This is a genomic window from Aureispira sp. CCB-E (genome assembly GCF_031326345.1).
In the GTDB taxonomy this organism is placed as follows: Bacteria; Bacteroidota; Bacteroidia; order Chitinophagales; family Saprospiraceae; genus Aureispira.
This window is the reverse complement of record NZ_CP133671.1, coordinates 1,614,800-1,672,470: the sequence shown is the minus strand read 5'-3', so window position 1 is coordinate 1,672,470 and position 57,671 is coordinate 1,614,800. Positions and strand designations below refer to the sequence as shown.

Below are 57,671 nucleotides of genomic sequence, written 5' to 3'. Positions count from 1 at the left end.
AAAATCGTTCGCATGGATTCAGGAAAATAAAACATAACATCATTTTTAGAATTTTGATACATGTCTTTGCGCTGTTCTAGTTTTTTCTATTCCTATTGTTGCAAAATAATCTCCAACCAAAGAAGGCAACTCTTTGCCTTCGTACCAATATTTCACCTGATTATTTGCTGTTATACATTCGATTATACCATTTGGTAGGATCTGTATCTTTTCATATTCAAAACCTAAAATCTCATTTCCTTTAGCGTCCATACATCCCCACTTATCGCCCTTCAGCAAAGCCATGTACCCTTTATCGTTTATACTAAACCCAACCCCATTGTATATCGGTTCGGATAGTTTTTTCCCATGCTTATCAAGCAAAAAGAACTTAGCATTCTCTTGAAGTCCCAAACAGCTCGTTGATGCCAGTATGGGGTTAGAAACGTGATACTCTTTAGGGATAAAATGATAATAATAAGGAGCAGAACTTAAAGCAGGTCGTAAAATTCCCTCTTGGTTGTCAATCTTAGCGGTATAGTTATAAACCAATGCATAGACTTTTTCTTCTTGGAATGCTTGAACTGCTTCCAATAAGGGAGGGAACGCCCAATCATACGAAACTAAATCTAGTAAACCAACCTTTGAACGATATCCTCCCCATCTATTATCACTATTGGCATTAACGGACAGTAAACCATTTGGCACCACGAATAGACTATCAGGAATCTTAGCGGCTTTCATTTCATTTTCCATAAAACCATAATGATCAACAACAAAAGAATCGTTGATAATAAATCCCCATTCCCCATCTTTCAATCCAAAGTAAGTATTATTTATAGTTTGAATAGAATCATAGATTGGCAGAATCCATTTTGTTCCATTAGCAGATAGCCCTCCCCACTTGTTATTGATCTTTATTAAGGTATTATTATCTGCCAGTTGTTTAAAGTCCAAATCTCCTTTATTGGTCAAAATAGTATCTCCCTCACGATTCATTAATTTAGTTACTCCTCCTTCTGTCTCAAAAACAAATAAATTTTCGTTCAAAATCAATAAATCTCTCCCTTTGAATTCAGAAAAAACACTGTCTTTTTTCATCAACTGATAACGACCTCCATGAAGTACCATGTAAGTAGCTGTATCTAATGTCCAAACCTTATCATACTTTGTTGGCAGTACTTGTTCATTTTGAAAGTTGACAACGCCCCATTTGCCATTGGATTGCACCCCCACTCCATTTTCCAAAACATCTAAACTGTCATAAATACAAGGAAGCATTGTCGCCCCCCAAAAAGACAATGTTCCCCATTTGCCCCCTTTTTGACAAGGGATTGTATTTTTCTTTTCTAACAAAATAGCATCATAGTCAAACAATAAATCCCCTCCCAAAGTGCCTACTGCCCACTTCCCCTCTTTTTGGCACTTAACTAAGGTAATTGGCAACTCCAAACCTTGAGTCGGGTGTTTTTCTTCTGTAATCAAAACCTCCATGGCACTATACACTGGTTCAAGAACGACCACTTTAGAAGAAGCGTTTGCCAAACCATACTTATCATCTTTTTTAAAAATGAAAATATCTTGTACCTGCTTGATTGATTCAAAACCTGTATAGATTGGCATTGAGACCTTCTCTTTTTTATTTTTGCACCCCAATAGAATACAACAAAAAAGTAAAAGCCCCAAACGCCCTATTTTTTGATTACTTTTTAAAACAGTCATCTATTGTCTTTTCGATTTTACTAGAATGTATAATTTGTGTATTATTTGATTTAATACAATCCCTAATTTCAGCCGTTGTCATAAAAATACCGCCATACTTTTTGTACAAACCTTTCTTAATTTCGCTAACAACTTTTATAGATTTACCTTCTCTAAAATCTCTCATCTGAGCATCAAATATTTTGTCAACAGAATCTTCTATTCTATTTAATTGCATTTCTTTCTCTGCTCGGACTGCATCATTCAGCGCCTTTTTAAGAATGTTTAAAGAAATCAATGTAAAGGCAGAAAATGGAGCCATTCCGCTATATAATAGCGTTCCAGCCAAACCTAAATTAAGCATATCACCAAAGCTAGAACTACCATTACTGTTCAAATAAGCTTTAGCTTTTCTATTAAAGTACTTTCTCCCATGTGAAATCCATTCATCATTGTATAACTTTTCAATTACTTCTTTCACATCTTTATCCCAATCCAACTTTTTTACGAGATCAGCTACAATAGCCACATTTACATTTACCTTACTAGAAGAGGTCAAGGAAGGAATGTCAAAATAGATGACATCCTTATCATCAACTCCTTGCACTTCCAATAAATAAAAGACGCCTTCTATTGGTCCCTCGGTAGAATGATTCAAGAGATTTGTATCGCTTTTTAATGCCAAATAAGAAGCTGAAGCAATTTCATTTTTAGAATTTCCCTTTTCGACAATACTAATTGTTTTGACCTCAAATTCTGCATTGACTTTAAAATCGTAATGATTTTTGGATGAGGGAGCGGGAGCATTAAGGTTGGCAACCGTAATAGTTAAGAACTTGCCTTCTGTAATTTGTCCAAAATCAGTCTTAGTCAACAACTTATCATCATAAGAAAGCCCTTTCACAACGACCTTATAAGTATCCGATGGATTTGATCGATCCAATTTAAAATTGACAGACTTTCCCTTTAACAAGTTGAGGTTATCCATCCGTTTCACCTCTTTATTAGAAGAAGAAATAATGGTCAAAGAATGTACTTCTTTCATATACACATTCATATCCAAATGAACTTCTTCGTATTTTTTAGATAAGTTTTCGGCTCTAATTCTCAAAACTACTTGCGTTCCTGCTTTTTTCACAAAAGACTTTTTCCCAAGCATTTTAAAATGATTGTTGTGAATTGTAACGCTATATTCCCCTGAGGAGGCATTGTTTAGTAATAATATTCTTGAATATATGCCTTTTTTAAATTCTACTTCATCACAGGGATGCTGATGATAACCTGTCGATTCTGGTCCTGAAATAGAAAATGTTAATCCTTCTTCATAAGCTGGAATTGTAACTTCTACAAATTGCCGATCAAATTTTTGCTTTTTTTGATGTTTGGTCAATGTTTTTATCAAGCTCTGAATGACATCAAAATAATCTTTCTGCTGTTGGGTGTAATTTGCTTTTTTCTGAAATTCTTTGATGTAGGTTTGGCATTCTACTACAAAAGCTTCTAATTCTTTTTTCATGTATTACGTTGTTTTAGTACTTCGTGGTTTATCTTCTAATACTCTATTACAATAGTTCGTTGAAACCACGCAGTCGCAGCGCAGCTAACTAAAAGCGAACCGAGCGCAGCGAACTCACGACTATAGGGAGTAACAAAGCGCTCGCAAAGTAGTCAACGAACTACTACTATTATTAATACAGTAATCATGAACAGGCAGCTTTATCTATTCATTCCACCAACCATTGCATTTATCAGAATTGGTAGTAAGTAATCCTTCAGAAAAAATTATATCAGCTACAGAGCTTGTCCTTTTTTCTCTTCGATCAGCTGATTAACGCTAAAAAATAAGGCTATTCTTTAGCTATGCTTTTTCTGTTTACTTATTTTAAAATATCATTTGCTTAATGAGCTGCACTGCTTGTAAGACCAATCTTAAATAAGGGAATATTTAGATTAAGGCATCTTAGGTTCATGAGCACTTTACTTGTAACTTGTTCTATCCATCTATGGATGTAATCAAGCCATTTTTAGTGAGTTTTAAATTTTGACGAAGTAAATTACTAAAGGGTTAATAGAAATCCTTCTCAACAAAATGGTTTGGAATACCCCCAATTTATTACATTGAGTTAGACGTTCTAGTAAATAAACAAAAAAAACATTAGAAATAAAAGTATTTTTTCCATATTTCTGTTAATTCAATGCATTACTACGTAGTATCATCGGAGTATTATCCAATGAATATTCGCATATTATAAAACATCTAATAAATAGTTTGAAACTTGTTTGGAGCAGCAGACACAAAATGTATACTTTTATCTATATAAAAGTTTTGGTTGCTAAGTAAGTGGGCAGAAAAAAATATAGTCAAAAATGTAATTCTTTTTGCCTATAAATTTTTATGAACGATTACTTATTATTGTCTATTTTAACAAAAAAAGATCTCTCCCACTCTTGGCATCAAAACAAGGACAGCATCACATACTTAATCCAAAAACAAGTCAGCAATAATCGAATCTGAGACAATCTTTCCTTTGGCAGTTAAGGTATAAACCTCACCTCGTTTTGTCATTAATCCTTGGCGCACAAAAATCATTGCTTCTTTCTCAAACCAAGTTCTTGTATTGCCTCCCCATCCCTCCAAATGACGAGCAGACACCCCCCATTTTGTTCTTAGAGCTGTCATAATATACTCATTGAACTGATTTTCTGCTGTCAACACTTCGGTTTCCCAGTAAGTGGTATCATTTTTTAATGCATTAATATATTGTGCATTATTAGCAATATTCCAACGTCGAGTCCTGCCATTAAATGAATGAGCGGCAGGACCAATGCCTAAGTAATGTTTTCCTGTCCAATAATTTGAATTATGTTTTGCATATTTATTGGGCAAGCAGAAGTTAGAAATTTCGTATTGTTCATATCCATTCCTTTCCATTTCACTTAGTAAAATTTCAAATTGTTCTGCCGTATGATCGTCATCTATATTGGCAGCCTTTCCTGTTTTTACAAAATGTGCTAAGGCAGTTTTAGGTTCTACCGTCAATGCATAACAAGAAATATGAGGGATTGATAGCTCAAAAGCCTTGTTTAAATTTGCTTTCCATCGCTCATGACTAGTCGTTGGAGTGCCATAAATTAGATCGATTGTCAAGTTATCAAAACCTGCATCTTGAGCTGCCTGAATACAAGTATAGGCATGGCTTGCATTGTGCGCCCGATTCATAAACGCCAAATCTTCGTCAAAAAAAGATTGTATGCCAATGCTAAAACGATTAATCGGGGTTTTGATTAATGCATTCAGATAAGCAGGTGTCAAGTCATCTGGATTGGCTTCCAAAGTAAGCTCTAAATCATCCTTTAGGGTGTAGTTTTTGGTAATAACATCCCACATTTCAGAAATTTCGGCGGCCGATAACAGAGAAGGGGTCCCCCCTCCCCAGTAAACTGTTTCGACCGTTTGACCTGCCAATTCTTCTTTTCGCACTTTTAATTCTTTATGGATAGCTTCTAACAAGATATCTTTTTGCTTTAAAGAAGTCGAGAAGTGAAAATTGCAATAGTGACATGCTTGCTTGCAAAATGGAATATGAATATAAATACCTGCCAAGAGTGTTGCTGTTCTAGTTAAAAATTAATTGCAAAGATAGCTTTTTTTGTGCAAAGCGTCTTTTTGTTTTTTTCCAAAAACTTCTCCACTAGGTGTAACTTTTTTATAATTCTCGTATTAATCAATACAAACAATCGAATTTACAACTGTCTATCAGAACTTTAAATAAGATTGCAATTATTAAACACACCAAAATACATAGCATTTGCATCTAACCATATAGTAACCTTAATACCCAACCCTAAAATCATTGAAAACGAACCCTACCCTTCTTTTCTTCGATATTAGAATATAATATATCCTATTCATTAGTAGTTCGTTGATTAGTTCGCTACGCTCATGAGGGCGCAAGCTTAGTTTTTTACTTTTTTACCAAAAAGATAAAAAAGCACATTTATATTAGCTTGATAATCAAAATTTTAACATAAAACACAACAAAGATATAACTTGTTAATTATCAAACTAATAAAGTTTTTCAACGAACTATTGATTCATCTAAACCACCATTATTATGAAAAAGCATTTACTTTTTTCTCTGAGCAGTTTTTTATTTTTACTACTTGCCCTCAACACGAATGCTCAACAAGTTTCACAAGCTCCAACTCTAGAAGCTAACCGAACAGACAACAAGCCTACTTACGAACAGTTCAACGACCAATGCATACTTGACAAAATAGAATATCAAAAAGATCGTACCATTTTTCACTTCCGCTACAAAGCAGGTCCTTACTCTTCCATTTGGCTATATTCTCCAGAGGGCGCTCACCCTTGGTTTTTAAAAGACAAAATCAATAACAAAGAATATGACCTTATCGGTGTCTATAACGTTCGCCGAAACAATCGATTAAAATATAAAGAAGTACAAGAAGGCTCTGTACATATCACTGCAGATACAAAAAAAGAAAAAACGTACTTTGAATGTGAAGTGCATTTTGAGCGTTTGCCTGAAAGTGTTTCTGAGGTCGATTTAATTGAAGGTAGAGGTATGGAAACCGCTTGGAATCATTTCAATTGTTTTGACATTCAAATCAATCCTTTAAAAGAACAAAAAGAAGCACCTGTTGTTGCACCTCTATTGGTTACAGAACTTTCTTTACCCGTTGAAGCTATTTCTGATGCTATCGAAAAAATAGAACCAGCAATTGTTGCGCTCCAAAACGAAACAACAGAAAAACCAGCAAAAAAGGCGACCAAAACATTAGTAGAAGTTGTTGAAAGTTCTGATTGGTCTGTTTTTCCTACCCCTGCAACCGATATCTTAAACATTCAACAAACAGAAGCGCAAGAAGCACAGTTGACTCTATTTAATATAAATGGGCAAGTAATTTGGACTGGACGTATGCAAGGTACTTCCAAAACCATTGATGTTAGCGAATTGAGTACAGGTGCTTATTTTTTACAGCACACTGTTGCTGGCACAACCACAGCTCAAAAAGTATTGATCAAATAAGTTCACCTAATTTAGGCAACTGCTGACTATTATAAAAAATATTCTACCCTACTAAACCTCCCATACCCTCATTTTCAACCCACTCTTAACCTATGATAAGCCTATTTAGCTATGCTAAATGGGCTTTTTTTATGCCGCTCTTTTTCTCTCTCCCTATCTTAACAACTGTTAAATTCCCCTATTGCTCTTTTTTTTGGTATAATTGCTGTTTTGGTAACAAACAGGTTCACGAATGAATCGGAGGGTACAACTATCTATAAATAGCTTTGCAAGCTACAAAGGATGCTTATTTATATACCTTTCATTCGCTACACCATCTAATCTTATAAATTACAAAATAAACTTCTTAAATTGTTATTATAAAATTCATCCTCTAATTTTGGCTGGTCTTTAGTGATCAATTGGCTGAATTATCGACTAGGATTAAAAATATCAAATAACTATATGAAACAATTATCAATTATTCTAATGGCTGCTTTTTTTTCATCGTTCTTTCCAAAATCGGAAGCGAATATCCCTCTTGCCAATCCCACCCCTCCTAAAGGATTTGTATCTGTAGATGGAACAGAATTCAAAATAGATGGTAAGCCTTATCGTTTTATTGGAACTAATTTTTGGTACGGGATGCACTTAGGTGTTCCTTCCAAAAGAGAACGCTTGATCAAAGAATTGGATAAATTGCAAGAAATTGGTTGCAATAATCTGCGTATTATGGTTGGTTCGGAAGGTCCTGGAGAAGAAAAATATCGTGTTCAACCTCCTTTAATGATCAAACCTTTTGAATACAACGAAGATATTCTTGAAGGCTTGGATTTTCTGTTAGCAGAAATGGAAAAACGTAATATTTATGGTGTTCTTGTCTTGGGCAATTTCTGGCATTGGTCGGGTGGATTTGCACAGTATTTATCATGGTTAGACAATTCCCCCATTCCATATCCTTCTTTAGACGGAGGCGTTTCTTGGGGTATTTATATGGATTATACTTTCCGTTTTTATTCCAATACACGTGCTAAAAATTGGTTTAAGGCTCACGTCAAAAAAATCGTAGAACGTACCAACACCGTGACGGGCAAACCTTATAAGGATGACCCAACAATAATGGCTTGGCAATTGGCCAATGAACCTAAATGTGGTGTCAAAATTAGTGCTTATAGAAACTGGATTCGTCAAACGACAAAGTTCATTCGCAAAATGGATCCCAATCATTTGATTTCGACAGGAAGCGAAGGCATCATGTCAGAATCTTTATTTGGAAACCGTCGCAAAAACTTCATCAAAAACCATTCTATGGGAATTGATTATTTAACAGCGCATATTTGGATACAAAACTGGGGGTGGTATGATCCTCACAAGGTTCCTACTTTAGAAACTGCTCAAAAGAAAGCCATTGCTTATTTAGATAAGCATATAGAAATTGCCAAAGAAATGAATATGCCTGTGGTTTTGGAAGAATTTGGAATTGCTAGAGATGCAGAGAGTTATGATGCTAGTTCTACGGTTCAACAACGAGATTCTTATTTTAAGTTTATGTTTGAGTATTTAGAAAAAAACATCAATGAAGGTAGTCCTTATCAAGGAATTAATTTCTGGGCTTGGGGAGGAGAAGGTCGCCCTCGTGTACCTAGGTCTGTTTATGAAGCTGGAGACGATTTAATTGGGGACCCACCTCATGAATATCAAGGTTGGTATTCTGTTTACAATACGGATACAACGACCCACGAACTAATCAAGAGTTTTAACGATAAGTTTCAACTATAATTATTAGACAAACGCTTTCTTGGATTAAGAAAGCGTTTGTTGTTTTAGGTGCCTATAGGGTGCCTTTAAGCGTTCTAAAACCTTAAGGGCAATGTACATACCTACAGTCTCTTTTGGAGATTCCCTTACATTTTTAGTATATTGTGCAATAACATTACAATAATACTAAATTAATAATGCTAAAAAAAACAGACATCATACCAATGAAATCAAAGATTAGCTTCATAAAACAACGATTCATTCTATCCCTTCTTGCTATCCTAACTCCTATCCTCGCATTTTGCCAAGAACCCGCCACTAAAGGTATTGATCAACAAATCGATGAGGCATTTACGCCTTTCTCTAACCTTGTACAGAGTATCATTTTCTTCTCTATTCCTCTAGGCAATAACGTAGGAATTCCAATCGTTTTAATCGTTCTAATCCTTGGTGCTTTGTTTTTTACAATCTACTTTGGTTTTCCTAATATCAAACATTTGCCTCTAGCCATTCGAACAGTTCGTGGCGATTATTATAACCCTGATGCTACTACAGAAGTAATTGTCCCTAATGATAATGTTCGACAAGATATTATTGATGATATGCCCGATACCATTCGAGATGAAAGTGCAGATGGTGAAGTAACGCCTTTTCAAGCTTTAACAGCAGCACTTTCGGCAACCGTAGGACTAGGTAATATTGCTAGTGTAGCTGTTGCATTGAGTGTTGGCGGACCTGGAGCTACCTTTTGGATGATCTTGGCAGGTATCTTAGGGATGTCTTCTAAATTTGCAGAATGTACATTAGGGGTCAAATACAGAGAAATTGATCAAGACGGAACGGTACATGGGGGACCAATGTATTACTTGAAGAAAGGTTTAGAAGAAAAAGGGCTAGGTGCTTTGGGTAAAGTATTTGCTGTTTTCTTTGCCATTATGTGTATTGGTGGTTCTTTTGGTGGTGGAAATATGTTCCAAGCCAATCAAGCTGCTATTCAGTTTTTAAATGTTATTTATGGAGATGCTTCGGCTATTCCTATGAGTGCTAAAACAATTTTTGGATTGATTGTCGCCTTTTTGGTGGGTATTGTAATTATTGGAGGAATCAAAAGAATAGGTCAAGTAACCGAAAAGGTCGTTCCTTTTATGGCTGTATTGTATGTTGGCGCAGCTCTTATTGTGCTATTTATGAATATTGGCTTAATTCCTACTGCTTTTGGATTGATCTTAGAAGGTGCTTTTGCTCCCACTGCTATTGCCGGAGGTATTATTGGAGTTTTGATTCAAGGCTTTCAACGTGCAGCATTCTCTAACGAAGCAGGAGTTGGTTCTGCCGCTATTGCTCACTCTGCTGTTCGTACATCTCATCCAGCATCAGAAGGCATGGTTGCTCTATTAGAGCCGTTTATTGATACTGTTATTATTTGTACAATGACTGCTTTAGTATTAATTATTACCAATATTGAAGGACAGTTTATGGTTTATGGTCAAAAAGCGGATGGCGTTAGTGCCACTTCTGCTGCGTTCTCATCTTCATTGCCTGGTGCCGAGTACATACTAACCGTTGCGGTTGTATTATTTGCATTTTCAACGATGCTATCTTGGTCTTATTACGGACTACAAGCATGGAAGTTTTTATTTGGGAAAAGCAAAAGAGCTGATATTATTTATAAATTACTATTCTGTACTTTTGTTGTTATTGGTGCCGCTGCTAGTTTAGACTCTGTTATTGGTTTTTCAGATGCCATGATTTTTGCTATGGTATTCCCTAATGTTATTGGACTATTAATTTTGGCTCCTGTTGTAAAAGAAGAAGTTGCTAAATATGTTGCATACACCAAAACCTACCAAAAACCAGATTAATACTATAAATTAAATTAGATAGAAACTATAAAAAGGCGGCCTGATAATATCAGGTCGCCTAATTTTTTGCTTCTCACTTACACCAACACCCCCTTGAAAAGTTGTTGCTAAAATTTAGGCTCTACTAAAAGTGGATTACTTCTTAAAGATACTTTACCTTAACAACATCCATCACTATAGAGTCGTAATATTCCTCTCTAAATTTTGTCCCCTCTTCCAAATTTTACTTAATGAGTTTTGGTAAGCAACTTCACTCTTGTAAAAAAGTATCTGCTCAATAAGTCCTTTTTTAGAATCGAGTTTGTAGAAACACGTTAGCCTTTTTTATTCTTCTAAGAAACTCTTTTTCTTTATTGCTGTATCCCAGTACTTATTTTCTATCCTGCTTTCTATAGCTTTTTCACTCAGCTTTGCCTTTAACATCCGTACGCTATGTTAACTAAGTAAAAGTACAGAAAAACTTGTTTATACTTCTAAGCATTGCTGACAACCATAATTCAATTTCATTTCTTTTTTGTGTTACAACAATTTTTTAAATTGGCTTTTACTTCAATATATTAAAGGTGTTTTTTATTGTATAAATAAGCATAATTTGGGGTAGTTAACTACCATTTACTAGAAGCAAGCAACGTTCACCAAAAAGTGAGATGAGTGTTGCTCTTATTAGTTAATACTGTTTATCAAAAAAAGTTATCAGTTTCAAAAAATCTTAATCGTCATCTACTGATTAAATATAAGTGCTAATTAATTCTAATAGAATGTATTGGCTTTTACTATAGAATAACCAATTAGCAAGCCACTATTTTAAAAGTCCTTATTTATAGAATTAATTTACTTCAAAGGAGAGTTGGCTAACAAGCAAAGTTTCCTTATTATTGACAAACAAGCTTATATATTTTTTATTGTTACCAACAAAAACAAAAAAAAACCGTTTATAAAATACTGTTTACCAAAAAGCTATTGCATCAAACAAAAGAAAATATCATTTATAGTACGTGGTTATGTATTTAGCAGTAGTTTACAAAACGTTCTACAACAAAAGGGATTAAATCTATGAGAGTATCAACTATTGTAGGAATGGGCAACAATCGAGAAATCGGTCGAGGAAATGATATTCCTTGGTACCTTCCTGCCGACCTTAAATACTTTAAAAAAGTAACGACAGGGCATCCTATTATTATGGGACGAAAGTGCTTTGAATCAATCGGGAAGCCACTCCCCAATAGAACCAATATTATTGTCAGTCGCAATCCTGAATTTTATATTGAGGGTTGTATTCTAGTGCATTCCATTGGTGCTGCTTTGGCGGTAGCACAAGAACGGGAAGCAGAGGAAGCTTTTATCATTGGTGGAGGAGAAATTTACCGTAGAGGTCTGCCTTTATCAACAAAACTTTATTTAACGGAAATTGACATTGAAGTAGAAGATGCCGATGTTTTTTTCCCTGAAATCAATGACCAACATTGGAAAGAAATCAGTAGCATAAGCCATCCTAAAGATGCTAAAAATCCCTATGATTACACCTTCCGTGTATTAGAACGCAAAGAATAAAAAATGATGTTGCCACGCTTTCAAAATATCAAAAGTCCTTTAAATTGGCTGTCAGTTATGACCGACTTGCTGATGTTGGGTCTAACTGTATTTGATTTAGCGTGGTTGATGTTTGACGCTTTGTATAATACCAATATGGTCAAAAAAATAGTAGACCCTATTCTACCTTTTTATGAATCTATTCATGAAGATTTTTACTTTTATGATGGTATCATTGTCAGCATTTTTATTGTCGAATTTTCTATTCGTTGGCTAATAGCCATACAACAAAAAGTCTATGCTAAGTGGTTCTTTTATCCATTCATTCATTGGTATGATGTCTTAGGTTGTTTCCCGACCAGTTCCTTCCGTATTTTGCGTTTATTTAGAATTATTGGCTTGACATATCGTCTACATCGTTGGCAAGTCATCGACTTGAATAATTATGCGCTGTTTACAACATTGACCTATTATTATAATATTGCTATTGAAGAAATATCAGATCGAGTCGTTATTAAGGTACTTAGTCAAACGAAAAGCGAAATCAATCGAGGACAACCGCTCAATGAAGCTATTTTGAGCGAAGTACTGCAACCCCGCCAAAAAGAAATTGCGGAACTCATTGGGCAAACACTACAAGAAGGAATTCGTACAAAGTATCCTCAATATCAAAAACTATTAGAAAAATATGTGGTCAAGACGGTTGAAAATACGGTTATCAACAATCCCGAAGTACAACAAATCAAACGAATACCCATCGTTGGTGCTCAAATACAAGAAACGTTAAATACAGCAACCAGCCAAATTGTTTTTGGTGTTGTTGATCAATTAATTACGGACCTAAGTGCTGTTGATAACCAGCCTATGATTGCTTTGGTAACAGAAAGTATCTTAGAAGTTTTTTTACAACCGCAAGCTAATAAAAGTACCGAATTGACCAACGAGCTTATTTTGGAAGTGATTGATTTAATTGTCAAACGAGTAAAAGTAAAACAGTGGAAAGCCTTGTAATTCATTGTTTGTGACCAACTAGCTATAAAGACAAAAGACATACGAGCACTTTGTATCAATAGCACGCAAGTATATTACGATTATTGGGATAAGAATAATACAGGTCTGCAACGCATTGGTATTCGCTCTATTGTTGCAGATATTCGTTTTTGGAAAAGGCAAAAAGGGCAATTGCTCAAAGGGCTGGTAGAAGTCGGTACGATCTTATAAACATGAGTCATCCCGAATTTTGTAATAGAGCAAAGAGAGAAAAAATACAAACGGAGATGGCAGCTCTAAGACGGTAAATCGGTATGGAAGTATTTCTATACCGATTTCCTGTTCGATGTCCCCAGTTTCGGAGGAAAAGGTTGACCCAAGTTCTCCAATTTCGAAGTAGAGTTAAAAGAAAATCATAAACCAAAGCAACGATAGCTAATAACTTAAGCTTGTTTTCCCAAAACCACAATCTAGGAGATTCCATTGCTAACTCTGTTTTACAGAAACGAAAAGATTGCTCAATTTCCCAGCGATGCATATAGCTATTCGCCATTTCCCAAGCAGTTCTGGCATTTGTAATGATTACAGAAGTCAGAAAATAAATAGGAGGAGTCTGTCTTTTTTTGTCTCTAAGAATAACTAAATATAAGGGAATATCGGGTAACTCTGGATGAAAGACTTCTCCCCATGCTATAGTTGCAGAACGTTGCTCTTTTCGTTCCTTGTCATAAATTAATCTAGGTTTTTTTCCTTTAAATGAACGGGCTAATAAATGTGTTTTCTTCTTTCCTTTTTTCGTAGCGATAAGTAGATGATTTTTCTTCCAACGGATCAGAAAATCTTGTTGGAAATGTAACATATGCTCTACTGTCCAGATATTTGCATATCCTCTATCCAAAACATGTAGAACTCCTGTATTTAATTCCTTTTTTAATCGTTTTAGCATACGAAAAATGATATTAGTAGCGAGTTCTTTATGCTTGCCTCTTGTTGTCCACCAAGTCATTTGACAAACACTTGGCACTCCTCCTAGGCAAGACAACATCGTAGCTGTCCACTTATAGCCAGGGACACATATTCTGCTACTTGGTGGTCGGTAAAAACCGCGTTTAATTTTTGTTAATCGCTTGCCTTTACTACTCCAGACACTACACAATCCTTCACTCCACCAACTTTCTGGCTTTTCTAAACGAGAATCATCCCATAACAACAAAGGGCGTTTTCCTTCTTTTTGCAAGCTGGCAATACGCTCTTTTGTCTTCTCAAACAAATAGTCTTTTATTAACTTGTGTTCCCATTTTTTGCTCCTTAACAAGTTGCTTATTCGCTTTGTCCCTGCTGGTGCCTTCCGAAATCCACAAATGTACCCGCCTAACTCACTTAAAAGTAAACCGCTACTCTTGTTTCTTAATATTAGTATGGAAATGAATAGATTATAAAATGCTCTAACCAAACGGCTATCTATTTGCTCATCTAGTTTTATCAGTAATCCTTCTAAGTATTTAGAACTTTTTTTCAAAAGAAAATTGTCGGCACCATTTATTTTTCCTTTTTCTATTTTATCTTGTAAGTATGTTTTATACATAAAAAAACTCTTGTCGTTTTGGAATTGTCGTTAATCCCAAATTTACGCAAGAGTTTTTATTTTTTTTGTCATCTCATAAATTCGGGATGACTCATGTTTAAGTTCCTAGCTATTAGACATTATCACGAATTAATTTGTATGGCTAAAAAATAGCATTAGTTTATTCTATAATTAATTTCCCACTTCCCAACAAAGATTGATTGGCTGTAGCTCGATACAAATAAACTCCTGATGGTAAATTGCTACGCTTAATTTCGAAATTATGATCTAGTGTCTGAACAACTTGAACACGTACACCTAAGGCATTAAAAAGCTCAAAATTAATCGGTTCTTTTCCTTCGTATCCTTGTACATAAACCACCGCACTTCTTCCAAACGGATTCGGATAAATATTGATATTAATAGTCTCCTTTTCTATTTCTTCTGTATTTACAGTTAAAATATGATTCATATCTCCGATTGTCAAAAAGGTATTGTTCGTCAAAACAGGAGCATTGTAATCAAAGTAGATCGAAGCACTATTGTTAATAACGGTTCCTATTGGCAAATTAGGCAATTGCTTGATTTTAAACTTAACAAATCCATGCGATAGAGGCTCATTGACATTGCTATCAGGGAGCATAATATTGTTGAATGAAAATTTAAGTGCTCGACCATTTTCTATGCTAAAACTGTATGAATGACTAGAGGCACCAATTTGTATCGAACTAAGATCCAAATAAGGCGATAAAGTATCTTTGATCACAATGTTCAGAGCCGTATCATTTCCCGTATTTTGAAAGCGGATTTTATAGTCCAACATAATATTTTGGTCGACATAATGCTGTGCTCCTACCCCTGCTGGGATGACTCGTTTGTCATTGGGATCATAAGAAGAGCGAACTTCTGCACACTCCACAGCAATATCAGCAGGAGCATCATTTTCAGGCAAGGTCAATCCTAAATTGAAAGCAGCACTATTATTTCCACAATTATCTACGACCGCATTGGGGTGGCTATTTCCTGGATGACCAGGACGTTGATCTGCCTCTAAGCGAATGGTATTGCCTGTAGTTGGCCAACAAATAACTGTAGAAGCTCCACCTGCCAATTGAAAGGTTCCTGTATGAACCAAGACATTATTATCATAAATACGATAAGTAGACGTCCCTTGCATATTACCATTCGATGCACTCCCCGTATTCGTGATGGTAAAACAAGCAGCAGTATCGCCTTGACAAGTTCCCACAACCATCACCGAGGAACGATCCCAAACAGTAGAGTCACCTGGCAATTCGCTACAAGGATAATCTGGATATATCTCTGCTGTCACACATTCTATATCGCCAAAATTTGCATCACAACTGATTTGTGTCAATACATAAAAACTACCGCAAGCTCCTGGCGCTAAATTTCCGACAGGAAAACTCCACTGGCTAGAAGAATTGACCGTATAAGTAGCATCAGAACTTAAAGGAGTTAAACCATTACTAAAGTTAACTTCAACATAAGCATTATTGGCAACGACATTACCATGATTACAATAATGTACAATAAAATTTTCGGTATGGCATTTTCTCAAAAAATTAGAAGCAACATCTACGGTCAACAATGGGCAATAATACGCCGCATCATAAGCAAAATCTGCAATGCCTGTACTCCCTCCACTAACTGTGACAGATTGTGTATTATTAGCTGGGCAACCTGCATACCAAAGATTGGTATTTGGATTAAATACATTAACGGTATACGTCCCATCTAGTACATTGGCTCTATAAAAACCATTTACATCTGTAGACGTATAAATTGGACCTGGTAGTATTTCAACAACCCAATTCTCTAAGGGCAAATCATTCGTTCCCATCACACAATCTCCATTCAAGTCATCAAAAATATTCCCTTCTATAATGTTGTCGCAGTTTCCTGAACAGTTGAGTGTTAATACTAATTCTGGACGAACAGCAGGATTAGAATGATCACTAGACCGAAACCATACTGATTTGTAGTGATTGGTTTCATCTTGTTGTTTGAGTAACATTCCATGATTTTGAGCTGGATTTGCCAACCAAAAATTCACCATATCAGTAATATCAAAACTATAATCATTGTACGGTTGACTATTGTTGCCTTCAAAAATATAGTCTGTTCCTAGATTCGTCGACGCATAAGTAGGTTGGTTTAACCAATTAACAGTATGCTCTTGCCAGCTCTGCGTAATTCTATGCAAATAAATATCATTTGGCAAACAGGGATGAATGGTTGAGTTTTGACCACAATGGTATGCGTTGGGGTTGTCGTTTCCATTGTGCATAATTAAGGTAGCATTGGTGACCGTACATCCCGCTGGAAGAGATGATAAATCAAACTCTAACAAAGAACGAATTGCTGCATGCGTTCCCCACCAAGTCCAAGCTTTGGAACGCAAATTACTGGTTGTTCCGCCATTGACTGTTTCGCACCAATTGGTACTCACTGCGTAAGATGAGGAACAACTTAAGCTATTGACTTCGGCATCTTTTCCTTGTATACCATCTGGTTGCAAAGTAATGGTGCATTGCGCATTGGTTGTGGCAGACCACAAAAAAGAACAGCAGAGGAGTAAAAAATAAATTACTTGCTGTGTAAGATGTAAATAGGTTTGGTTCATTTTTATCATTTTAAGAGTCAACAATAATGTAATCGTCAAATTTTCACCAAAAGTGAAGTAGATATGAGGTATCTTTTTAATATAACGATAACTAATAGAAATTTGTGAACACTATTCCATCAATAGTTCACTAAAAATCATCATAATACACGCTTAATTATTTAAACTATTTCATTGCTCTACCAAGTAATGATCCTGTAATATCTTCTTCTAAGGAGATTTGCCAAATAAGCTTATATTGATAACATAAAAGAATAGCTTGGGAAGCTAATAAGAAGGTACTTTTTTATTTTTTTGCAAAAAAAGTTATCATCTTTGAAACCTTTCTAAAAAACAAACGTTAAGGTCAATGTAATTTCATTTAAACCGAACGGTCTAATTTGGTTTTCAAATATTTCATTCTATAAAATGGGTTATAAGTATAACAAAGAAGATATCATTGCATTAGGTTCTGAACTCATACGAAAGAGTGGGTATCATAATGTTGGTATCAATGAAATACTTAAAACTTGTGCCATTCCTAAAGGTTCGTTCTATAATTTTTTTAGTAGTAAAGAAGATTTTGTAGAGCAAAGTATCAAACTATATGGCTTCAAAAGCGTAGAATTAATTCGTTCTTTTTTGAATAGCAAAGAACCTTCTCCTATTCAACGGTTGCGTAACTTCTACGAATATATTCTTGATATCAATCACAAAGAGGGTTGTAATGCTGGTTGTTTGATTAATAACCTATCTATTGAATTAGCGGGTATTAATACACATATTGGCAAAATAATAGACCAACACTTTCAAGAAGTTGTTGAAGAAATTGCTCTTTGTGTCAAAGAAGGACAAGATCTTGGTGAGATTACCACCAAATTTTCTGCTTCTTATATCGCTGAATATATCCATGCGGGAATTGGAGGCGCTTTTTCTAGAATGAAAGCACAAAATAATCGAACCTATTTAGACAAATGGTATCAAATGACTTTTGAGTTTATTGCAGCTAAAGCGCATGCATAGATTCTGTCAAAATAACAAATAAGTATTGTTGATTAGTTTTTTTGACGAACTGCTAACGCTAATATGCACCTTAAGTAATTCTTATTGTTAACTTAATCATCTACTCCTACTTTAGTTTTTCTATCCAAAAAGGAGCATTTTGTATTTAATTCACTTCTCAATAGTTCGTTGAAACCACGCAGTAGCAGCATAGCTAACTACTATTCTATATACTGCAAGGTAATTGAATGCAATCTTATCGTAGATTATTAACAGTCATAAAAGATTTACTTATTTTTTTTACAATTTCAAATTAAACAGACTGGTCTAATTTTCCAGTTTTATAATTATTAAAATTAAAACACAATTAAAACAATGAAAAAATTAGAAAACAAGGTAGCCGTTATTACAGGGGGTAATTCAGGAATTGGTTTTGCTACTGTACAACATTTCTTGGAGGAAGGAGCAAAAGTAGTGTTCTCTGGTAGACGCCAAGAAGCCTTGGACGAAGCTTCTGCTCAACTCAGTGGAGACTTTAAAGCTGTTCTAGCCAATCAAGCGAGTCTAGCCGATAACAAACGATTGATAGAAGAGGCAGTTAATACTTATGGCAAAATAGATGTTATTTTTGTCAATGCAGGAGTTGCTCAATTTGCACCTGCGGATCAAATTTCTGAAGAACTCTTTGACACCACCTTCGACATTAATATAAAAGGACCTGCTTTCTTATTAAAAGAAGCCATCCCTCACTTAAATGATGGTGCAAGTGTTATTTTCAATACCTCAATTGTTCATCAAAAAGGATTTGAAGGAGCTGGTATTTACAGTGCTACCAAAGGTGCTTTGCGTGCTTATGCTCGTGTATTAACCACAGAACTAGCGCCTAGAAAAATTCGTGTCAATAGCATCGCCCCTGGTCCTATCGGAACACCTATCTATGACAAAATGGAAGGGATGACACCTAAAGATGTTGAAGAAATGGGTGCTGGTTTTGCTGCTAGTGTACCTCTTAAACGTTTTGGTGAATCCAATGAAATTGCAAGTGCTGCTGTTTTCTTGGCTAGTAATGATGCTAGTTTTATTAATGGCATCGAGCTATCTATTGATGGTGGTTTAAGTCAGATATAAAGATAAATAAAAATAGACTTGGTGATTTTTTTTAGAAGATGCTCTCCTGTAGAAAGGGAGGGCATTTTTGTTTTAAGCTACCATAATAGCAATGTTAATGATTCTAGCAAAAAAACTTTTTTAAAAGAACAAATCCAGTACATTTCTTTTCGAAACATTCTACTACAACATAAAAAACAATCTCCCCAATTATGTTGTTTAACTTCATAGAGTTTCAAAAATCTACCTAAGAGACTTTCTGTATTTTTAAGAGAAATCAATTGCTTTATATTCTTCTTTAATAAAAAAACAACCCATTATTTCCATCAGTAAATAAAGAATTATAAAAGCCATTGTCATTCTATTCTGTTGACAATAAAACAAGGAATGAATCCCAATAAACAATTTTTTAAATGTAATTTTTCTTGGCTATTTAATTGAATAAGGAGACATTAGCATTTTCAAAGCTTATTACACCAATAAATCATCAAAAAATGGCTTGATTTTAGTTAAGAAAAAAGTTGAATCATAGATTCTAAGTATGTCCCACTAATTTACTTAGAATTTATTCCCTGAGATTTTAAACACCTTTAAAATGAAAACTATTTTAATGGCATGTTTAATATGTTTTTTCATATTGAATAATGCTACTTATTCTTTTGCCCAAAACGATCCTTTTGGGTTTTCTCCCTCTAGTAGTCAAGACGCTGCTGCTTTATCCCCTAACGAACTTCCTGATTTTGAAGCTTATTGCAAAGATCCTGAAAACATCCGCATCCCTCCTATTCTTGCTAAAGAATTAGAATATGTTATAAAAACCAACAACAGAGAGCAAATCATTATTATTGATGCCCGCTCAAAGGAAGAATATGAAATTAGTCACATTCAAGGTGCAAGAAGAACTGGCTATAAAGATTTTTCTATAGAACGTGTTTGGATGGTTTCTAGAAAAGCTAGAGTCATTGTTTATTCAGCCAATAAAAACCGAAGTACTGTTGTTGCTCAATACCTCAAATTAATGGGTTTCACAGACGTTCAAGTACTCGAAGACGGCTTAATTGGATGGAAAAACGAAGGCAATTCTATTTATGATAAAAATGGTGCTACTGATAAAATTCATGTTGGCAATAGAACCAATTTAAAGTTAGTTAAAAGTGGCTTAGCTATCTACTAAGCCCACTCTTTGTTTATCCAATTTTTTTCAAGCGCAAGCTATTAGCAACAACAAAAACAGAACTTAAAGCCATTGCGCCACCTGCTACCATTGGGTTTAATAAAATGCCCCAAGCATAGAGCACACCAGCAGCAATTGGAATTAGTAAGATATTATAAATAAATGCCCAAAATAAATTTTGTCGAATAATCTGTAACATTTGCTTAGAGGTAGATAAAATTATCTCTAATTGCCTTAAATCATTTTGACGCAACACAATATCCGCACTACTAATAGCAACAGAAGTACCGTTGTTCATGGCAACACCTATATTAGCTTGTGCCAAGGCGGGGGCATCATTAATGCCATCACCAACCATCATAACGCCTTTTTGGCTAGCTTGCAATTTTTTAACAAAAGCAATCTTATCTTGGGGCAATACATTCGACTGATATTCCGTTATTCCCACTTCTTGTGCCACATGAGCTGCCGTGCCTTCGTTGTCCCCTGTCAACATATAAATCGTTTTGCCTTGTTGCTGGAGTGTTTTGATTGCTTCTTTGGCGTGTGCTTTTACCACATCGCTCAAACCAATAACACTCAACACCTCTTGCCCTTTTACAAAAAACACCAAGGTTTTAGCAGCACTCAAGCAAGCTTTTGCCACTCCTTCCAACTCTTTGTCAATGGTTATATTTTGTAGCTTCAAAAGAGCTTGATTGCCCAACCAATACAAATCATCTCCAACGGTGGCACTCAATCCAAAGCCAGAATGGTTTTCAAAATTTTGTATCACAAACGAATGCCTTTTTCCTTGCTCTTGATAATGCGCAACCAATGCCTTGGCGATGGGATGTTCAGACTCATTTTCTACCCCCCAGATAACTGCCTCCAAAAATTCTTGATTACTTAAACCTGATTTCCATGCAACGGTTGTTACTTGGGGTTTTCCTTCCGTAATGGTTCCTGTTTTGTCCAACACAATACTATCAATATCTTTGGCTGCTTCGATTGCGGCTACATTTTGCATTAGAATACCTTTTCGAGCAGCAGCTCCAATACCCACAGTAATTGCCGTTGGAGTAGCTAAGCCCAAAGCACAAGGACAGGCAACCACCAACACCGCTACAGCATTTACCAAACCTTCTACCCACATCCCATTTGCCCACCAAATCAAGAACGTAAACAAAGCAATCAACATCACTACGGGTACAAATACCGCTGCAATTTTATCCACCAACTTTTGAATGGGAACTTTAGTATTTTGGGCTTCTTCCACCAAAGCTATAATTTGAGCCAACACTGTATCTTCTCCGATTCGTTTTACTTCCATCGTAAAACTCCCTTGCTGCAAAATTGTACCTCCAAAGACTTTATCTCCTTGCTTTTTAGTTACCAAAAAAGACTCTCCTGTCAACATACTTTCGTCAACACTTGCTGTCCCCTCTACTAAAACACCATCTAGAGGTATAATATCACCAGGACGAATTTTTAATACATCTCCTGCTTGAATGACTTCTATTGGCAATTGTTTTTCTACTCCATTTTCTAGCAATTGCACCGTAGTTGCTTGCATTGCCAATAGTTCCTCTATGGCAGAAGAAGTTTGTTGACTTGCTTTCGTTTCTAAATATTTGCCCAACAAAACAAACACCAACAATACGCCAACTGCCTCAAAATAAACATGCGGCACCATGCCATTGGATTCTAACACTTGAGGAAAAAAGGTATTGAATGTACTAAACAAAAATGCGGTTCCTGTCCCTAAAGCCACTAAGCTATCCATATTTACCTTCAATATACTGGCTTGCTTGGCTGCACTAATAAAAAAACGTTGTCCTGTCCAACCCAAAATTGGCAGAGTCAAAGCAAACATAATATAATTGCTGTAAGGAATTGTTGGAACAAACATGGCTATAATAAAAAGAGGGAATGCAAAGACAGCTCCTATCAGAAGTTCTTTTTTTAGCGTGCTCAATGCTTCTTGTTCTCGCACTCGGCGTTGGGTATGGCTGTCTTTGTTTTTGGGATGCAAAACAAATCCTAAACGCTCTAGTTTATTGTTCAAAACGTCTATGGTGAGTGTGCTAATCGTTGTATCAACTGCTGCTGTCTTGGTCGCATAATTGACACGTACCTCTTTTACTCCTTCCATACGCCCCAAGACATTTTGAGCGCTTGAAGCACAGGATGCACAGGACAAACCTTCTATATCGTATATTTTCATGATTTTTTATTCGTTTTAATTCTATTAGATTATTCCCCGTAAGGGCATCGAATTAGTTTACTAATAATAGTCTGTTAGATCTTTAACCAACTGTTATCACAAAAATAGGGCATAAAGACTAAAAGTTGTTGCACAATTTTTAGAAGGGTTTGCATCATTATTACAACTTATCCAATTGCTGTCTTTTTTTATCTTTTAACTGTTTAAAATAAGTGGGTGTAAAGCCCGTTACTTTCTTAAACTGACGACTCAAATGCCCTACACTACTATAATTAAGTTTGAATGCTATTTCACTCAATGTCAACTCGTCGTACATCAATAACTCTTTGACTTTTTCAATTTTTTGAGCAATATAATAATGCTCGATCGTTTGATTTTCAACCTCAGAAAACAAGGTGCTTAAAGTAGCATAACTTTGTAACAAGGCCTTGGACAAATAGGAAGATAAGTTATCAACTAAAGTATTGTCATTGTGATGCACCAATTCAATAATAAGCGTTTTTATTCGATCTATTGTTTGTGACTTTTTATCACTAATCCATTCAAAACCAATAGCATGAAATCGTTGCAACAATACTTTTTTTTGCTCGTGGCTAAGTGCCTCTTTTAACGCTATCTCTCCTAGTTGTATAGATGTATAAGGAATGTGTAATTCTTCAAGGATAGCTTGTACCATTATTGTACAACGATGACAAACCATATTTTTAAGATATATTTTCATTTTGTCTAATTATGTAAGGTTTCAAAGTCACTTCAAAACTCTTTGACGCTCCAATCGTTTTATTAAAAAGATGTTGTTGCTATGTATTTAATAATAATAGTTCGTTGATTAGCTTCGCTGCTACTGCGTGGTTCCAACCAACTATTGGATTTAAGTAATCGTCCAAAAAAAATTCGTATGACTCAAGAAATATTAGACAATCCCAATCAACTACCACCACAACTACCACATAACCCTCGCCCACTAAAAACTATTATTTGGCAATTGGGTATAGCATCCTGTAGTCTCATTTTGTACTTCTTGGGCTACGCCTCTCTTTTGCTCAGTGCAGAACTTGGTATTGGACTCATTATTTTAACCCAATTCAGCTTAAATTATAAAGCAAGACCGTTTAAAAGTAACAAACCTATCGATATTTTACGTTTTCTAGGAGCTAATATGCTTCTAGTAGGTGTTTTTTTTCAATTGATTCCTTATCCTACAGCAACAATACTACAATCTATTGGACTTATTGTTCTCATCATTTATTTTCTAACTTGGGCACTCTATAACGACACCAACCAATACTTTTTTTGGGCATTAAAAATCATGCAAGCCGTTAGTATAGCTAGTTTCTGTTGCACGATTCGTTCTTATATGTTAAATGAAGTTAATAATTGGCTTTCTGTTAATTTTTTAATTACGTTAATAACACTCCTACTAGTTACTTTATATTTTTTCATTTATAAAATATTCCATCCCAAGCTTTTTATTCATTTACCTTTGGTAATTTGGGTATTCTTTATTCACCTAGGGTACATTAGTACCAAACTATTTTAATCCTAAATATGAAATATCTTTTATTAGGGCTTATCCTTTCAATCCTTTATTCTTGCCAATACAAACTGCGTCTAACAGAGCGACAAGCTCCAGAAGTAATTCAAAAGAAGATAAAAAAAGCAAAGTGGGCTCCTTATTTAGATTTTCATTTTAATACCGATCCGCTAGGAACAACTGTATTTTCTGATTTTAATAAAGGAAAATTTAAAAAGCTCTATATACATTTAAAAGATAGCACTTATGGACAAAATACCTTAAACCAACTGTCCAAGGTCAAAGGCGTCAAACAATTAAAAATCGTCGTAGACCGCCCCCACCATTATGATTTCAGAGCCGCTTTGCAGCTTCCTAAGCTAACGCATTTTACGCTTTACAATGTCAAAAGTTTGCGAAGAGATTCCATTTATCATTTCACCCGATATGGTGCTTCTCCTTTAGCGTTTGACAGTCTACACCAAGCCATTCAAGCCAATTTTAAGCAACGTGGAATTTCTCGAATTATCGATGAGCTTCATACTTCAGCAGCAGCATCTAAGCTAAAAGTAGTTGACTATTCTAATAATCATTTGACTTATTTTCCGACTAATTTAGCCCAATTGCCTCGATTAGAACAGCTCAAATTAACCTATAATCAAATCCGAGAACTACCACATGACTGGAGTGGTTTTGTTAAGTTGAAATTACTCAATTTGTATCGCAACAATTTGGATAGTGTGCCCTTGTCCTTTGGGCAATTAAGTGCGCTTCAAGAACTGAATATCAATTCAAATCGACTGAAAACGTTTCCAATTGCCATAACATCGCTTCCTTCTTTAGAAACCCTCAATTTAGGTTCAAATAAAATTCAAACCCTGCCTAAAAACATTGTTAATATGATACAATTAAAACGCTTGGATTTGAGTGTGAACCCATTTTACAAAATTCCAGAACTAATTACTCAAATTCCTAATTTAGAGCATCTTGATTTTAGTTCTACCAAACTCCTACACATTCCAACTTATATTAAAAACATGCCTAAAATTAAGGTATTGGATTTAATGGATAATGAATTAACCGTGCTTCCCCCTGAGTTGTTTGAACTGATTTCCTTAGAAAGTTTGGATTTGATGGATAATAAAATAGAGCAAATTTCATCCAATTTGGGTGCCCTCCAAAACTTACAAGAGTTGGATTTAAGTTTTAACAAAATTGCACAACTTCCTAGTTCTATTGGCAATTTACAACAATTAAAAACATTAGACTTGCGTAGCAATCCACTCAAGAGCTTGCCCGAAACCATTGGAAAATTAAAGCGATTGGAAAATTTTTATTTGTATAACAATGCAGTAACTGACTTGCCCGCTTCTTTTGCGCAACTCAAGAGCCTAAAACAAGTTGCCCTATCCAATAATACGATGCCTTCCTTACCTGCGGTCGTTAGCCATTGGAAAAATCTTGTCGCTTTAGATTTGTCATACAATCAAATCAGCACCTTGCCTGAAGATTTTAAGCAACTACAACGATTGCGACAGCTAAAATTACAAGAAAATAAAATAACAGCGTTTCCCAAAGTATTGACTCAATGCAAAACATTGGTAGTACTCAACTTAGGTAGCAATCAAATTAAAGAAATCCCGAAAGAGATTGCCCAACTTCAACAATTAGTCAGTTTAGATTTGAGTTTTAATCAAATTACAAGCATTCCTGAAGAAATTACACAACTGAAAAAATTGCGCCGTTTGACGCTTAATTTTAATCCAATTTCGAAAGAAGAAATTGAAGCCTTGCGAAAAAAGATGCCTTATACAAGAATTATCTTCTAACACAGGCACAATATAGGAGTTGGTTAATCCTATTTAATAAGAAAATGGCAACACCCAGTCTTTCTGACCAATTCCTCTTGACTTCGTTGCTAGGTTTACAGTAGGGTCTATCAAACGTTGACTAACTCGACCGTTCATGGCTACATACACATCTGCTCGAACAATTGGTTCCTGAATGGTATAACGGTGGGCATATCGTTTCGCTATATAATGAGCAAACTGTAAAATATGATCTGGTCGAATCGCCATTCTTTTTTCTTGAAAAGCGGTTAAGAATTCTTGATTGGAAACGACCCAATGTCGCTTTGTATCAGGGTCTTCTACATAAAAAGTAGCCATTCCTTCTTTCTCTAGCAACATGACACGCCAAGAAAATCGATAACCTTCTTCTGTCCATAATATATTGCCTCCATAGAGTACATGGTGCCGCAAAGGCAGCAATATTTGAACGATAAAGTGCCCTATAAAAAAATATTTTAGATAAGTCGGTGTTATACAATCCGCTTGATTCTTTTGCAACTTTACGCCTAATTTTTTTAAGAATTTTTCTTGAGCTATAGGGTCAAAAAATACAACCGTACTAAAAATCATCAAAATTGGAAACAGTCCAATATTAAACAGCAATCCTGTTAGCGTATGAAATACAACGACCATCCCATACCCCCACTTCCTAGTTTTTGAAAACCACAACCAAACGACTATGGTTAGATCAAATAATAAGCCACACCAACTCATGAGTAAATGGGTCGCATGATATTGAAAAAAAGTGCCTATTATTGGAAAATCTTGACTTTGTAGTAACCAAATTTTTAAGGGCATGGCATTGAATACCCAATCCGAATTCATCTTTGCAACTGCTGCAAACAAATAAATAATAGCAACTTGCCCTTGAAAAACAGCAATATACCCATAGGGCATCTTGTGCCGTTGCCAGGAAGGTTTGCGCCAAGCATCTACAGAACAAGCCGCATGAGCAGGTAAACAACCTAAAAAAAAGGCAAAAATAGATATGGCGTAATAATGATTGATATAGTTGGTAGCATCTAAGAGGTGCAAATAAGTAAATACAAAGAAAAAACTCCAAATAGCGACTCGATAAAACGCCCCCAGTAATATTCCCAAAGCACTCAAAAACCAAAGACCATATAAGATATAAATGCCTTGTTCTCCAACAAATCCAACCCACTCAAAACCATAGTATTTGAAAAAAAATTGTGGCTCTAAATAACGACTTTGTATATCTCCTTTGCTAATAGACCACAGGCATCCATAGCATACCATTATGCCAAATAGTATCCTATAAACAATCAAAGGTGCAATCGAAATAGGACGCTCTAGATATGTTTTTATGCTGTTCAAGTTTTACGAATGTTATGAAGCTTTGCTTTCTTGTAATAATTAGCTCTGCTGCTACTAGGAATTCGTTGATTCTTTATAGGCTGTTTTAAATTGAAGGATTACTAAAATTAAGACAATAATCAATTCCATTATGAAATAAACCAAACCTAATGCTGTCAGTTGAGCATAATGATGGACAACCAAACAAGTGGATAAAATGCAATACAATAAATTCGCTGTTGCTATTCCTTTTAGAAATAATAACACTTGCTTCTTAACCTTCAGATAACAAATTAAATCGTACAAAGCAAAAAGGCAAGGCAAAAAAGCCAATAAATACAAAGTAGAAACTGGCATTCCTACAATAGGTTCGAACCGAACTAATACAACACCCAATAAAAAAGCAGATAATAAAGCTCCAAAGCCATCTATAAGAAATAAAGTTTTAGGTTGTAGTTTCATGATTTATGGCGTGTTTTCGCACAAAAGTATTTTGTACAACTTGATTAGAGAACAATTGGGTGTCGATGCATTCAAAGTCTAAAACGGAGGGAAGTTCTGCAAACAATGGAAATCCACCACCCAACAGTTTAGGAATAATTGTGATGATCATACGATCGACTAAGTCTTCTTTCAAAAAACTTTGAATGGTTTTCCCTCCATCTATATAAAGCTTATAAAAGCCTTTTTGATGAATTTGCTCCAAAATTTCACCGACTGTGCCTTTCACCAAATACACCTTATCCTTTAACGAAGCTGGAACCTCTTTCAATGTCCTACTCCATACAAAGACAGGTTTTTGATAAGGCCAATCAATATCAAAACTGCAAACCGTCTCGAAAGTAACTCTTCCCATAACCAATGCATCTATACTTGCTGTAAGATCAGCATAGCCCATATCTGAATTTTCTGGATTGGGAATAGAATGCAACCAATCTAATCCTCCATTTTGATCTGCTATATAGCCATCTAAACTAGTAGCAATATATACCTTATTTTCTTTTTTCATATCATTGAGTTATTTTAAATCGACCTCCCAAAACTTTTATTTAGGTTATTGTTTGTTCCATAAGATTATCTAGGTAAGTAGTTATTCAAAGATAATTGAAACAGTAGAGCAATTATACTATACGAACTTGTTATTTTTTTATTAATTTTATAATACTGCCTTTTGGGGCAACTACAAGAGTTAACACCATAGGCAACTAAGCGACAGCGCCTTCATGAGCGCACCAAACTAATTAAATAACAACTAGTAATAAATATCATTTTACAACATACTATTGTTCTTATCAAATACCAATTTATTATGGATTTAACAAAGCGCCCATCTCCCAAAGAAGTAAAGCAAATGTTTCAACTCTTCAAGCCTTTGTTTTGGTTAAATGACCCTGTGTTTTATGACGCCGATTTAATTCCAGAAGAAGGTCCTGTTTTATTTGTTGGAAACCATACATTATTAGGCATTTGGGATGCGAGTATTATGTGGTTTAAATTGTATAATGATAAAGATATTTTCACTTATTCATTGGGCGATAGAGCACATTTTAAAATACCTTTTTGGCGAGATTTAGCTGGCAAATTTGGAATGGTAGAGGCTAGTAGAGCACACTGCACCCAACTCATGAAAGACAAACAATATACCTTGGTCTTTCCTGGAGGAGCTAGAGAAGCCTTTAAAAATAAAGGCGAAGCTTATCGGTTAAAATGGAACAATCGGGCTGGTTTTGCTAAAATGGCGATTGAACACCAATGCACAATCGTTCCTTTTTCTGCCGTAGGTGCTGAAGAATGTTACGAACTGGTCTGGGATAGTGAAGAAATTTTATCCTCGCCGCTAGGGACTTTGCTCAAACAGTTTGGTGCTCGTAAAGATATGATCATTCCACTCGTTAAAGGAGTTGGGCTAACTCCTCTCCCTAAACCTCAGCGTTTTTACTACAAATTTGGTCAACCGATCCTAACAGAACCCTACAAAGGTAAAGCCAACGACAAAGAGGCAATACAAGAATTAAAAAACATAGTCCGCAATAGCGTCGAACAAGGAATTGAAGATTTGTTAGAAATAAGAGCTCATGATCCTAACAAAACCTTATTTAAACGAATTTTATCCCAAATGCTACACAAATAATTCCTTTAAGATTTCTACGTTTTTTTTAAGTTTTTCAATCAGCCTCCCCACAAACACAAACCAAACATAAAACACTATATAACAACACATTAAAACCAAAACCAACACTTAAATTCAATACTTTATTATACTACAAAAGTGCACTACTAAAACTAAGTTTTCTCTTTTTTTGTGTTTTATTTTTTAGGTAAGCTCTTATATATTTGTAGTAGATAGTTGAATTAGTATTTCTTCCTAAGTGATCCCTTACTTATAGAAGATTTAATGAAATTAGTTATTTTAATATCCCTTATGCCCTTTGGAGTGATTGACCGAAGGGCTTTTTTTATGTCTTTTCCTAAATAGTTAGCAGCGTAGCTAACTAAAAGCAAAGCGCTCACGCAGTACCACGAAGTAGCAGCGCAGCTAACTAAAAGCGCAGCACTCACGAAGTAGCAGCGCAGCTAAACTAATATCAATGTGCTTTTTTATCTTTTTGATAAAAAAGTAAAAAATCAACGAACTACTACTAAGCAAAGCGTATATTTGTAATATGCCTATTTTACAAACATACCAATCTCCTGCATTTGAAATACTCATTTGGAACGTTACAGAACCCTTGCATTTTTTTGCAGAACTTCTAGAACTTACTAATAATGAATTATTACTCTTGCAACAAAAATATAGCAATCCTCTAGCTTTTCAACAATGGTTGGCTAGTCGATGTGGTCTACAAGAGCTCTTTCATACCTCTTACCGAAATTTTCAAAAAAATGCCTTGGGGAAACTAGAGTTACAAACACAAGCTTTAGAGCTTTCTATCAGTCACAGCGGTGCTTACATCGCTGTTGCTAAATCCAAACAAGCTATAGGAATTGACTTACAAATCCCTACTCCTAAATTAGAGCGTATTGCTAGCAAATACATTGCTAAGGATTTATTAGCCGTACTCCAAAAAAGTCCTCAATACATCGACTACTTACACATTTACTGGGGTATAAAAGAAGCTTTATTTAAAGCCTATGCCTTAGGAAAAGTAGATTTCATACGGCATTTGCACATTAGCCCCTTTGAGATAACTTCTAAAGGAAGCACTACTGCGGTTATTCGAAAGCCAAATTTTGAGGCAAGCTATCAAGTTTTTTATGAAAAGACGTTAAATTATTATCTTTGTGTTGTAACCAAAGAATAATATTGAGTTAATAGTATCAATAGTTAGCCGCACTTTGGTCATGTACGTTGGAAAAATTTTAGTACTTTGTTGTTCAAAATAACCAATTCAGTACTTTATTAAAATTAAGTAAACAAGTCAATTCTAATAGCAATTTTATAACTTTCGTTCTAACATTACTCCGTTCGCAAATCGTATCATTTTGATTATCAGTAAAACTTTCCTTTATTAATCTTTATACTATAAAACTGATAATCAACAGCAAAGCTCTCACAAAGTACCACGTAGCGGCAGCACAGCTACACTAATGCAAGATGCTTTTTTATGTTTTTACTTCGTGAGTCTATTAGTTTGTGAAAAAAAAAAGCAACGAAGTATTATTCTAAAACATATGAAAATAATATCCGTCTTACTCCTTTTAATCAGTTTCTCATTTTTTGCCTGTACTTCATCCGAAGAATCTCTTCCTACCGATGAACGCGGACGAGAAGATTTCCAAGCTTTTCACGAAAAATTTTATTCAGATAGTCTATTCCAAATACGACGAATTGAGTTCCCTTTGTTAGGAAATAATCCTAATGGAGATACGAAGCCTTTTTATTGGGAAATAGACAATTGGAGATTCAAAAAGGCAGTAGATCCCAAGAGTGATCAAATCAATGTACTTCCTTTTTATGACATGGATGATGTAATGCGAGAACGCATTATCGTTCAAGATGCCTTTATGATTGAAAATCTATTTTCGCTGATTGACAATAAATGGTACCTAACCCAATACTCAGGTATGCGAGATTTAGCTTATTTTGCCCCGAAAGCTCCTAAAGAAGAGTTACCTAGTATCAATATCATTGATAGCATTCGCGTAGATAGTGTTGAATAAGTGATTTATTAAAAAAGAATGGATTATCAAGAACTAGTTGATAATCCATTTTTTTTAGACATTATCACAAATGAAATGGTATGCCTAAAAAAATATCTTGATTTTCCGACTATACATCTCTATTCCTGATAATGTCTAGTGTTCTTTGTTGAGCTCGTCAAAAATACAACTCTTACAAAACTCATGTTTACCTGTTATAGAATTCTTTTTTTGTAAGATTTCATATTGTTGAATCGCTATATCATGTTCTTGTAAAATAGGCAAGGCAACAACACTAGTACTCCAAAAAACTACACCAACAAGTAGTAGAGAAAAAATCCAATTGGGTTTAGCATGTGGTGTAGGCGTATTAATCAATCTCAAAATACGCTGTTTGAACAAACCCTGTGCAAAACAAGCCACTAAGCTTAATTCATTGTGTTGCGTTTGCTGTTCTTTAGCTTTTAATAATATTCTAGCATAAAATTTGGCATCTCCCAAATGTTGAACCGCAAAATCATCCGCAACATACTCATTCAATTCCTCTAACTCTCGCTTAATGTAATAATACATGGGTTGCATCCACCAAAAAATCTTTAAAATCGACAACAGCATTTGCTGCCAAGTATCTCGTTGTTGTAAATGAGCTACTTCATGTAATAAAATAGCTTCCATTTCTCGATCTGAAAAATTAGCCTCTAAGTGGCTATCCAACAAAATATAATGATTCCACAAACTAAAAGAGCTAATGGACAGCGGTAAATTTTGTTTTGGGCGCAACAAATAAAACGTACTTCCTCCTAAGGTTCGTTGTTCTCTTGGACTAATCTGTGCCAAGTAAATCAAACAAGCCAACTTTAATACAAAATCCAACAAGAAAAGTAACATCATTCCTACAAAGAACCAAAACAAAGGACTCTTACAGGTAATAATAAAGTTATAGTATGTGTTAGATTGATAATACAGCACATCTGATTGTTGCTTGACTTCACAATGACATTGTTCTCGGCTGTTGGCAGCATCTTCATAACAGGCCACCAAATTCTCATCTTGAATATCTACAACATTCCAAGCGTCATAATTCCTATAATCAACTAGATATTCAGCTCCCAATTCTTGCGTATAATTGGGTAAACTAGGTACCATTATAGGTATCATCCAACTTAATATTAAGATACCTAATAAAACGTACTTCGCCTGCAATACTTGCAAACGTTTTTGTAATACAAAAAAATAAAGTCCTCCTCCAATCATCGAAAGGAGACAGGATAATAGTATATAGTGCACCATATTCCTAGTATTGAGAAAATGTCTAAACGAGTTTATACTTATAGAACGTAACGTTGAAAAGATTTGTGTCTTTACTTTACCAACTTAGAAAACGTTTCAATAATTGGCTTATTTTTCTAGCTGGCTTCCTCTCCTATATTATTATTCCTCCAACAAGCGTTTTAATTCATCAATTTCGTCTTGATTGACTTTTTCATCATCCACCAATGCAGAGACCAAACTCGTTACAGAGCCAGAAAAAACTTTGTCAATTGCGTTCTTCAAAAATGTTTTTTGATAATCACTTTTTGTAATTAGGGGATAATACTCATGGGTACGACCATAAGCTTTATATCCTATAAAACCTTTATCTTTTTCAAGAATTCTAACAATAGTAGAAATTGTATTGTAAGCCGGTTTTTTTCCCGATTCATCTACGGGCCAAGCTTCCAAAAGGTCTTTTATAAAGACCTTTTCTTTTTTCCACAGCAAGTTCATGACTTGTAATTCTAAGGGTGTGAGTATCCTTGTCATATGATTGTTATTTTCTATGCTGTAATTTATTAATATGTTGATTATTGGGCTATTCTGAAGACTAGCTTACAGAATAACTAAAAACTAAGTTAAAAAACTAATCTTTAAGTTCCTAATAATTGGGGGTTATTATCATAATAATAACATATGAGGTTTGGTAACAAAACTTACCTCTAACCTATATAAAATAAGAATGGCATCAAGTCTTGAAAGATTTAATGCCATTCTCTATAAAAAATTATTAATCAATTTTTTCTGGTATCCAAGACATCATTTTTTCCTTTGATACTTCATCCAATGCCCACTCCTTGATTAATTCTAACGCAAGTTTTCGAGTAGTTCTTGTTAATTCCAAAGAGATAACCAATTCTTCTATTTTATTTTGGTGTTCATCTTCTATTTCTTCAATCCAAGCAGAAATTTGAAGTGTATCACTTTCTGGTTCTTCTTGTATTATTCTAATTGCTTTTCTATTTTGCAATTTTGCACTATAAATTGGATTACCATCATAAATTTTAGTACCATTGGCATATTCATTCTTCAACCAAAATTCATGTTCTATCACTTTAGGTTCTAGTACATTTCTTACATATCTCTTCCAATAAGATTCATTTTGACTGTAAATCTTCTTTTTCTCTAAAAAATTTTTGTACAGAAAATCTTTTTCTCTAACTACAGCAACCATTTTTATTCATTTTCATCATTTTTAACAAACGCTTTACCACCTAACACTTCTATATCTACCCGTTCATCTTTAGAACCTTTTACCTTAAAGGTCTTTTTTATCACAGCAAATATCCCTCCATTTTCACTTGCATTTTCTACAAATTCTTCTGCTTTTTCAAATGCTTTCTTTCGTTTGGCGTAATCACTAGGAGTTAGTTTAGCAATCAAACTACGTAATAGCGCAAGTGCACTAGAAACGGAAAGTGGTTTATCTTGTGCCCATGATTCTGACTCTTCTAAACCATTGCCTTGGGCTTGAAAGCGTCCTCTATGTATTTTACTTTTTTTTGACATCTATACAAGATAACTTTTTTTGTTAATAATAGCAAAAATACAATTTGAATAAGGAGACATTTTTCTAGCTTTCCTCATCCTCAGAAGCAATAATCTCAAATTGGCGACTAATCGCACTTCCATCTTCATCTACAATCGTAATGGTGTGCATTCCTGCCTCAGGATTTAACTCCATATAATGCAATTCTTGAGTTTGACCAATATAAACATTGTCTAAGTGCCAAAAAATTTGAGTAGAAGCATTGGTATGTTTTGCTTCAAAAACCGTTCTACTTTTGGTTTCATCTAAATTTGTTGGTACATAAATTTTCATATTAGCCTCTGGATAAACCAATGCCATCTGTTTTTTTTGATGACTAGCAAGACTATTCTTACAATCACTTCTATACTCAGGCAGGATTTTATAACTAGGATGTTTTTTTCTATAATACCAACTTTGAGTGGGAGGTAAAACAAAGTAATTAGCATGTTGCATATCCATTGGCGATACACAATCGCTGTGCACTTGATAATTGCCATCTTTGGATAAATGAATTCTTTTATGATAAGGACAAACCTTAGATTTAGTCGCAACTTTAGGTTCTGCCCTTCTAATCACATTCGTACAATACTCCGAAGCAATATGTCCACTATGGGCACAGACAGCCAAATCGACCAAGTCATCATGTGGTTTTTCAAACCAAAGCCTTCCTGGGTTTAGCACATGAAAAATATCAAATAAAATTGGAGCAGCGGCATGCACACCAACCAGACCTGGACGCCCTTCTCCATCGGCATTGCCCGCCCAAACAGCCACAACATACTTTGGAGTACAACCCACTGCCCAAGCATCTCTAAACCCAAAGCTTGTTCCTGTTTTCCACGCTACTCGGTGCGCTGAAGGAAAACTTTTCCAAAAGACTTCCTCATTGGGGCGAACAACTTCCTGCATGGCTTGAAAGGTATGCCAAATAGCCCCTGCTGATAAAGGCGTATTTTTTTGTAATTTATTTTGCTCCTCTCCTTTTAATACTCCTTGAGAATTTTCTTTTAAGTAATTTAATGCTCTAAAATTATTAGAATCATACAAACCATTATAGGTATAACTATTGGCTAAATTTCGAGCCATTCCACCATACATTGCTCCCAAATCCCACAAACTAGTCTCGGCACCCCCTAAAATTAATGTCAATCCATAATGCTTGGCAGAATGCGTCAAAGTGGTCATTCCAATCCGTCTCAGTTTATCCGCAAAACGCATCATACCATAACGCTTTAACATGTGTACAGAGGGAATATTTAGGGATCTCGTAATTACTTGATTCGCCTGTACTGCCCCCGAATAACTCTTATCATAATTTTTAGGTGTATATCCGCCAAAATGCGAGGGTATATCTGGCAATAAGGTTTGTGAAGTCATTTCTCCATCGTGTAGCATCGCCGCATACAAAAAAGGTTTTAAAATAGAGCCACTGCTTCTAGGTGCTGTAATAATATCAACAGCAGGGCTGTGCTCCTGAGCAGCGTGCGGCACATTCCCAGCATAGGCGATTACATCCCCTGTTGCCACATCTACTACCAAAGCTGCTGCATTATAAATTTCATTTGATTTTAAAACTTGATAATGGCGATCCAAAATTTCATTCACTTGAACTTGTAAATTCAAATCAATAGTAGAATGTATAATCCCTTTGTGTTGCTGACTCAAAACAAGTTCTTGATGGACACGTTCCAACAAATGAGGACTCCAACGAGGCAATGGTTTGGGTTTGTCAGGCAAACGTTCTAACTGTGCCAATTGGCAAGTAATGCTGTCCATGGCACCATTGGCACAAAGTTTTGATAATAACCAATCTCGTTTCTTTTTTAATTTAGTCCGATTTCTTCCCAAATGGATCAAACTAGGACTATTCGGCAATACGGCCAACATACACGACTCTGCCCAAGATAATTGAGCGGCACTTCTTCCAAAATACTTCCATGCAGCAGCATCTAACCCAACTACATTCCCACCAAAAGGGGCATTAGAAGCATACATAGCCAATATTTTCTCTTTAGAATACGACCATTCTAATCGAGTAGCCAAGATAGCTTCTTTGACTTTTTCAACAAGGGTACGTTGTGGATTTTTGCGAGCCATTCGAAGGGTTTGCATTGTAATGGTACTCCCCCCACTCACTCGACGACCTTGTTGTGTGTTCAATCGTATTGCTCTCAATATAGCCCATATGTCAACGCCCCAATGGTCTTCAAATCGCTTGTCTTCAAACGCTATAATCGCCTGTTTAAACTTGTCTGGTACACTATCATTGTGTGGGAAACGCCATTGACCATCGGTTGCTATTTTAGCTCCTAATAAAGCTCCCTTTTTATCAAATAAAACGGTAGAAACGGGGTCTTGAAATAACTTTTGGGGCAAACAATAATAATAAACTATGCTACAAAGTAAGAAGCAAGCAAGTATTTTTTTAGGATGTTTTTTTAGCGTTCTCATTCTATGGGAGTCAATATAAACATTATGAAATAGCCCTAGGTTGAGGTTTCCTAGGTTTCTAATCAACGAACTATTTATTTCAAACATCGAACCGATCCCTCATAAAAGAAGGGTGCTTTAGTATTTGGTAATTTTTGCTCTTTATTTGGTTTAGTAGTTCGTTGATTAGCTTCGCTGCTACTGCGTGGTACTTCGTGAGCGCTGCGCTTTTAGTTAGCTTTGTTATTTCCTGCGGTCGTAAGCTCGCATAGCTGGGTTCGCTGCTACTGCGTAGTTTCTGTTAACTATTATTCGTTGGCGGTAATCTATCAAGTAGTGATGTAATTCATTAAGATTTTGTGCTAGTGATTACCCGATTTTAAAACTTGGAGAAAGCTTGCCCAAAGCAACTTTATTTCTTTTCGCCTACTACAATTGTAGACAAACCTGCTGCTCTAAATACGATGTGGTCAATTATCTTAAAAATAGGCACTAACGCATTGTATAAGCCCATTTGTCCTTCTGGAATGGTTTCGTTTCTTTGCAATTTTCCAGAAATAAACCAAGCAAATATTCCCATAAAATTGAAATACTGCTTGTTGATAATTTTTAGATCATTTTTATCAAAAAGCGCACTCAATGTCTTTTTATTATAACGTCTATAATGATCTAATTCCTTGTCTAAACCATTGAATAGAAATTGATAAGATGGTACCAAGATAATTAAACGACCTCCTCTTTTGAGTAATTTTTTTGCATTGTGAATCGCTAAATTATCATCATAGATATGCTCCACAACATTTAGTGAAAAAAGGGTATCAAAAGTACCTAATAAATCCTTAAACTTTTCGTCAAAAGCAGGGTCAACCAAATCAATTAGTTCTACTCCTTCCAAATTCGGGTACGCTTGGAATTTGTGTTTGAGCTCGCTACAATAGCCTTTACGAATATCGGAGAGTAAAATAGGTGCACCATCTTCCAAAAAAAACTGAGAAATATTCCCAACGCCACTTCCTATTTCTAAGATCTTTCCTTTGCAAAAAGGGCGTATGGTATCATAAGTCCAACGATTGAACTTATTAGCGTTACTGATGACGTCTAGAGTATCTCCTCCAACTTGATCAACTTCTTTAAACTCAATTTCTTTCATGGTTCAAAGATAAAAAAAACAGTTCTAAGAATTTAGAGTATTTCTAAAAATTATTCTTCCTCTATCAACAACGAATGGGGATTACAACTTTTAGACGAATTCTTAGAACTGTTTTTTAATTTTGGTTTAGATAATCTGCCTACCTAGTATTGCTTGATAAATTTTGCTTGTTTGGCAAATTTATCTTTGTATAATTCAATGACATAGGCTCCTGCTTCGTACGTAGAAACATCAATCGTTTCTACTAAAAAATTCCCTTTTACAGGTTTGTTGATCAACAAATGCCCTGACATATCAAAAACACGAATGTAAGCACCTGATAAGTCCTCTGTCGAATTTTTGACTACATTAACAGAGTGGCTTGTGATCGTAGGGTAAATCATAATATTTGGCAAATTCAAGCGATCATTGCGCACAACAGCAATAATGGTAGATGTTTTTTGACTTGTTGACAATTGTGTTGTTATTCGATAGTAAACTTGAGCTCTGAATATATTTTCATCGCTGTAGGCATACGTTTTCTTTCCTGACACATCCTTATGAGGTTTCACGACTTTGACTGGTTCAAAGCTCATGGCATCTAAAGAACGTTCCAATGTAAAATACGCTACATTGTGTTCTCCATCTGTCGTCCACATAATGTCTATTCCCACATCTGTAGGTACCCCTACAAAACTGGTCATGTTAATGGAGTCTGTTTGTGCTTTTAGGCAGAAACTACTCCATAAAAAAAGAAAAATTAAGTGTAAAATTTTTTGTTGCATATGCTTATAGTTTTAGTTAATAAATTCTGTTACTTGGCTTTTTTCTGTCGCTCCCAATTGCCATTAATAAGATTTTCCAAAACAAAACCCTTCATAATCAAAGCAAAAGGTCTATATAAGTTACAAAAAAAAGCTTCTGAAAATATATTCCAGAAGCTTTTTTAGAATTAAAATCAAATTATTTTTTCTTTTTGATACTGTCTTGAGCTGTTCCAAAGACTCTATCCCAGAAAACATTACTCAATCCAAAACCTTTGTCATGATCTACATAATGATGGTCTAAGTGGTTCTTTTGAATTTCTCTAAACCATTTGTTTTTAAATTTTGCGTAATGCGTCGCATAGTGCATCATGTCATAAGTTACATACCCCATTACAAAAGAGGCAAAAAAACCATGGTGCATTCCTATCGTACCGCCAAACAAATACACGATAAAGAAGTAGAAAAACCAGTACATAATCACAGCCAAAACCAAACTAGCTCCTGTTGGAATAACCAAACGCATTGAGTCGTTTGGGTAATCGTGATGGCAACCGTGAATCATAAAATGTAATCTTCTACCCCAGTCGGTATCAATTTGCCAATGGAATAGATAACGGTGTAGAAAGTACTCAAACAAAGTCCAAACTAAAATACCTGCAAAAAACAAGGCGACAAAATTCGTGACTGTCAATCCATAATTGACAAAAGCAGAGTACAAAAAATAAAGAATGATTGGCACAAATACAATCGGTACGGAAATCGGATGTGCTCTTGAAAAATAGTCTAAAATATCGTTTTCAAACATTCTTGGAGATTCATCCTTTGCTGATACAAATTGATCGTTTCCTTTCATGTTTTATATCTTTTAGTGAAGCGAGAGCTTCTTATGAAGAAAAAAAAGAAGGTACCCTTTGTAAGAAATTTTTTCTTCTTGATTTTGGTGATAAAATTTCTTTTGTATTCCCTCTTCTATTTTTTATTAAAATAAAATTGATTCTTGAATAATTCGCTGATTTAGTTCCTTTCCAATACACACAAATCAACCATAGCAAATTCATTATCAATAAAATCCCCTTATAAAAGAGATAACTCAATCAATACTTAATTCCCTAAATATTAACTCATGATACTGTTCATTAACAAATGGAAGAATAGTTCATTCAAAAATTCTTCTACTCAACAATCAGTCCATTTTGGATGGGGCAAAGATAGGTATTTTTTGTACAAAAGATATTTTTAGTTCAAAAAAAACAGGCTGCCCCCTTTAGGAGACAGCCCATTTTAAATATATTTAACGTTTAATTAAGCAAGCGGATAAAGGTTATGACCTCATAAAAACAATTGCTTTTTTAGACAAGAACCTTTAAATCGTTACTTAAACCTGTGGCGTTTCATCTTCTGCACTTACTTCTTCTACTACAGGTGCATCAAAAATATTGCGATCTCCTGTTGTGTCTACAACAACTGGTGTTGCGATAAAAATAGAAGAATACGTACCAACAAGGATACCAATCAACAATGCAAAAGCAAAGCCGCTAATTCCAGATCCTCCAAATAGGAACAAAATTAAAACTACTAACAAGGTAGTTAAAGATGTAATACAAGTACGGCTAATTGTATTGTTAACAGCAATGTTGACAATTTCTTTGAACGAAGCTTTGTCTTGCATATCTCTTCCTACCTCACGGATACGGTCAAATACAACCACCGTATCGTTGATAGAATATCCAATTACGGTCAAAATAGCGGCAATAAATGCTTGATCAATCTCTAATGAGAATGGTAAAATTCCTTTGAAAATAGAGAAGATTGACAAAACAAACAGAACATCATGTACCAATGCTGCTAAGGCACCAGCACTATACTGCCATCTGCTAAATCGCAAGAAGATATACAAGAAGATAAATATCAAAGACAAACCTGCTGCCCAACCTGCTGAATTGCGAATATCATCGGCAATAGTAGGTCCAACTTTTGAAGATGCACTCAAGTAGAATCCGCCAGCTTGACCGCCTTCTGCAGGTTCTCCTGCTGCAAAATCTTCATAACTAATATCGTTTCCTGAATATGCTTTTGCTCCTTCGTACACTTTTCTTAAAATAACAGAATCTGCATCTATTTCCAATTCTTTTTGCAAGAAGGAAGTTGTAATTTTAGCTTGTGTAGCTTTGCTAAACTCTCTTACAACTGTTTTGTTGACATTTTCCTTGTCTTTTTCTACGGTCGCAAATGCTTTCTCAATTTCTGTTTTGAAAGCCGAAGCATCTACATTTTCTGCAAATTGAACCGTATAAGAACGACCTCCTTGTAGGTCTACCCCTAATTCAAAACCTTTGGTTAAAATAGAAACAATACCTGCTGCCAATACCAATCCAGAGATACCATAAGCAATTTTGCGCTTGCTGACAAAATCAATTCCTGGGTTTGCCAAAATATTCTTAGACCAACTAGCCCATACCGTTACTTCTTTGTTTCTTTCCATGTAAGAATCAAAGATCATACGACCAATCAATACCGCAGAGAACACTGAACAAACAACACCAATAATCAATACTGTCGCAAAACCTTTAATTGGTCCTAAACCAAAGTTGTACAGAATAGCCGCAACAATCAATGTCGTGATGTTAGCATCCAAAATCGCCGAATACGAATGGCTAAATCCTTTTGTAATCGCAGCTTTCCAATCTTGACCGCCTCTCAATTCTTCACGAATACGCTCAAAGATAATTACGTTAGCATCCACTGCCATACCAATTGTCAATACGATACCCGCAATACCTGGCAATGTCAACACAGTACCAAATGAAGCCAAAGAACCAAAAATAAAGAATACGTTTAGGAACAAAGCAATTACAGCAATTACACCTGCCATTGCATAATATCCCAACATATATAGTAGTACCAAAACAAAACCACCTACCAATGACCAAATACCAGCTGATACAGTAGCTGCTCCCAAAGAAGGTCCAACAACTGCTTCTTCAATAATTTCTGGTCTTGCAGGCAATTTACCAATACTCAAAATATTAGCCAAATCTTTTGCCTCTGTTACTTCTTCAAATCCTCCAGAAATAGACGTATTTCCGTTAGGGATAGGCTCGTTTACATTAGGAGCAGAGTATACTTTATTATCTAAAACAACGGCTACTTGACGACCAACATTATCTGTTGTCATTTTTTTCCATATACGAGCTCCTTCTTGATCCATACTCAACGATACCGCAAAACCGCTACCTGTTGGGTTTGGTGTTGGGAACGATTGTACCACACGCTCTCCACTCAAAACAGAGTTGTCTCTTCCTTTTGTATTCAAAGCATATAGTGCCAAGAAATTCTTGCCATCTGTACTTTCAAATGGCTTAGCATCCCATACAAAACGAACTGATCTAGCTTTTGATCCCAACGCTTTTTTAGCTGCTTTGCTTTTTAACATAGCTTCTACTGCTGCTACGTTAGACAATTCTGCATAACCAATTACACCAGAAAGTTGTTGAGTATTCTGAGCAAAATTCAATTGTAGGATTTTGAACAATGGTCCTATATCTGTAGAATCACCTGCCAAATCACCTTCTCCTTCCAAGCTTCCTAAATCACTCAAAGTAGAATCACCTTCCAAACCAGTTGAATCAGGCGTTTCTTCTGCTACTGTTGGCACTTCCTCTACTTTAGAAGTAGTATCTTGTAATCCTTCTTTTATTTTTTGTTGCTCTTTTAGCGTTTCATTCAAAGTAATCAACTCATTTTGGATATCTGCATTTTGGTGCAATTCCCAAAACTCTAAGTTAGCTGTAGCAACCAAGTATTTTCTAGCACGCTTAGGGTTACGTACACCAGGCAATTCTACTGTAATTCTGTCTGTATTCTTATCTAAAGAAACAACTGGTTGCGCAACACCGTAACGGTCAATACGTTTTTTCAATAAATTGTATGTGCTTTCTACTGTTTCAGCAGCTACTTTACGAATAGCTGTCAATACTTCTTCATTTGTAGAATTTACAGTTACTTCCCCTTTCAAACGCTCACTTACAGAAAACAAACGCGCTAAAGGGTAATCTGTCAACGTTTCATACTCTTGTCCAAACAACGTCACATAATCTGTTTGTGCAGATTGTTGTGCTATTTTTGCTTGATCCAATGCCTTTAAAAACTCTGGATTGCTGCTTTTGCCAGACAATGCAATGATTAGTTCTTGCAAATCTACTTGCATAACAACACTCATACCACCTTGAAGGTCTAATCCCCAAGCAATTTGTTGTTGTTTTAATTCTTGATAATTGTAGCTTTTAACAAACGGTATGCTAAATACAGGTTTGTTAGAAACAGAATCTAAATAAGCATTACGGAACGAATCTCTACGTTCTTCTTTAACATTTGAATCAGGCATTTGCGAAACTGCTGCCGCTGCATATTGGTCTGCATTAGATTCCACGCTTCTTGTTGGGAACCAAAGCAAAAATTGATAGGCAACTACCAATAATGCTACGCCTGTAAAAAATTTAATCAGTGCTTTTCCTTGCATTACTTTTTATAATTTGTCTTAAAAATTTGTTCTGCGCCAAACTTGACTTTTTTAGTTTGTTAAGCAAGTTGACAATATTGTGCTCAATTTACCCTGCTCAGTAGCTTTGGGCAAATTGAGTGCAAATATAGATTTTTTTAAGTATGGTTAAAATAATTGGCTTATAAAAAACTAGACAAAATATAGTCTATCAGCTCCTTAATTAAGGGCTTCTGTCTCCTCAAATAATTAAACTTTAGCAATGGTCTAGCCATTCCCTTCTTCTGTTTTTTATAAGTTATTCCTGCTTTTTACTCCACACAGCTTTTAATAGGATTAATCCTTCGTTCAAACAGTTTCATAGCCATATTTAGCTTACTTTACAGAATAAGAACATGCTGTGCAATAGAGTACTTTTCTTTTGTATCTATCCTACGAACTTAATCGAAGACATCTTAGAACAAGGAGGACCTCGCTTAGGAGTAGACAAGACAATATTTGGTGTATGTGCTTGAATATCCTTGAGAGAGTAAGGGCTGACATTCTGAATGAAGGGGAGACCTTCTAAATAAGCCAGCACAGGAATATATTGAATGGTAACCAAAGGTTGATTTTGGTCTACATTTTTTGCATCGGTAATGCTTCTTTTAGTAATCTGCTGCCCATCTTCGGGCATTACAGGCGAAAGCAATTTAAACAACAACACGTCTTGTCCCCTATCCTGTTCTACGTCTGTTTCTACGGTTGTGTTTATGTAAGTAATCCCTTGGGCGGTTGAACAAGACCAAAACTGAGACGTGATTAACGCAACAGCGATAATCCCCACAAATAATTGAGCGAGTGTCTTGTTTGTTGAAAAATTATTGTCCAAAGTATTACTAGTTTTTATATATTGTTATTAATACTAACATATAATATCCTTATGAACTGCAAAATTAGAAAAATATGTTCTTATCTGGGTATAATTTGCTGTATTTTTAATTAATACGCCATTGATTTTTTTCTTTAGGTAGTAAAAAAGCTAAACCAAGCACATATCCGAAGCTACGTCCTCGTGTTAATTCACTCATAAATCTGGGGTTTAAGCTATAATATTTACTTCTGGCTCCAACAAAATACCAAACTCTTTTTGCACAGAGGCTTGTATTTCTTTTGCCAACGCCCAAATTTCTTCACCTGTTGCATTTCCATGATTGACCAAAACCAATGCTTGATGTTGATGCACTCCTGCATCCCCTTTTCGATAACCTTTCCACCCCAACTGATCAATCAACCACCCAGCAGCCAATTTATTAAAATCGTTATTAACAGGATATACAGGAATAGAGGGGTATTTTTCTTGTAACGCTTTGGCAACAGCAATTTCTACAATAGGATTTTTAAAAAAAGAACCTGAATTGCCAATTTCTTTAGGATCAGGTAGTTTTTGGGTTCGAATTTGAATCACAGCATTGCTGATAGAACGAATAGACAAAGGGCTTTGTGTATCCTCTAGTACTTTTTGAATAGCACCGTACGAGATATTAAATGTAGCTTGTTTGGATAGACGCAGCAACACCCTTGTTATAAAATACTTTCCTTTTAAAGTTCCCTTAAAGATACTTTCCCGATACGCAAACCCACAATCTTCAAAACCGAACGTTTCTATTACTCCTGTCTCTAAATTCATAGCTTCCAAACGATCAAATACATCCTTTAGCTCTGCGCCATACGCTCCAATATTTTGAATAGGGGCAGCACCAACGGAACCTGGTATTAACGATAGGTTTTCTAAGCCTGCGTAATTTTGCTCAATTGCCCAAAGCACCAATTCATGCCAAATTTCGCCCCCACCTACTCGAACCAATACTTGTTCTTCATTTTCTTCAACAACCTCAATCCCTTTTATCTTATTGTGTATAACCAAGCCCTCAAAATCCTTTGTAAAAAGCATATTACTCCCTCCACCTAAGATCAAATGGTTTTTAGGCAAGGGCAATATTTTTCGCAATTCAGTTTCGTGAGCAACAGAAATATAATCTGCTGCTTGTACCTCTAAACCGAACGTGTGTAATTTCTTTAAAGAAGCATTTTTTTTCATTTATTGCTTATTTTCTGTAGTACATCAAAACGGCACCACAAATAGTTAATACAACCATACAAAGCATTGAAATACGCATGGATAATTTCATACTATTGACATGAGACAAGATTAACTCCTTTTTATCAGGATGTTTGGAGATAATTTCACGTTCTAGTAATTCTTTGCTTAGGACGTGCTCTTTGCTAAACATAACTCCTTGTTCTGCGAGTTTTTTAAATGTTCTAAATGTTTTTATTCTAAAAAACACATTAGCAACTAATAAAAAGCCAAAGGTTACGATTGTTATTGTAATAAGTGTGTCTTGCATAATAGTTGGTTTGTCTGTGGTCTGTTTCCACAAATGATATAGCTCACAAAATTACGACAATAAGAGACGATTAAAAAATAACTTCCTTATAAAAGTACTCGTAGGTTCTAATTCCTTTTTAAGTATTATATTTTCAATACATTATAATTCATTGCAAAAGCAACGCCTTAGTATTTAAGTAGAAAATTGTGGTTCTTTTTGAAAAAATTATTGATAACTTTATAACCTAGTAACAACGCTACTCAACTATTGAATTTAATTTCCAAATCATACCACCATGAAAATTCCGCTTTTAGTTTCTGTTGCAAAAGTCACTCCTGAAGTTCTAACCCGCTTGGAAAATGCCAACGTCGGCATTGAGCTGTCTTATTTTTCTTACCCATCGTCATTAGAAGCGCCAGATTTAGAACAGCAAATTCAAGCATATCAACTTATGCTAAAAGATTTTACGCAACCTATTACCATGCATGGAGCTTTTTACGATTTATCTATGACCGCAAGAGATCCCAAAATTGTTGCGGTTAGTCGGTTCAGAATCAATCAATCTTTGGATATAGCTATACAATTAGGTATAAAAAAACTGGTTTTTCATACCAACTACAGCCACTCTCGACGACCAGGATACAAAGATTTTTGGATAGATAAACAAGTAGCATTTTGGAAAACATTTATTCCCAAAATAGAGCAATACGATTTATGCCTTCACCTTGAAAATACGCAAGAAGAAGATCATAGTTTTATAGGGGGCATTTTAGATCGTCTCCACCATCTCAATTTCAAAACCTGTTATGACACAGGACATAGTCATTGCTTTACCAAAGCTCAAAATCGCCCCTTGAGTTGGGTCAAAGGATATAGCGATCACTTGGCGTATATCCATTTGCACAGCAATGACGGCACCATAGATCAACACGTTGCCTTTACCAAAGGAAGTGTCAATTTTGATGGTTTTTTCGAAGCTATTCAAGCTTTAGAAAAGCCTCCCTATTTAGTGATAGAGGTCGCTCATCGAGAAGATTTTTTACTTTCTCTAGAGGCATTAAGAGCACTTGGATTTTAGGTCAATTCTTTCTCAATAGCTGCCATCAAATCAGGTACGGCAGCATTCATCATCTGATACTGTTTTTTTAAAGTACCCATAGAGGTTTCCGTATCCAACAGCTGGCTAATACCATCACAGATTTGGTACCAATCGTCTAAGTGCAACAACTCTAAATTTGGTTTTATTTTGTGCAAATGCTTACGAATAACAGAACGGTCATTTTTATCAAAAGCCAAATCCATATTTTGGCAAAATTTCGATAATTCCTCTTTAAATAAAAGTAATAATTCCTTTGCCAACTGTTCGTTACCATCTGTTACAGTTAACAAATGCTCAAAATGATTCTGATATTTTTTTTCGTTTGCGGCAGTTGTTTTTGTTAAGGTATTGGATGTATTAGCAATCCGTTTAGGGTGCTCTAGCCTTTTGTGTGTATACTTTATAATAATCGTTCTTAATTCTTCTATTTTAAATGGCTTCGCAATATAGTCGTTCATTCCTATATCAAAACACTTTTCTTTTTCCTTGCTCAATGCATGTGCAGACATGGCAATAATTGGAGTGATTATCTTTCTTTTTCTAATTTCTAAAGTAGCAGCAATGCCATCCATTTTAGGCATTTGTATATCCATCAGAATTAAATCGTAGGAGTTTTCAGAAAGTTTCACCAAAGCCTCTTCGCCATTATTTGCCAAATCACAATCACAGTGCAGCATATTTAAGTAAATTAATGCAAGTTCTTGATTGACTAAATTGTCCTCTACAACCAATATTTTTAAATTTTCTCCTAGTTGAGGCTCCAGAGCAAATTGTTCGGCATCACTCTCTTCTGATGTTAAAGCCCTATCAGCTGCTGCCCTAAACGGCAAATAGAAATAAAAAATAGAGCCTTTTCCTAATTTACTTTCTACTCCTATCTCTCCCCCCATTAACAAAACCAATTTCTTAGAAATACTGAGTCCCAACCCAGTACCACCATACTCCCTCGTTGTATAACTTTCTGCCTGCGTAAAAGTCTCAAAAATAGCGTCTAATTTATCTGCGGCGATACCTATCCCAGTATCTTTTACCTCAAAAAACAGATGTTGATCCACCAATTTTACGGTTAAGTAAATAGAACCAATTTTTGTAAATTTGACAGCATTTCCCACCAAATTAATCAAAATCTGAGAAAGGCGGTCGGGCACTCCCCATACCTTTTTAGGAATCTGAGCATCTACTTCAACAATCAATTTCAATTGTTTATTCTCGATGTCTACCCTCAAAATACTAAGGCTGTCTTCTATTCGTTTCCTCAAATCAAAGGCTACTTCATCCAACTGAAACTTTCCAGACTCTATTTTAGAAACATCCAAAATATCGTTTACAACAACCAATAAGTTTTCGGCTGAGCTATAAATACTTTGCGCATAATTGCGCTGTGTTGTATCCATTGAAGTTTGTAGTAATAATCTAGAAAAACCTAATACCCCACTCATTGGTGTTCGGATTTCATGGCTCATATTTGCCAAGAAATCTTCTTTGATTTTGGCATTTTTAATTGCCTCCTCTTTGGCTTGTCTCAAATCTTCTTCTAGCTGTTTCCGATCTGTAATATCTGCCTGTATAACAATATACTGAGTCACTTCACCATCTGCATTCAAGAAAGGAACACTAGAGGTATACGTCCAATAAAAAGAACCATCTTTAGCCCTTTCTTTGATTTCTCCTTGCCAAATTTTTCCAGACTCAATCGTCGCTCTTAAATCCTCCCAAAAAGTATCCGAATGATGAAATGAGTCCAGAATTTCATGGTGTTGCCCAATGACATCTTCTCGGTTATAACCTGATATTTCACAAAATTTATCATTTACAGAAACAATTTTCTCATCCCTACTCACAATCATCACAATAGCCGTTTGATTGAGCGTATAAGTCAAATCTTCAATTTTCTTAGTAGCATTTTTCTCTTCTGTTATATCTCTAGTAATGGAATAAATCAACTCTTTTTCTTTATCTAGAACAATACGCCAAGACATCCAACGGTATTCATTACATTGAGTACGGCAACGATTCTCAAAATTCATAATATCCTCCCCTTCCATCAAGCGAACAAACTGTTTCCTAGTATTTTCTACATCATCAGGATGAATTAAATCTAACAAGGGTTGAGCAAATAATTCTTTTTTAGTATATCCTAAAGCTTTTGAAAAAGCAGGGTTAATTCTCTTGACATAACCATCTGGTGTTACCACAGAAATCATGTCAATTGACAGGTTAAAAAAGCGATCTAGTTCTGCGCTGCGTTCCTCTATTTCTGCTATGTGCAACTGTTGTTGTTGGTACAATTTAGCAAACTCGGCTTCGTTGCTTTGCTCCAACTCTTCTTCCAAACGTTTCTTTTCAGTTATATCTCTCTGTATAACAATATACTGAGAAACAACGCCCTGCTCATCTAAGAATGGAACAACAGCAGTATCGACCCAGTAATAAGAATCATATTTCGTTTTGTTTTTTAATTCTCCTTTCCAAACATCCCCTCGTTCGACCGTTTCCCAAAGATTTTGAAGAAACCACTTAGAATGATAATTAGAATCTGTCATTTGAAAATCACAGCCAATAAGTTCTTCTTCTGTGTATTTGGACAATGAGCAGAAATTAGCATTTGCAGTCATTATTTTAGCATCTTTGTTAATGGTCAACACCATTGCAGACTGATCCAATGCATACTTTAAGTCTTGGATTTCTTTTAGAGATTTTCTCAAATTATCCTCTCCTATCCGTTGCTCGGTAATATCTTGAATCGTTCCAATTGAACGCCAAGGACGTCCTTCTTCATCAAATTCGGCTCGACAACGCTCATTGACATATTTTAATTTGCCATTAGGTAACAACAAACGATAAGTAATATGATACGGTTTTTGGGTTCTAACCAATTCTAAATAAGAAGCATGCGCTCTTTCTCTATCTTCAGGGTGTAAATGTTGTAAGAAATTGGCTTCACTAGGAGTGATAAGAGCTGGGCTAGTTTCAAAAATATGATACAATTGTTCCGACCAGATCTCCTCCCCAGTCAAGTGATTTAATTCCCAATATCCTATGTTTGCAATGCCTTGTGCCTCCGCCAACCTTCTCTCACTACGCTCCACCAGCTCTTTTGCAGCGGCCAATGTCTCTCGTTCTTTTATGACATCAGCAATCCGTTTTTGTTCCGTAATATCACTTTCAATAACAATATATTTAGACAATCCATCACTATCCAAAAAAGGCGTAATCGAGGTTGATCGCCAATACAACTGATTATTTTTTTTATAACCTGGTATTTCATATAGAGATGCTTTGTTTTGAGTAGCATTTGCTTTTAATTCTTCTTCAAAAGTCTCTGTATAGTCTGCCCCTTCTAACAATACACCAATTTTTTTACCAACCGCCTCTTCAGAAGTGTAACCTGTCATTTTTTCAAAACCTTCGTTGACCCACTCTATACGCACCTGCTCATCCAAAATAATAACCGCATTATCTGTTTTTTGAGCCACAAAAGACAATTTTTGTAATTCTGCCTCTTGTTTTTTTCGTTCCGTAATATCTGTTATTGTTGCCAACTCATATTCTTCGTCTAGTTTACAAACACGCACAAACACAGGAAAAGTAGAGCCATCTTTTTTTCTATGGATTCCTTCTATTTCTAATACTTCACCAATTTCTAAAGCATCATACATGGTATCTCTAAAGTGATGCTCTGCCGAATGGACTTCAATATCCAGCAAGTTCAGTTCTAGAAATTCTTCTTTGGAATAACCATAAAACTCACAAGCTCGTTGATTGATATCTACTAGTTTAAAATCTTTAATACGACTCTTAAACATAAAATCAGGAGACAACCCAAAAAGCGTTTCCAATTGATCTTTTGACTTTTGTAATGCTCTTTCTGCTGATTTTTCCTCAGATATATCTCTGATAACAGCTTGAATAACTCGTTCTCCTCTATAAAAAATAGCCGAAAGAGATACTTCCGCATCAAAAACTTCTCCTGTACTTCGCTTGTGAAGCCAGTAAAAACGACAAGCCCCATGCTCAAAAGCATACGCTATTTTTTCGTTAGCAGCCTTAAATGAGCATTTCCCATTAGGTTGAAATTCTGGCGATAATGCAGAAGCATTTAATTTCGAAAAGATCGACTTATTTTTAATAGCAAACATTTCCAAGGTCTTGGAATTACAGTCAAAGAACTTGCCCGATGTATACAGCATAACCGCATCATTCGAGCCATTAAAAATAGCCTTAAATTTATCGTTCGTCTCTTTTAATAATCTTTCAGAAGCTTTTTTTTCGGTAATATCTTCTGCTACTCCAATTAAAAACAAGGGTTTTCCTTCTACATCTCGAACAACTGTCTTTTGAGTATGCAATAAAATGGGGTCAGAATCACCATGAAGGACTTCTTCTGGAACATCAATGACGCCTCCCTTTTCAGTTGCCTCAATATCTTTTTTTCTAAACCAATCTGCTTCTTCTTTAGAAAACAAGTCGTAATCAGTCTTTCCGATACAAGTTCCTGGAGCTGTATTAAACAATTTTTCAGCAGCTCGATTGCACAATAAAAACTTGTAATCATTATTAACATCTTTGGCAAATACTGCAATAGGCAAAGTATTAAGTATAGAAGACAACAAGTCTTCATTATTAGCCAACTGCTCTGCCACAATCCTACGTTCTGTAATATCCTGAAAAACACCATACAAACGAACACATTTGCCATCTTTCATTTCAGCTTTGCCAACAGTCCTAATCCAAACCTCCTCTCCTTTTTGGTTAATCAAAGGAATTTCTACATCATAACCTTCTCCAGTTTTAATGGCTCGTTGCACCAAATATTGCATCTTTTCTTTTGCTGGTCCTTCCTTATACAGGTTGAGAACATTTTTTATATTCAAGGCAATTCCACTAGCTTCTTCACCAGTTGCACTGATAATAGAACTCCAATCTATGTTTTCAGTCGACACATCTAATTCCCATACGCCAACTTGAGCTTCTTGACTTGCTTCTTTCAACAAGCTTCTTATTTGTAGTAGCTCTTTTTTTTCTAACTCCAATTCAATTTGCCGAATCTGTGCTTCTTTCAGTAAGTGTTGAAGAATAGCAGGGTCTTTGGGAAATTCATCTTCCCGATACTTTGAAGCCCATGTTTCTTCAGCCTTTTTTTTAAAATCGCTTGTTTTAAAACCTATCATATGTTTCTCCATGCTATTGACTCAAAACAATTTTCGCCAAGGTGTTTTTGTAATTCTTACTAAGTTACAGAATATTCAAACAAAAGACAATAAGAAAAAGAAACAAGCTTCAATAGTTTTTTGGTAAAAAGGAGTATATTGTACCTCTCAATACAAACACAATTACTCTAGTTGATAGAGTTAAATCAGTTGGTAAAACACTATTTGCTTACTAAAAATAGTTGGCGATACCGCTACTTTGTGGTCATTAAAACCACAACGGAACAACAATAGCTAGCTAAGCTTGCCAAACTAGCTTATGCTAGTGGCACTAAGGCGCTGTTCTTAACCAAAAGGAATAATGAACGTCCCAAAAGTAACAGCGCAGCTAATTATTATACTAAAAACTAGTAAAGTTTATTAGAGTTAAACCAATTGTAATAGTTGCCTATTTATTTAGTCAATCATTCAACGGACATCATCACCAAATTAATTGTTAAATAAAATAGAAGCATAAAGAATGTTTAGCCATATTGGTCATAAATCCTAAGCGTCCCTCTAGGTACATTAGTTGTGCTCTTTGTTTCTTGCACGCCTCAATTCTCTAGGATTATGTTTCGTTCACATGTTTTCTAATAATTTTAGAAACAATTGCTTGATGTCTAATTGTTTTGTGTAGCATGAGTTCTTGATTATCATTCTTCTTGCATCAAAAAAAGCACTTTTAATGGAATACAGTCGTAGTCTTCGGATTTTTATTGTTGAAGATGACCCAATGCAACAACGTTTAATCAAATATGTTATGGAAAGTAATCCAGAACATGAGGTCCATACTTTTGATACGGGGCAAGACTGCCTAGACCATCTTCATTTACAACCTCAACTCATTTCTTTGGATTACAATTTACCCGATTTGGGCGGAGCCGAAGTGCTTCAAAAAATCAAACAATTCAATCCTGAAATTAGGGTGATTGTTCTATCTGGACAGAAAAATATTAGTACTGCTATCGACCTGCTCAAACAAGGAGCAAACGACTATATTACTAAAGATACAGGCATGAAGGAACGACTTCGAAGTTCTGTTGAATTGATCAAACAAAATATCCAATTAAAAGAAGAAGTTGGTGTTTTAAGAGAACAACTTGCCAAACAATTTAATTCTAGTGATATTATAGGGCAAAGCCCCGCTATCAAAGCAGTTTGTAAATTAACAGAAAAAGCCGCCCAAAGCAATATTGTTACCTCTATCACTGGAGATACAGGCACTGGCAAGGAAGTTATTGCCAAAAGTATTCATTACAATTCTCCTCGAAGAAAAAAGCGATTTGTTGCTGTCAATATGGCTGCCATTCCTAAGGAACTCATAGAAAGTGAGCTATTTGGACATGAAAAAGGAGCTTTTACTGGTGCAATCACAACCAAACAAGGCAAATTTGAATTGGCAGATGGAGGAACTTTGTTCTTAGACGAGATTGGCGATTTAGATTTGTCTGTACAAGCTAAATTGCTCAGAGCCTTGCAAGAGCAAGAAATTACTAGAATTGGAGGAAATAAATCCATCAAGTTTAATGCAAAAATTATTACGGCTACGCACAAAAATCTTTTTGATGAAGTGCACAAAGGCAACTTTAGAGAAGATTTGTATTATCGTCTACTCGGCTTGTCTATCAAACTCCCCCCTTTAAAAGATCGTGGAAATGATATTCTTATTTTGAGCAAACATTTCTTAAGAAACTACGCCAAAGATAATAAGGTAGAAGTCAAAACACTATCTCAAGAAGCCAAAGATGCTTTGCTAAATTATAACTTCCCTGGTAATGTTCGAGAACTAAAATCTATCATCGAGCTAGCAATGGTGCTCTCCGACGAAAAGCAAATTAAAAAAGAGCACTTACAACTACGAAGTAAACAAAAGCGGTTTAGCTTGCTTGATGGAGAAATGACCATGCGAGATTATACTAAAAAAATTATTCGCCATTATTTAGAAAAACACAATAATGATGTCACTTTGGTCTCTAAAAAGTTAGAAATTGGACGTTCTACCATCTACAAATTGCTAAAAGAAGACTCTTGATGCCGTTTTGTTATTTTAAAGCACTTTTTTTATCCAAAATGTCTCTACTAGAAACACCTTTGTCTACCAGATGGATTAAATTCCACCAACAAAAATACATAAAAGACTAATATTCAACTTTTTATTTTTTGGCTCGGTTTTATACTTATAGATAGCAACTATCCTTTTTATATTGATAGTTAGTTTAATGGAACTTTTAGACTAAGTGCAACTGGTAGATTGATGTTTTACCAAATAGAATGGGGATTCTTTTTGAGGTGCTAAATCGTAGGACAGTTTAGTATTATGGTAAAAATAACTCATATATCAGTTGCATTCTTTTTGCAACAATTTATGTAGGTTTAACATTAAGCCTATCATCAATCAAATAGAAAAATAGTACTCGTACTAATTTCAAGCATTTTAAGATTAATTTTATTCCCCCAACACATATAAGTGTAGCAGACCATGTAAGTTGCTATGAAACCAAATAACTTGAAAAAGTTATTAATCACTTCCAATTTTACTCGGGCGATGATTCCCCCCGGATCATCAGCCCTTTTCTTATCAAAAATAGAGTTTCTTAAGCCCGCTTAATTTTCTTATTTGTATTTAATGGCTATGAATAACATGGATACACAAAAAACTATCTCTAAGAAAAAAATAACCATATATTCCTCTTTAGAAACTACAAAAGCTATTTCTAGTTTAGAGCAATTTGCCAATATGTATGAAATACCTGTTGTTGTCATTCAAAAAATTAATATTGCCGTCAAAGAACTCCTATCTAGTATTTTAGATTATACAGCTTTCAAATCCCAAGAAACAGCTATTGATCTAGTATTTTCTTTATCCAATACTGGCAAGCTAATCATAGAATTGCAGTATAAAGGAATAGCTTTCAACCCTTTTTTTCCTACCAATCAAGTTCGTAAAGAACACTCTATTCTAGAAGACATCGGAAGCCTAGGACTACATTTGGTACGAAAATGCATGGACACCTACTACTATCAACGAGACAACCAATTAAATACTGTTTTTATGTGCAAGAATCGGGTCTAATGTTATAGTAGTTCGTTGATTAGTTCGCTACGCTCATGAGGGCGCAAGCTTAGTTTTTTACTTTTTTACCAAAAAGATAAAAAAGCACATTTATATTAGTTTGATAATCAAAATTTTAACACAAAACACAACAAAGACACAAGTTGCTAATTATCAACTGCGCAGCACTCACGAAGTAAACCAATAAAGTTTAGCTGCGCTGCTACTCCGTGGTTTCAACGAACTATTGATGTTAATAAAAATAGAGTTCTACTCACCCTGTCCTTCTTTTTTCCAAACTTCTATTTGTAAGTCATCTATATAAATCGGATCCAAATTATTATTCCAAGGGTAAATTTTAAGAACATCTGTTTCTTTAGCATCTTCAGGTATTTGTTTCCACATCACCAAGTTCACCCATTTTCCATAAGCCTGTCTATCTCCTTTTTTTAATCTAGGGTCTATTGCCAACCCTTCCCAAAACAACTGCTTGCCATCTCGTTCTAAAGAAATAACCATATTAGCGGATTTGGCTACTTGCCTTACGTGGTGTTTTTTTAACCCAGCAAAAGCAACCTTCACATAATCACCAGGTTGAATTTTGGCAGATGCCAACGTTCCTGAATATCCTTTGCCGTATTGTGCTCTGCCTTCTTGACTAGACAAGACACAAGAGAATAAACCTCTTGCTGCTGTTTCTTTCGTTGTTTGCCCTGCCAAATCGCTCGTTTCATAATTTTGCTCTGTAACAATATGACTCCAAATCACACCTTCAGGCTTTAGTGCCTTTGTTGTCCATGTTTCTACAGTAAAATCATCTAAGTACAAATCTCCACCTACAGGGTTCCAAGGGTAAATTTTCAAACGGTCACCTTCTTGCACCTCCTTAGGCACCTCATACCAAACAGACAGTGTTTCCCATTTATCAACAAACTGCTTATTTTGTTCTTTTAGTAAATCTTGAATTGGATAAGTTGTATAATTTAACACAGAATCGCCTCTTTCAAAACTAACCACAAGAATTCCTTTTACATCCTCAGGTTTGACAATTACTTTTGAAGGTTTCATGCACGCAAAAGAAATACGATACCACTCCCCTTCTTTCTCCCCTTGCACAGTAGCATCTACACCTGGACCAAACGCCCGTTTATTACTTAATTTAAAATAAAGTCCTGAAGATTCAGACTGCTTATGTTCATTGCCATATTCTGTTGGATCTCCATTTTGGGGCACCCAATTATAATCGTTATCATACATCAAATAATCAAATCGAACACCATCTGGCTGAACAACAGCTTTAGGGAAAGTAACATTTTTATCAATTGTTGAGTAATCTTCTCCACAACTCCACAAAAAAGACACACTTAGAACAATTAAGATATTTTTTATATTTACTTTCATTTTAATAAAATTGATGTTTAAGAATAGCCTACTGAAACCTCCTAATCATGGCGAACGTAGACCCCCCTATGGGAAATTCCATAAATAAAGCCAGCCAAGCTAAGCAGTCTAACAGGTCTTGCCAGCCACTACTACAAATATAATTATTATATTTTAAGTAGAATGTCCTTCGCTCTGTTTTGTCTTGGCATTCCTTTTGAATTCACTTTTAATAGTAAAGGATTAGCCCCTTGTCTTTTCTTCTCTACATTACTTTAGTTAGTAGTTAGCTACGCTGCTACTTCGTGGTTTCAACGAACTATTGCTTAGTAGAAACGCAATTAGTCAATACGTTTTTTTACAGCGTAATGTTTAATCCCAAAATTACTTTTTCTTAAATTTTTCTTCCTAATGAATCGAAAAATACTCCATAGAATCGGATTTGGTCCCAATAGACAGAGTTTAGAGCGTATCAATACAATTGGTTTTGAAGCCTATCTTGAAGAACAGCTAAATCCTTCTAATCAAGAGTCACCAAAATTAGTTGAACAACGAAGAAAATTCAAATTCATTCAAGAGGAGTCGGAGGCAGTAGGGCAACCATTTAGATTTCTTGATGCCCAACTCTCTGAGCTTTGGGCATTGGTAAAAAAAGAAGCACATCAAACAATACCTGCTGCTGAAGTAATCATTAATACCTGCCTCAATGCGATCTACAGTCCTTGGCAACTTAGAGAAGTGATGGTTCATTTTTGGCACAACCACTTCAATGTCAGTATTCATGCAGATGAACGCATTGCTGCAACATTGCCCTTATATGACAAAGCTGTTATTCGTAAAAATTGCTTTGGAAATTTTAGAACCTTTTTAGAGGATGTAGCCACTAGTCAAGCAATGTTATTTTATTTAAACAATGCCTCTAGTCGAGCTAGTCCTGCCAATGAGAATTTTGCAAGAGAACTCTTTGAGTTGCATACCTTGGGCAAAGACAACTATCTCAATCATATTTATAACAAATGGCGAGATGTTCCAGGTGCGACAGAAGGTCAGGCAATTGGTTATATTGATGAGGATATTTACGAAGCAGCCCGTGCCTTTACAGGATGGACGGTTGCTGATGGGGCTTGGACAGAAAATGGAGATAAACCTCATACAGGAGAGTTTTTATACCTAGAAAAATGGCACGACAATTATCAAAAACGAATTCTAGGGGTAGAGTTTGAAGCAAACCAAGGACCATTGGCTGATGGACGGAAAGTATTAGACTTACTCGCAGCACACCCAGGAACGGCTCGTTTTATCTGCCAAAAGTTGTGCATTCGTTTTATAGCCGATGATCCTCCTGAGTCAATTATCACGAAAGCAACCCAAACATGGATGCAAGAACAAGATTCTCCACATCAAATTCGGGCTGTGCTCAAAACCATCCTTTTATCCAAAGAATTTCGTCATGCTCTAGGCAATAAAATTAAAAATCCTTTTGAATTACTTTGTTCTATGGTTCGAATATTGGACTTGGATTTTATGCCCAATCTCAACCTACAATGGATGTTAG

At 35.4% G+C, this 57,671-nt stretch carries 42 protein-coding genes (2 of these 42 running past the window's edge); 18 read left to right on the top strand and 24 right to left on the bottom strand.

Features of this window, described 5'->3' with window-relative positions:
- Nucleotides 1–30, top strand: the end of a protein-coding gene (locus QP953_RS06440) for an RtcB family protein (protein WP_309554348.1). The gene continues 1,371 nt to the left of window position 1, outside the view; the window shows 30 of its 1,401 coding nt (coding positions 1,372–1,401); the start codon falls outside the window, past its left edge; the stop codon is at nt 28–30.
- 15 nt (nt 31–45) lie between these two features.
- On the opposite strand, the gene QP953_RS06435 is transcribed toward QP953_RS06440, so the two are convergent.
- The 3 genes from QP953_RS06435 to hemW all read right to left on the bottom strand — a co-directional run bounded on the left by QP953_RS06435 (nt 46) and on the right by hemW (nt 5,284).
- Entirely contained in the window at nt 46–1,701 is a 1,656-nt protein-coding gene (locus QP953_RS06435; protein WP_052592203.1) for a WG repeat-containing protein, read from the bottom strand.
- On the bottom strand, nt 1,682–3,196 hold the full coding sequence (locus tag QP953_RS06430) for a hypothetical protein (RefSeq protein WP_309554346.1): 1,515 nt from the start codon (nt 3,194–3,196) through the stop codon (nt 1,682–1,684). Before QP953_RS06430 ends, QP953_RS06435 begins: the two co-directional genes overlap by 20 nt.
- Before the next feature lie 963 nt (nt 3,197–4,159).
- A complete protein-coding gene (gene hemW, locus QP953_RS06425) occupies nt 4,160–5,284 on the bottom strand; it encodes a radical SAM family heme chaperone HemW (RefSeq protein WP_309554344.1) in 1,125 nt (374 codons plus the stop codon).
- Nucleotides 5,285–5,795: 511 nt separating this feature from the next.
- Between hemW and QP953_RS06420 the strand changes: the two genes are divergently transcribed.
- The 5 genes from QP953_RS06420 to QP953_RS06400 all read left to right on the top strand — a co-directional run bounded on the left by QP953_RS06420 (nt 5,796) and on the right by QP953_RS06400 (nt 12,874).
- Complete coding sequence (locus QP953_RS06420) at nt 5,796–6,734, top strand: T9SS type A sorting domain-containing protein (protein WP_309554343.1); 939 nt, start codon at nt 5,796–5,798, stop codon at nt 6,732–6,734.
- A 444-nt stretch (nt 6,735–7,178) separates the two neighbouring features.
- Nucleotides 7,179–8,492, top strand: coding sequence for a cellulase family glycosylhydrolase (locus QP953_RS06415; RefSeq protein ID WP_052592196.1), 1,314 nt, complete (start codon nt 7,179–7,181; stop codon nt 8,490–8,492).
- A gap of 203 nt (nt 8,493–8,695) precedes the next feature.
- Nucleotides 8,696–10,333 carry an alanine/glycine:cation symporter family protein gene (locus QP953_RS06410; protein ID WP_309554341.1) on the top strand — a complete coding sequence of 546 codons (1,638 nt, stop codon included), beginning with the start codon at nt 8,696–8,698 and terminating at the stop codon, nt 10,331–10,333.
- Between the two features lie 1,053 nt (nt 10,334–11,386).
- Entirely contained in the window at nt 11,387–11,884 is a 498-nt protein-coding gene (locus tag QP953_RS06405) for a dihydrofolate reductase (RefSeq protein WP_052592193.1), read from the top strand.
- A 3-nt stretch (nt 11,885–11,887) separates the two neighbouring features.
- The gene (locus tag QP953_RS06400; RefSeq protein ID WP_309554340.1) at nt 11,888–12,874 is read left to right on the top strand and encodes an ion transporter; all 987 of its coding nucleotides are present in this window, start codon (nt 11,888–11,890) and stop codon (nt 12,872–12,874) included.
- A 217-nt stretch (nt 12,875–13,091) separates the two neighbouring features.
- Here QP953_RS06400 and QP953_RS06395 read toward each other — a convergent pair whose 3' ends face one another.
- Nucleotides 13,092–14,438, bottom strand: coding sequence for a transposase (locus QP953_RS06395; RefSeq protein ID WP_309554338.1), 1,347 nt, complete (start codon nt 14,436–14,438; stop codon nt 13,092–13,094).
- 160 nt (nt 14,439–14,598) lie between these two features.
- Nucleotides 14,599–17,064, bottom strand: coding sequence for a DNRLRE domain-containing protein (locus QP953_RS06390; protein WP_309554337.1), 2,466 nt, complete (start codon nt 17,062–17,064; stop codon nt 14,599–14,601).
- Nucleotides 17,065–17,472: 408 nt separating this feature from the next.
- Between QP953_RS06390 and QP953_RS06385 the strand changes: the two genes are divergently transcribed.
- The 3 genes from QP953_RS06385 to QP953_RS06375 all read left to right on the top strand — a co-directional run bounded on the left by QP953_RS06385 (nt 17,473) and on the right by QP953_RS06375 (nt 20,326).
- Nucleotides 17,473–18,066: a TetR/AcrR family transcriptional regulator gene (locus QP953_RS06385; protein ID WP_052596684.1), complete on the top strand. Its 594-nt coding sequence runs from the start codon at nt 17,473–17,475 to the stop codon at nt 18,064–18,066.
- 354 nt (nt 18,067–18,420) lie between these two features.
- Nucleotides 18,421–19,173, top strand: a complete 753-nt coding sequence (locus QP953_RS06380; RefSeq protein WP_052596682.1) for an SDR family oxidoreductase — start codon at nt 18,421–18,423, stop codon at nt 19,171–19,173.
- Between the two features lie 574 nt (nt 19,174–19,747).
- Nucleotides 19,748–20,326: a rhodanese-like domain-containing protein gene (locus QP953_RS06375; RefSeq protein ID WP_052596680.1), complete on the top strand. Its 579-nt coding sequence runs from the start codon at nt 19,748–19,750 to the stop codon at nt 20,324–20,326.
- 13 nt (nt 20,327–20,339) lie between these two features.
- Here the strand turns inward: QP953_RS06375 and QP953_RS06370 are convergent, their stop codons facing one another.
- Entirely contained in the window at nt 20,340–22,532 is a 2,193-nt protein-coding gene (locus tag QP953_RS06370; protein ID WP_309554335.1) for a heavy metal translocating P-type ATPase, read from the bottom strand.
- A 160-nt stretch (nt 22,533–22,692) separates the two neighbouring features.
- Nucleotides 22,693–23,253 carry an AraC family transcriptional regulator gene (locus QP953_RS06365; protein WP_052596677.1) on the bottom strand — a complete coding sequence of 187 codons (561 nt, stop codon included), beginning with the start codon at nt 23,251–23,253 and terminating at the stop codon, nt 22,693–22,695.
- A 177-nt stretch (nt 23,254–23,430) separates the two neighbouring features.
- Between QP953_RS06365 and QP953_RS06360 the strand changes: the two genes are divergently transcribed.
- Nucleotides 23,431–24,072, top strand: coding sequence for a hypothetical protein (locus tag QP953_RS06360; RefSeq protein ID WP_052596675.1), 642 nt, complete (start codon nt 23,431–23,433; stop codon nt 24,070–24,072).
- A gap of 8 nt (nt 24,073–24,080) precedes the next feature.
- Nucleotides 24,081–25,874 carry a leucine-rich repeat domain-containing protein gene (locus tag QP953_RS06355; RefSeq protein ID WP_309554334.1) on the top strand — a complete coding sequence of 598 codons (1,794 nt, stop codon included), beginning with the start codon at nt 24,081–24,083 and terminating at the stop codon, nt 25,872–25,874.
- Nucleotides 25,875–25,907: 33 nt separating this feature from the next.
- Here QP953_RS06355 and QP953_RS06350 read toward each other — a convergent pair whose 3' ends face one another.
- Genes QP953_RS06350 through QP953_RS06340 form a run of 3 tightly spaced genes read right to left on the bottom strand, consistent with a single transcriptional unit; the run spans nt 25,908 to nt 28,221 of the window.
- Nucleotides 25,908–27,233: an HTTM domain-containing protein gene (locus tag QP953_RS06350; protein ID WP_309554333.1), complete on the bottom strand. Its 1,326-nt coding sequence runs from the start codon at nt 27,231–27,233 to the stop codon at nt 25,908–25,910.
- A 54-nt stretch (nt 27,234–27,287) separates the two neighbouring features.
- Nucleotides 27,288–27,674, bottom strand: a complete 387-nt coding sequence (locus QP953_RS06345; protein ID WP_052596671.1) for a hypothetical protein — start codon at nt 27,672–27,674, stop codon at nt 27,288–27,290.
- Nucleotides 27,658–28,221, bottom strand: a complete 564-nt coding sequence (locus tag QP953_RS06340; RefSeq protein ID WP_309554331.1) for a dihydrofolate reductase family protein — start codon at nt 28,219–28,221, stop codon at nt 27,658–27,660. Before QP953_RS06340 ends, QP953_RS06345 begins: the two co-directional genes overlap by 17 nt.
- Nucleotides 28,222–28,521: 300 nt before the next feature.
- On the opposite strand from QP953_RS06340, the gene QP953_RS06335 reads away from it, so the two are divergent.
- The 3 genes from QP953_RS06335 (at nt 28,522) to QP953_RS06325 (ending at nt 31,373) form a co-directional block, all read left to right on the top strand.
- Nucleotides 28,522–29,343 (top strand): lysophospholipid acyltransferase family protein, encoded by an 822-nt coding sequence (locus tag QP953_RS06335; protein WP_052596667.1) that lies wholly within the window; start codon nt 28,522–28,524, stop codon nt 29,341–29,343.
- A gap of 532 nt (nt 29,344–29,875) precedes the next feature.
- A complete protein-coding gene (locus tag QP953_RS06330; protein WP_052596665.1) occupies nt 29,876–30,514 on the top strand; it encodes a 4'-phosphopantetheinyl transferase superfamily protein in 639 nt (212 codons plus the stop codon).
- Nucleotides 30,515–30,884: 370 nt separating this feature from the next.
- On the top strand, nt 30,885–31,373 hold the full coding sequence (locus tag QP953_RS06325; RefSeq protein WP_309554330.1) for a hypothetical protein: 489 nt from the start codon (nt 30,885–30,887) through the stop codon (nt 31,371–31,373).
- Between the two features lie 135 nt (nt 31,374–31,508).
- Here QP953_RS06325 and QP953_RS06320 read toward each other — a convergent pair whose 3' ends face one another.
- The 12 genes from QP953_RS06320 to QP953_RS06265 form a co-directional block, all read right to left on the bottom strand.
- A complete protein-coding gene (locus QP953_RS06320) occupies nt 31,509–32,510 on the bottom strand; it encodes a M56 family metallopeptidase (protein ID WP_309554329.1) in 1,002 nt (333 codons plus the stop codon).
- Between the two features lie 273 nt (nt 32,511–32,783).
- The gene (locus QP953_RS06315) at nt 32,784–33,155 is read right to left on the bottom strand and encodes a BlaI/MecI/CopY family transcriptional regulator (protein WP_052596659.1); all 372 of its coding nucleotides are present in this window, start codon (nt 33,153–33,155) and stop codon (nt 32,784–32,786) included.
- A 241-nt stretch (nt 33,156–33,396) separates the two neighbouring features.
- A complete protein-coding gene (locus tag QP953_RS06310) occupies nt 33,397–33,840 on the bottom strand; it encodes a hypothetical protein (protein ID WP_052596657.1) in 444 nt (147 codons plus the stop codon).
- A 2-nt stretch (nt 33,841–33,842) separates the two neighbouring features.
- Nucleotides 33,843–34,175, bottom strand: coding sequence for a hypothetical protein (locus QP953_RS06305; RefSeq protein WP_052596655.1), 333 nt, complete (start codon nt 34,173–34,175; stop codon nt 33,843–33,845).
- A 64-nt stretch (nt 34,176–34,239) separates the two neighbouring features.
- On the bottom strand, nt 34,240–36,648 hold the full coding sequence (pbpC, locus tag QP953_RS06300; protein ID WP_309554328.1) for a penicillin-binding protein 1C: 2,409 nt from the start codon (nt 36,646–36,648) through the stop codon (nt 34,240–34,242).
- 391 nt (nt 36,649–37,039) lie between these two features.
- Entirely contained in the window at nt 37,040–37,777 is a 738-nt protein-coding gene (locus QP953_RS06295; protein WP_309554326.1) for a methyltransferase, read from the bottom strand.
- A 143-nt stretch (nt 37,778–37,920) separates the two neighbouring features.
- The gene (locus QP953_RS06290) at nt 37,921–38,541 is read right to left on the bottom strand and encodes a T9SS type A sorting domain-containing protein (RefSeq protein WP_052596651.1); all 621 of its coding nucleotides are present in this window, start codon (nt 38,539–38,541) and stop codon (nt 37,921–37,923) included.
- 178 nt (nt 38,542–38,719) lie between these two features.
- Nucleotides 38,720–39,376, bottom strand: a complete 657-nt coding sequence (locus QP953_RS06285) for a sterol desaturase family protein (protein ID WP_052596649.1) — start codon at nt 39,374–39,376, stop codon at nt 38,720–38,722.
- A gap of 522 nt (nt 39,377–39,898) precedes the next feature.
- A complete protein-coding gene (gene secDF / locus QP953_RS06280; RefSeq protein ID WP_309554324.1) occupies nt 39,899–43,042 on the bottom strand; it encodes a protein translocase subunit SecDF in 3,144 nt (1,047 codons plus the stop codon).
- Nucleotides 43,043–43,448: 406 nt separating this feature from the next.
- Complete coding sequence (locus tag QP953_RS06275) at nt 43,449–43,892, bottom strand: hypothetical protein (protein ID WP_309554322.1); 444 nt, start codon at nt 43,890–43,892, stop codon at nt 43,449–43,451.
- 210 nt (nt 43,893–44,102) lie between these two features.
- Entirely contained in the window at nt 44,103–45,101 is a 999-nt protein-coding gene (gene murB, locus QP953_RS06270) for a UDP-N-acetylmuramate dehydrogenase (protein WP_309554321.1), read from the bottom strand.
- A 7-nt stretch (nt 45,102–45,108) separates the two neighbouring features.
- Nucleotides 45,109–45,411, bottom strand: coding sequence for a hypothetical protein (locus tag QP953_RS06265; RefSeq protein ID WP_052596641.1), 303 nt, complete (start codon nt 45,409–45,411; stop codon nt 45,109–45,111).
- Between the two features lie 277 nt (nt 45,412–45,688).
- On the opposite strand from QP953_RS06265, the gene QP953_RS06260 reads away from it, so the two are divergent.
- Nucleotides 45,689–46,471, top strand: a complete 783-nt coding sequence (locus QP953_RS06260) for a TIM barrel protein (RefSeq protein ID WP_309554320.1) — start codon at nt 45,689–45,691, stop codon at nt 46,469–46,471.
- Here the strand turns inward: QP953_RS06260 and QP953_RS06255 are convergent.
- Complete coding sequence (locus tag QP953_RS06255; protein ID WP_309554319.1) at nt 46,468–51,675, bottom strand: PAS domain S-box protein; 5,208 nt, start codon at nt 51,673–51,675, stop codon at nt 46,468–46,470. The genes QP953_RS06260 and QP953_RS06255 overlap by 4 nt on opposite strands.
- A 694-nt stretch (nt 51,676–52,369) precedes the next feature.
- On the opposite strand from QP953_RS06255, the gene QP953_RS06250 reads away from it, so the two are divergent.
- Both QP953_RS06250 and QP953_RS06245 read left to right on the top strand, forming a co-directional pair.
- On the top strand, nt 52,370–53,716 hold the full coding sequence (locus QP953_RS06250; protein ID WP_052596636.1) for a sigma-54 dependent transcriptional regulator: 1,347 nt from the start codon (nt 52,370–52,372) through the stop codon (nt 53,714–53,716).
- A 609-nt stretch (nt 53,717–54,325) separates the two neighbouring features.
- A complete protein-coding gene (locus tag QP953_RS06245) occupies nt 54,326–54,757 on the top strand; it encodes an ATP-binding protein (RefSeq protein ID WP_309554318.1) in 432 nt (143 codons plus the stop codon).
- A 249-nt stretch (nt 54,758–55,006) separates the two neighbouring features.
- Here QP953_RS06245 and QP953_RS06240 read toward each other — a convergent pair whose 3' ends face one another.
- On the bottom strand, nt 55,007–56,137 hold the full coding sequence (locus QP953_RS06240; protein ID WP_309554316.1) for a hypothetical protein: 1,131 nt from the start codon (nt 56,135–56,137) through the stop codon (nt 55,007–55,009).
- A 390-nt stretch (nt 56,138–56,527) separates the two neighbouring features.
- On the opposite strand from QP953_RS06240, the gene QP953_RS06235 reads away from it, so the two are divergent.
- On the top strand, nt 56,528–57,671 hold the 5' portion of the coding sequence (locus QP953_RS06235) for a DUF1800 domain-containing protein (RefSeq protein WP_309554315.1). It continues 392 nt past the right edge of the window; only the first 1,144 of its 1,536 coding nucleotides appear in the window; the start codon lies at nt 56,528–56,530; its stop codon lies beyond the right edge, outside the window.

Coding starts and splice junctions, on each gene's coding strand:
- QP953_RS06335 (WP_052596667.1), top strand. CDS start 28,522: ATGGATTTAACAAAGCGCCCATCTCCCAAAGAAGTAAAGCAAATGTTT.
- QP953_RS06250 (WP_052596636.1), top strand. CDS start 52,370: ATGGAATACAGTCGTAGTCTTCGGATTTTTATTGTTGAAGATGACCCA.
- QP953_RS06385 (WP_052596684.1), top strand. CDS start 17,473: ATGGGTTATAAGTATAACAAAGAAGATATCATTGCATTAGGTTCTGAA.
- QP953_RS06395 (WP_309554338.1), bottom strand. CDS start 14,438: ATGTATAAAACATACTTACAAGATAAAATAGAAAAAGGAAAAATAAAT.
- QP953_RS06330 (WP_052596665.1), top strand. CDS start 29,876: ATGCCTATTTTACAAACATACCAATCTCCTGCATTTGAAATACTCATT.
- QP953_RS06255 (WP_309554319.1), bottom strand. CDS start 51,675: ATGGAGAAACATATGATAGGTTTTAAAACAAGCGATTTTAAAAAAAAG.
- QP953_RS06340 (WP_309554331.1), bottom strand. CDS start 28,221: ATGAAAAAAGAAAATAAGGTATATATTGCTACTAGTTTAGATGGCTAT.
- QP953_RS06310 (WP_052596657.1), bottom strand. CDS start 33,840: ATGGTTGCTGTAGTTAGAGAAAAAGATTTTCTGTACAAAAATTTTTTA.
- QP953_RS06320 (WP_309554329.1), bottom strand. CDS start 32,510: ATGATACCTATAATGGTACCTAGTTTACCCAATTATACGCAAGAATTG.
- QP953_RS06360 (WP_052596675.1), top strand. CDS start 23,431: ATGACTCAAGAAATATTAGACAATCCCAATCAACTACCACCACAACTA.
- QP953_RS06420 (WP_309554343.1), top strand. CDS start 5,796: ATGAAAAAGCATTTACTTTTTTCTCTGAGCAGTTTTTTATTTTTACTA.
- QP953_RS06375 (WP_052596680.1), top strand. CDS start 19,748: ATGAAAACTATTTTAATGGCATGTTTAATATGTTTTTTCATATTGAAT.
- QP953_RS06290 (WP_052596651.1), bottom strand. CDS start 38,541: ATGCAACAAAAAATTTTACACTTAATTTTTCTTTTTTTATGGAGTAGT.
- QP953_RS06435 (WP_052592203.1), bottom strand. CDS start 1,701: ATGACTGTTTTAAAAAGTAATCAAAAAATAGGGCGTTTGGGGCTTTTA.
- QP953_RS06305 (WP_052596655.1), bottom strand. CDS start 34,175: ATGTCAAAAAAAAGTAAAATACATAGAGGACGCTTTCAAGCCCAAGGC.
- QP953_RS06370 (WP_309554335.1), bottom strand. CDS start 22,532: ATGAAAATATACGATATAGAAGGTTTGTCCTGTGCATCCTGTGCTTCA.
- QP953_RS06315 (WP_052596659.1), bottom strand. CDS start 33,155: ATGACAAGGATACTCACACCCTTAGAATTACAAGTCATGAACTTGCTG.
- QP953_RS06430 (WP_309554346.1), bottom strand. CDS start 3,196: ATGAAAAAAGAATTAGAAGCTTTTGTAGTAGAATGCCAAACCTACATC.
- QP953_RS06325 (WP_309554330.1), top strand. CDS start 30,885: ATGAAAATAATATCCGTCTTACTCCTTTTAATCAGTTTCTCATTTTTT.
- QP953_RS06345 (WP_052596671.1), bottom strand. CDS start 27,674: ATGAAACTACAACCTAAAACTTTATTTCTTATAGATGGCTTTGGAGCT.
- QP953_RS06405 (WP_052592193.1), top strand. CDS start 11,387: ATGAGAGTATCAACTATTGTAGGAATGGGCAACAATCGAGAAATCGGT.
- secDF (WP_309554324.1), bottom strand. CDS start 43,042: ATGCAAGGAAAAGCACTGATTAAATTTTTTACAGGCGTAGCATTATTG.
- QP953_RS06365 (WP_052596677.1), bottom strand. CDS start 23,253: ATGAAAATATATCTTAAAAATATGGTTTGTCATCGTTGTACAATAATG.
- murB (WP_309554321.1), bottom strand. CDS start 45,101: ATGAAAAAAAATGCTTCTTTAAAGAAATTACACACGTTCGGTTTAGAG.
- QP953_RS06355 (WP_309554334.1), top strand. CDS start 24,081: ATGAAATATCTTTTATTAGGGCTTATCCTTTCAATCCTTTATTCTTGC.
- QP953_RS06400 (WP_309554340.1), top strand. CDS start 11,888: ATGATGTTGCCACGCTTTCAAAATATCAAAAGTCCTTTAAATTGGCTG.
- QP953_RS06295 (WP_309554326.1), bottom strand. CDS start 37,777: ATGAAAGAAATTGAGTTTAAAGAAGTTGATCAAGTTGGAGGAGATACT.
- QP953_RS06265 (WP_052596641.1), bottom strand. CDS start 45,411: ATGCAAGACACACTTATTACAATAACAATCGTAACCTTTGGCTTTTTA.
- QP953_RS06245 (WP_309554318.1), top strand. CDS start 54,326: ATGGATACACAAAAAACTATCTCTAAGAAAAAAATAACCATATATTCC.
- QP953_RS06260 (WP_309554320.1), top strand. CDS start 45,689: ATGAAAATTCCGCTTTTAGTTTCTGTTGCAAAAGTCACTCCTGAAGTT.
- QP953_RS06390 (WP_309554337.1), bottom strand. CDS start 17,064: ATGAACCAAACCTATTTACATCTTACACAGCAAGTAATTTATTTTTTA.
- pbpC (WP_309554328.1), bottom strand. CDS start 36,648: ATGAGAACGCTAAAAAAACATCCTAAAAAAATACTTGCTTGCTTCTTA.
- QP953_RS06240 (WP_309554316.1), bottom strand. CDS start 56,137: ATGAAAGTAAATATAAAAAATATCTTAATTGTTCTAAGTGTGTCTTTT.
- QP953_RS06415 (WP_052592196.1), top strand. CDS start 7,179: ATGAAACAATTATCAATTATTCTAATGGCTGCTTTTTTTTCATCGTTC.
- QP953_RS06410 (WP_309554341.1), top strand. CDS start 8,696: ATGAAATCAAAGATTAGCTTCATAAAACAACGATTCATTCTATCCCTT.
- QP953_RS06285 (WP_052596649.1), bottom strand. CDS start 39,376: ATGAAAGGAAACGATCAATTTGTATCAGCAAAGGATGAATCTCCAAGA.
- QP953_RS06380 (WP_052596682.1), top strand. CDS start 18,421: ATGAAAAAATTAGAAAACAAGGTAGCCGTTATTACAGGGGGTAATTCA.